This is a genomic window from Aliirhizobium wenxiniae, assembly GCF_014201355.1.
Lineage (GTDB): Bacteria > Pseudomonadota > Alphaproteobacteria > Rhizobiales > Rhizobiaceae > Neorhizobium > Neorhizobium wenxiniae.
The window spans coordinates 49,905-105,572 of record NZ_JACHEG010000006.1 but is presented as its reverse complement, the minus strand read 5'-3'; the positions used below and the strand labels follow the sequence as shown (position 1 = coordinate 105,572).

At 58.9% G+C, this 55,668-nt stretch carries 54 protein-coding genes and 6 pseudogenes; 26 read left to right on the top strand and 34 right to left on the bottom strand.

The annotated features are described in order from the left end of the window. Nucleotides 1–296: 296 nt before the first annotated feature. Nucleotides 297–719: a PAS domain-containing protein gene (locus tag HNQ72_RS21785; RefSeq protein ID WP_183995246.1), complete on the bottom strand. Its 423-nt coding sequence runs from the start codon at nucleotides 717–719 to the stop codon at nucleotides 297–299. Nucleotides 720–1,608: 889 nt separating this feature from the next. Continuing rightward, the gene (locus HNQ72_RS21780) at nucleotides 1,609–2,616 is read right to left on the bottom strand and encodes an SDR family oxidoreductase (RefSeq protein WP_210319681.1); all 1,008 of its coding nucleotides are present in this window, start codon (nucleotides 2,614–2,616) and stop codon (nucleotides 1,609–1,611) included. A 78-nt stretch (nucleotides 2,617–2,694) separates the two neighbouring features. Between HNQ72_RS21780 and HNQ72_RS21775 the strand changes: the two genes are divergently transcribed. Next, the gene (locus HNQ72_RS21775) at nucleotides 2,695–3,585 is read left to right on the top strand and encodes a LysR family transcriptional regulator (RefSeq protein ID WP_183995242.1); all 891 of its coding nucleotides are present in this window, start codon (nucleotides 2,695–2,697) and stop codon (nucleotides 3,583–3,585) included. 769 nt (nucleotides 3,586–4,354) lie between these two features. Then, nucleotides 4,355–6,541: a putative bifunctional diguanylate cyclase/phosphodiesterase gene (locus HNQ72_RS21770; protein WP_343061560.1), complete on the top strand. Its 2,187-nt coding sequence runs from the start codon at nucleotides 4,355–4,357 to the stop codon at nucleotides 6,539–6,541. 6 nt (nucleotides 6,542–6,547) lie between these two features. On the opposite strand, the gene HNQ72_RS21765 is transcribed toward HNQ72_RS21770, so the two are convergent. Beyond that, nucleotides 6,548–6,742, bottom strand: coding sequence for an ArsR family transcriptional regulator (locus HNQ72_RS21765; protein WP_280518280.1), 195 nt, complete (start codon nucleotides 6,740–6,742; stop codon nucleotides 6,548–6,550). A gap of 617 nt (nucleotides 6,743–7,359) precedes the next feature. Between HNQ72_RS21765 and HNQ72_RS21760 the strand changes: the two genes are divergently transcribed. Both HNQ72_RS21760 and HNQ72_RS21755 read left to right on the top strand, forming a co-directional pair. Beyond that, nucleotides 7,360–8,535: a zinc-dependent alcohol dehydrogenase gene (locus HNQ72_RS21760; RefSeq protein WP_183995662.1), complete on the top strand. Its 1,176-nt coding sequence runs from the start codon at nucleotides 7,360–7,362 to the stop codon at nucleotides 8,533–8,535. Nucleotides 8,536–8,547: 12 nt separating this feature from the next. Continuing rightward, nucleotides 8,548–9,135, top strand: a complete 588-nt coding sequence (locus tag HNQ72_RS21755; protein ID WP_183995238.1) for a hypothetical protein — start codon at nucleotides 8,548–8,550, stop codon at nucleotides 9,133–9,135. 643 nt (nucleotides 9,136–9,778) lie between these two features. Here the strand turns inward: HNQ72_RS21755 and HNQ72_RS21750 are convergent. Together HNQ72_RS21750 and HNQ72_RS21745 are read right to left on the bottom strand one after the other, a co-directional pair. Then, nucleotides 9,779–10,071, bottom strand: a pseudogene (locus tag HNQ72_RS21750) (DUF982 domain-containing protein). Between the two features lie 75 nt (nucleotides 10,072–10,146). Further along, complete coding sequence (locus HNQ72_RS21745; RefSeq protein ID WP_183995660.1) at nucleotides 10,147–10,644, bottom strand: Hsp20 family protein; 498 nt, start codon at nucleotides 10,642–10,644, stop codon at nucleotides 10,147–10,149. 343 nt (nucleotides 10,645–10,987) lie between these two features. Here HNQ72_RS21745 and HNQ72_RS21740 point away from each other — a divergent pair, with 343 nt between their 5' ends. Further along, complete coding sequence (locus tag HNQ72_RS21740; protein ID WP_183995658.1) at nucleotides 10,988–12,436, top strand: sensor histidine kinase; 1,449 nt, start codon at nucleotides 10,988–10,990, stop codon at nucleotides 12,434–12,436. Nucleotides 12,437–12,473: 37 nt separating this feature from the next. Here HNQ72_RS21740 and HNQ72_RS21735 read toward each other — a convergent pair whose 3' ends face one another. The 3 genes and pseudogenes from HNQ72_RS21735 to HNQ72_RS21725 all read right to left on the bottom strand — a co-directional run bounded on the left by HNQ72_RS21735 (nucleotide 12,474) and on the right by HNQ72_RS21725 (nucleotide 14,193). Continuing rightward, a complete protein-coding gene (locus HNQ72_RS21735; protein ID WP_183995236.1) occupies nucleotides 12,474–12,836 on the bottom strand; it encodes a response regulator in 363 nt (120 codons plus the stop codon). 125 nt (nucleotides 12,837–12,961) lie between these two features. Beyond that, nucleotides 12,962–13,444: pseudogene (locus HNQ72_RS21730) on the bottom strand (pirin family protein); the annotation flags it as partial. 89 nt (nucleotides 13,445–13,533) lie between these two features. Continuing rightward, nucleotides 13,534–14,193 carry a hydrolase gene (locus tag HNQ72_RS21725; protein WP_183995234.1) on the bottom strand — a complete coding sequence of 220 codons (660 nt, stop codon included), beginning with the start codon at nucleotides 14,191–14,193 and terminating at the stop codon, nucleotides 13,534–13,536. Between the two features lie 136 nt (nucleotides 14,194–14,329). On the opposite strand from HNQ72_RS21725, the gene HNQ72_RS21720 reads away from it, so the two are divergent. Next, the gene (locus HNQ72_RS21720; protein ID WP_183995232.1) at nucleotides 14,330–15,205 is read left to right on the top strand and encodes a LysR family transcriptional regulator; all 876 of its coding nucleotides are present in this window, start codon (nucleotides 14,330–14,332) and stop codon (nucleotides 15,203–15,205) included. 14 nt (nucleotides 15,206–15,219) lie between these two features. Here HNQ72_RS21720 and HNQ72_RS21715 read toward each other — a convergent pair whose 3' ends face one another. Beyond that, nucleotides 15,220–16,140 carry an alpha/beta hydrolase gene (locus tag HNQ72_RS21715; RefSeq protein ID WP_183995230.1) on the bottom strand — a complete coding sequence of 307 codons (921 nt, stop codon included), beginning with the start codon at nucleotides 16,138–16,140 and terminating at the stop codon, nucleotides 15,220–15,222. A gap of 22 nt (nucleotides 16,141–16,162) precedes the next feature. Continuing rightward, nucleotides 16,163–17,119, bottom strand: coding sequence for a quinone oxidoreductase family protein (locus tag HNQ72_RS21710; RefSeq protein WP_183995228.1), 957 nt, complete (start codon nucleotides 17,117–17,119; stop codon nucleotides 16,163–16,165). A 274-nt stretch (nucleotides 17,120–17,393) separates the two neighbouring features. On the opposite strand from HNQ72_RS21710, the gene HNQ72_RS21705 reads away from it, so the two are divergent. From HNQ72_RS21705 to HNQ72_RS21700, 3 genes and pseudogenes are all read left to right on the top strand, one after another. Then, entirely contained in the window at nucleotides 17,394–18,134 is a 741-nt protein-coding gene (locus HNQ72_RS21705; RefSeq protein ID WP_183995226.1) for an SDR family NAD(P)-dependent oxidoreductase, read from the top strand. A 256-nt stretch (nucleotides 18,135–18,390) separates the two neighbouring features. Beyond that, nucleotides 18,391–18,654 (top strand): annotated as a pseudogene (locus HNQ72_RS30630) (type II toxin-antitoxin system RelE/ParE family toxin). 4 nt (nucleotides 18,655–18,658) lie between these two features. After that, a pseudogene (locus tag HNQ72_RS21700) lies at nucleotides 18,659–18,971 on the top strand (addiction module antidote protein). Between the two features lie 276 nt (nucleotides 18,972–19,247). Here the strand turns inward: HNQ72_RS21700 and HNQ72_RS21695 are convergent. From HNQ72_RS21695 to HNQ72_RS21670, 6 genes are all read right to left on the bottom strand, one after another. Further along, nucleotides 19,248–20,078 (bottom strand): D-2-hydroxyacid dehydrogenase family protein, encoded by an 831-nt coding sequence (locus HNQ72_RS21695; RefSeq protein WP_244654481.1) that lies wholly within the window; start codon nucleotides 20,076–20,078, stop codon nucleotides 19,248–19,250. 27 nt (nucleotides 20,079–20,105) lie between these two features. Next, nucleotides 20,106–21,122 (bottom strand): NADP-dependent oxidoreductase, encoded by a 1,017-nt coding sequence (locus HNQ72_RS21690; protein WP_183995224.1) that lies wholly within the window; start codon nucleotides 21,120–21,122, stop codon nucleotides 20,106–20,108. A gap of 139 nt (nucleotides 21,123–21,261) precedes the next feature. After that, entirely contained in the window at nucleotides 21,262–22,056 is a 795-nt protein-coding gene (locus HNQ72_RS21685; RefSeq protein WP_183995222.1) for an ABC transporter ATP-binding protein, read from the bottom strand. 12 nt (nucleotides 22,057–22,068) lie between these two features. Then, the gene (locus tag HNQ72_RS21680; protein ID WP_210319680.1) at nucleotides 22,069–22,761 is read right to left on the bottom strand and encodes an ABC transporter permease; all 693 of its coding nucleotides are present in this window, start codon (nucleotides 22,759–22,761) and stop codon (nucleotides 22,069–22,071) included. A gap of 70 nt (nucleotides 22,762–22,831) precedes the next feature. After that, nucleotides 22,832–23,854 carry an ABC transporter substrate-binding protein gene (locus HNQ72_RS21675; RefSeq protein ID WP_183995220.1) on the bottom strand — a complete coding sequence of 341 codons (1,023 nt, stop codon included), beginning with the start codon at nucleotides 23,852–23,854 and terminating at the stop codon, nucleotides 22,832–22,834. Beyond that, complete coding sequence (locus tag HNQ72_RS21670) at nucleotides 23,854–24,711, bottom strand: ABC transporter substrate-binding protein (RefSeq protein WP_183995218.1); 858 nt, start codon at nucleotides 24,709–24,711, stop codon at nucleotides 23,854–23,856. Before HNQ72_RS21670 ends, HNQ72_RS21675 begins: the two co-directional genes overlap by 1 nt. A 956-nt stretch (nucleotides 24,712–25,667) precedes the next feature. On the opposite strand from HNQ72_RS21670, the gene HNQ72_RS21665 reads away from it, so the two are divergent. The 5 genes from HNQ72_RS21665 to HNQ72_RS21645 all read left to right on the top strand — a co-directional run bounded on the left by HNQ72_RS21665 (nucleotide 25,668) and on the right by HNQ72_RS21645 (nucleotide 30,598). Beyond that, nucleotides 25,668–26,702, top strand: a complete 1,035-nt coding sequence (locus tag HNQ72_RS21665; protein WP_183995216.1) for an ABC transporter substrate-binding protein — start codon at nucleotides 25,668–25,670, stop codon at nucleotides 26,700–26,702. Nucleotides 26,703–26,784: 82 nt separating this feature from the next. Then, the gene (locus HNQ72_RS21660) at nucleotides 26,785–27,615 is read left to right on the top strand and encodes an ABC transporter ATP-binding protein (protein WP_183995214.1); all 831 of its coding nucleotides are present in this window, start codon (nucleotides 26,785–26,787) and stop codon (nucleotides 27,613–27,615) included. Further along, nucleotides 27,608–28,510 carry an ABC transporter permease gene (locus tag HNQ72_RS21655; RefSeq protein WP_183995212.1) on the top strand — a complete coding sequence of 301 codons (903 nt, stop codon included), beginning with the start codon at nucleotides 27,608–27,610 and terminating at the stop codon, nucleotides 28,508–28,510. Before HNQ72_RS21660 ends, HNQ72_RS21655 begins: the two co-directional genes overlap by 8 nt. A gap of 13 nt (nucleotides 28,511–28,523) precedes the next feature. After that, nucleotides 28,524–29,534 (top strand): C-terminal binding protein, encoded by a 1,011-nt coding sequence (locus HNQ72_RS21650; RefSeq protein WP_183995210.1) that lies wholly within the window; start codon nucleotides 28,524–28,526, stop codon nucleotides 29,532–29,534. Further along, on the top strand, nucleotides 29,531–30,598 hold the full coding sequence (locus HNQ72_RS21645) for an LLM class flavin-dependent oxidoreductase (protein WP_183995208.1): 1,068 nt from the start codon (nucleotides 29,531–29,533) through the stop codon (nucleotides 30,596–30,598). Before HNQ72_RS21650 ends, HNQ72_RS21645 begins: the two co-directional genes overlap by 4 nt. A gap of 134 nt (nucleotides 30,599–30,732) precedes the next feature. On the opposite strand, the gene HNQ72_RS21640 is transcribed toward HNQ72_RS21645, so the two are convergent. The 12 genes from HNQ72_RS21640 to HNQ72_RS21585 form a co-directional block, all read right to left on the bottom strand. Next, nucleotides 30,733–31,356: a DUF1684 domain-containing protein gene (locus tag HNQ72_RS21640; RefSeq protein WP_183995206.1), complete on the bottom strand. Its 624-nt coding sequence runs from the start codon at nucleotides 31,354–31,356 to the stop codon at nucleotides 30,733–30,735. Nucleotides 31,357–31,447: 91 nt separating this feature from the next. Next, nucleotides 31,448–32,920, bottom strand: a complete 1,473-nt coding sequence (locus HNQ72_RS21635; RefSeq protein WP_183995204.1) for an HAL/PAL/TAL family ammonia-lyase — start codon at nucleotides 32,918–32,920, stop codon at nucleotides 31,448–31,450. Next, nucleotides 32,917–33,918, bottom strand: a complete 1,002-nt coding sequence (locus tag HNQ72_RS21630) for an ornithine cyclodeaminase family protein (protein ID WP_183995202.1) — start codon at nucleotides 33,916–33,918, stop codon at nucleotides 32,917–32,919. Before HNQ72_RS21630 ends, HNQ72_RS21635 begins: the two co-directional genes overlap by 4 nt. Before the next feature lie 12 nt (nucleotides 33,919–33,930). After that, the gene (locus HNQ72_RS21625) at nucleotides 33,931–35,247 is read right to left on the bottom strand and encodes an LLM class flavin-dependent oxidoreductase (RefSeq protein WP_183995200.1); all 1,317 of its coding nucleotides are present in this window, start codon (nucleotides 35,245–35,247) and stop codon (nucleotides 33,931–33,933) included. After that, complete coding sequence (locus HNQ72_RS21620) at nucleotides 35,244–36,296, bottom strand: LLM class flavin-dependent oxidoreductase (protein WP_183995198.1); 1,053 nt, start codon at nucleotides 36,294–36,296, stop codon at nucleotides 35,244–35,246. Before HNQ72_RS21620 ends, HNQ72_RS21625 begins: the two co-directional genes overlap by 4 nt. Beyond that, complete coding sequence (locus HNQ72_RS21615; RefSeq protein WP_183995196.1) at nucleotides 36,296–37,039, bottom strand: DUF427 domain-containing protein; 744 nt, start codon at nucleotides 37,037–37,039, stop codon at nucleotides 36,296–36,298. The genes HNQ72_RS21620 and HNQ72_RS21615 overlap by 1 nt, the downstream gene beginning before the upstream one ends. A 13-nt stretch (nucleotides 37,040–37,052) precedes the next feature. After that, a complete protein-coding gene (locus HNQ72_RS21610) occupies nucleotides 37,053–37,985 on the bottom strand; it encodes an ABC transporter ATP-binding protein (protein WP_183995194.1) in 933 nt (310 codons plus the stop codon). Further along, on the bottom strand, nucleotides 37,982–38,623 hold the full coding sequence (locus HNQ72_RS21605) for an ABC transporter permease (protein WP_183995192.1): 642 nt from the start codon (nucleotides 38,621–38,623) through the stop codon (nucleotides 37,982–37,984). Before HNQ72_RS21605 ends, HNQ72_RS21610 begins: the two co-directional genes overlap by 4 nt. A gap of 10 nt (nucleotides 38,624–38,633) precedes the next feature. Further along, a complete protein-coding gene (locus tag HNQ72_RS21600; RefSeq protein WP_183995190.1) occupies nucleotides 38,634–39,251 on the bottom strand; it encodes an ABC transporter permease in 618 nt (205 codons plus the stop codon). Nucleotides 39,252–39,369: 118 nt separating this feature from the next. Then, entirely contained in the window at nucleotides 39,370–40,242 is an 873-nt protein-coding gene (locus HNQ72_RS21595) for a glycine betaine ABC transporter substrate-binding protein (protein WP_183995188.1), read from the bottom strand. Nucleotides 40,243–40,607: 365 nt separating this feature from the next. After that, nucleotides 40,608–41,054 carry a hypothetical protein gene (locus tag HNQ72_RS30410; protein ID WP_210319679.1) on the bottom strand — a complete coding sequence of 149 codons (447 nt, stop codon included), beginning with the start codon at nucleotides 41,052–41,054 and terminating at the stop codon, nucleotides 40,608–40,610. Nucleotides 41,055–41,074: 20 nt separating this feature from the next. Beyond that, nucleotides 41,075–42,052 carry a GlxA family transcriptional regulator gene (locus HNQ72_RS21585; RefSeq protein ID WP_244654482.1) on the bottom strand — a complete coding sequence of 326 codons (978 nt, stop codon included), beginning with the start codon at nucleotides 42,050–42,052 and terminating at the stop codon, nucleotides 41,075–41,077. Nucleotides 42,053–42,302: 250 nt separating this feature from the next. Between HNQ72_RS21585 and HNQ72_RS21580 the strand changes: the two genes are divergently transcribed. Continuing rightward, nucleotides 42,303–43,139 (top strand): alpha/beta fold hydrolase, encoded by an 837-nt coding sequence (locus HNQ72_RS21580; protein WP_183995652.1) that lies wholly within the window; start codon nucleotides 42,303–42,305, stop codon nucleotides 43,137–43,139. A 171-nt stretch (nucleotides 43,140–43,310) separates the two neighbouring features. Here the strand turns inward: HNQ72_RS21580 and HNQ72_RS21575 are convergent, their stop codons facing one another. The 3 genes from HNQ72_RS21575 to HNQ72_RS21565 all read right to left on the bottom strand — a co-directional run bounded on the left by HNQ72_RS21575 (nucleotide 43,311) and on the right by HNQ72_RS21565 (nucleotide 46,461). Beyond that, complete coding sequence (locus HNQ72_RS21575) at nucleotides 43,311–44,546, bottom strand: arsenic transporter (protein WP_183995186.1); 1,236 nt, start codon at nucleotides 44,544–44,546, stop codon at nucleotides 43,311–43,313. 30 nt (nucleotides 44,547–44,576) lie between these two features. Then, a complete protein-coding gene (locus tag HNQ72_RS21570) occupies nucleotides 44,577–45,833 on the bottom strand; it encodes an MFS transporter (RefSeq protein ID WP_183995184.1) in 1,257 nt (418 codons plus the stop codon). A gap of 109 nt (nucleotides 45,834–45,942) precedes the next feature. Beyond that, entirely contained in the window at nucleotides 45,943–46,461 is a 519-nt protein-coding gene (locus HNQ72_RS21565; RefSeq protein ID WP_246450513.1) for a hypothetical protein, read from the bottom strand. Nucleotides 46,462–46,570: 109 nt separating this feature from the next. Here HNQ72_RS21565 and HNQ72_RS21560 point away from each other — a divergent pair, with 109 nt between their 5' ends. The 4 genes and pseudogenes from HNQ72_RS21560 to ku form a co-directional block, all read left to right on the top strand. Continuing rightward, the gene (locus HNQ72_RS21560; RefSeq protein WP_183995181.1) at nucleotides 46,571–47,233 is read left to right on the top strand and encodes a response regulator transcription factor; all 663 of its coding nucleotides are present in this window, start codon (nucleotides 46,571–46,573) and stop codon (nucleotides 47,231–47,233) included. A gap of 83 nt (nucleotides 47,234–47,316) precedes the next feature. Continuing rightward, a complete protein-coding gene (locus tag HNQ72_RS21555) occupies nucleotides 47,317–48,600 on the top strand; it encodes a sensor histidine kinase (RefSeq protein WP_244654483.1) in 1,284 nt (427 codons plus the stop codon). Between the two features lie 109 nt (nucleotides 48,601–48,709). Next, nucleotides 48,710–48,827, top strand: a pseudogene (locus HNQ72_RS31310) (non-homologous end joining protein Ku); the annotation flags it as partial. Between the two features lie 48 nt (nucleotides 48,828–48,875). After that, nucleotides 48,876–49,333: pseudogene (ku, locus tag HNQ72_RS21550) on the top strand (non-homologous end joining protein Ku); the annotation flags it as partial. Nucleotides 49,334–49,912: 579 nt separating this feature from the next. Here ku and HNQ72_RS31305 read toward each other — a convergent pair. After that, nucleotides 49,913–50,497, bottom strand: a complete 585-nt coding sequence (locus HNQ72_RS31305) for a BA14K family protein (protein ID WP_425503155.1) — start codon at nucleotides 50,495–50,497, stop codon at nucleotides 49,913–49,915. Nucleotides 50,498–50,682: 185 nt separating this feature from the next. After that, the gene (locus HNQ72_RS21540) at nucleotides 50,683–50,928 is read right to left on the bottom strand and encodes a DUF982 domain-containing protein (RefSeq protein ID WP_183995176.1); all 246 of its coding nucleotides are present in this window, start codon (nucleotides 50,926–50,928) and stop codon (nucleotides 50,683–50,685) included. 390 nt (nucleotides 50,929–51,318) lie between these two features. On the opposite strand from HNQ72_RS21540, the gene HNQ72_RS21535 reads away from it, so the two are divergent. The 7 genes from HNQ72_RS21535 (at nucleotide 51,319) to HNQ72_RS21505 (ending at nucleotide 55,303) form a co-directional block, all read left to right on the top strand. Then, nucleotides 51,319–51,570 (top strand): glycine zipper domain-containing protein, encoded by a 252-nt coding sequence (locus HNQ72_RS21535; RefSeq protein WP_183995174.1) that lies wholly within the window; start codon nucleotides 51,319–51,321, stop codon nucleotides 51,568–51,570. Nucleotides 51,571–52,328: 758 nt separating this feature from the next. Continuing rightward, nucleotides 52,329–52,775: a hypothetical protein gene (locus HNQ72_RS21530; RefSeq protein WP_183995172.1), complete on the top strand. Its 447-nt coding sequence runs from the start codon at nucleotides 52,329–52,331 to the stop codon at nucleotides 52,773–52,775. Nucleotides 52,776–52,829: 54 nt separating this feature from the next. Then, on the top strand, nucleotides 52,830–53,219 hold the full coding sequence (locus HNQ72_RS30625) for a hypothetical protein (protein WP_244654484.1): 390 nt from the start codon (nucleotides 52,830–52,832) through the stop codon (nucleotides 53,217–53,219). A 13-nt stretch (nucleotides 53,220–53,232) separates the two neighbouring features. Further along, nucleotides 53,233–53,730: a hypothetical protein gene (locus HNQ72_RS21520; RefSeq protein ID WP_183995168.1), complete on the top strand. Its 498-nt coding sequence runs from the start codon at nucleotides 53,233–53,235 to the stop codon at nucleotides 53,728–53,730. Between the two features lie 134 nt (nucleotides 53,731–53,864). Next, on the top strand, nucleotides 53,865–54,182 hold the full coding sequence (locus HNQ72_RS21515) for a PepSY domain-containing protein (protein WP_183995166.1): 318 nt from the start codon (nucleotides 53,865–53,867) through the stop codon (nucleotides 54,180–54,182). Between the two features lie 16 nt (nucleotides 54,183–54,198). Continuing rightward, on the top strand, nucleotides 54,199–54,798 hold the full coding sequence (locus HNQ72_RS21510; RefSeq protein ID WP_183995164.1) for a general stress protein: 600 nt from the start codon (nucleotides 54,199–54,201) through the stop codon (nucleotides 54,796–54,798). 208 nt (nucleotides 54,799–55,006) lie between these two features. Further along, nucleotides 55,007–55,303 (top strand): hypothetical protein, encoded by a 297-nt coding sequence (locus HNQ72_RS21505; protein WP_183995162.1) that lies wholly within the window; start codon nucleotides 55,007–55,009, stop codon nucleotides 55,301–55,303. Between the two features lie 146 nt (nucleotides 55,304–55,449). On the opposite strand, the gene HNQ72_RS21500 is transcribed toward HNQ72_RS21505, so the two are convergent. Further along, nucleotides 55,450–55,668 (bottom strand): hypothetical protein (locus tag HNQ72_RS21500; protein ID WP_183995161.1); only part of this gene is annotated, 219 nt, incomplete at its 5' end.

The window sequence follows — 55,668 nt, the reverse complement described above, 5'->3', positions numbered from 1 at the left end:
GTTTCGCCCGAATGGAAGCTTTCCGGTCTGGAAGAAATTTGTGACGACTGCCTGCACGAAACGCCGATGAAATTCTTCTTCTGACATCCGCGGTAATATACCGCTCAACCTGCCGAAAATCGAGGCTCCACTTCAGGCCAATGTGGTCGATCATGACCCTTCTGGGATGGCAGCTCTGTGAATCTCTGCCTTCCAAATTTCGAAAAAGGAAGCGGCTCCCGTTGCAAAGGGTCCATGGAGATCGCCGCCGCTGGTTTGCAAACGGTGACGGGAGTTAAGCGGTGTCAGGGCGGCGTCTAGGAGCCATCGACCTGTGCTTCGTGGCTAGCTTCTCCCAACTGGTCGATGGGATAAACTATGCCAGAGAAAAATAGCGGCATCGAATTCTCGTTCTGGAAACAGCGTCCCATAGCAACCGACCAGCGATACGCACCTGAGGCGTCCATCAGCCGGTGCTCTGCGTGATATGATTGGCCGTCGAGGATAGCTTGTTTAATCAGACGCTTGGTTTCAGCTCGATCTTCTTCATGTACGCGAGCAAAATAGGATTCGAATGGAAGGCCTCTAACGGTCTGCCTGGGATCGAGCCCAAATAGCGAGGCGACCAAGGTATCTCCAAAAATGAGGTTGCTCTCCACAACCCATGTGAAAATACCGGCTTCAGTGGGCCCCAAAAAATCTTCCGCGTGTTGTTGGTTTTCCCGCTCTACCAAATTCACGAACTTCCTCCTGGCAGCGCCGCTTCCTCTTCCGACCACCTGTCCTGCAGCTGGGCGCGATAGCGCACATTACTATCTGAGGTAGGCCGGCTGGAAGAAATGCAAGTAGTCTCACGCTAATCGTTTAAAAAATGTCTCGCCCTACTATTTAACTGACAATTTGTCATAATACGCGATTAAGAGTAGTAATTCTGTCTCGAACATACAAAAGACCTGATAACCGGCCCGGATGCACGCCAACAAGACTTGCGCATGAAATGCTGAAAGGTATCGAAATGGATGAGACTATTGCGGCCCGTTTAGAGCGGTGGAAAAACGACCTAAATCTGGTGCCATCACCCGACGAAGATCGGGCTCCGTCCTCTGCATTATCTCGCCATATCAGTCGAGTCCGCGAAGCAAAACGTCAGGCTCGAGTTGGGCACCGTAAGACTTGCGCAGCAGATAGCTCTGACGAGAGTAACCGGTAGTCGTTGAATTTCCGGCTGACGTCCAGGCACTCGGTGACGATTGTCCCCGGAACAACGCGTCTTCGTCAGCGAATTCTTCAGGCAAGCCAGCAATCGATCTCGCCACCGTGGGGAAATGGAGTTCGGCGAAACGATCCGGCTCATCCGGGAAGAAGTGATGCAAACCGGCGCTTTCATCAACCGAAGCCGAAAGCTGATTTGAAACTAGATTTGAGCGAAGGCCAAGATAGGGGGGTCGAACGGGTTCGAACCCCCACCCCGGGCCGGTGGTGATCTTAGGCCGTGCGCAGCAGCCACCTCGCAAACGCTGTGGCGAGCGTGAGCGCTGCAACAGTTAGTCTCTTCGCCTGTAAGCGCATTTCTCTTCCTCCGTTTTTTGACTGAATAGGTCGCCCCGGCCGCAGGCCGGAGCGGACCGCTCACGCAATTGCTGGCTCCCGCGCTTGCGGCGTTGGCTTGGCGGGCAGTTGGACGCATCCGATCGCCACCAGCGTGGTCTTAACCGCCTCATCGAGCGGCGTGCGCGGCTCGGAACCGATCGCCGCTTCGAGCTTCGTATTGACGAGGCGGATAGGGTACGCCCAGAGATATTTCATCTCGTACAATTCCCTCATCAACGGCACCAACGGCGCGGCAATTCGCATCAGCCACCAGGGCATAGGCTTGACGGGCACAATGGGTGAGCCAAGCGTACGGCGGATGGCGTCGGTCATACGTGTGCCGTCGGCATCCCATTGCCCGTCCATGTGGAAGGTCGCGAAGTCTGCGAGACCGTCCTGTTCGAGGAGCCGGACCATCGTCTCAGCAACGTCGGGGATATAGGCCCATTGGTGAGCAACACCGCGTTTGCCGGGATAAGTAATCGTGTTCGGACGGGCGCCGGGTTTGATGAGCCCCTGGCTGAACCAGTTATTCGCGGCCCCCGGGCCGAAGAAATCGCCGGCGCGCACGATCAGCACCTTGGCCGCGCTGTTCCGGGTCGCCTGCTGCAGCCGGCGCTCCATCTCCACACGAATCTGCCCTTTCCGAGTGAGAGCGTTTTGCGGTGCGTCCTCGGTGATCTCGGGAAAGGCGTCGGGGCCGTAATTATAGACCGTGCCCGGCAGGAGGATCCGCGCACCGTTTGCCTTTGCCGCCGCGATCGTGTTTTCCAGCATTGGCAGGACCAGCTTTTCCCAATCCCGATAGCTAGGCGGGTTGACGGCGTGTACGATCAGCGACGCGCCTTGTGCAGCAGTCAGAACGTCGCTCGCGACAAGTGCGTCTCCTTTGATCCAATCCAGACCACCATTCTTTGCCCGCTCGGGCTTGCGATTAAGCGCGCGCACCTGCCAGCCAAAGGCGGAAAGGCGCGCGGCGACTTCGCCGCCGATGCCGCCTGTCGCACCCAGAACCAATGCAATCTTCTGTTCCATCTCGATCTCCATCGTTTGATATGGAGATCATCGAGTGAATCCAGCTCTAATGAAATTGCCGAAATTTCTGCATATGCTATACGGATATATATGAACTCAGATCCTAGCTGGGACCTCTATAGAACCTTTCATGCCGTGCTACGAGATGGGTCGCTGTCGGGCGCGGCGCGAGCGCTTGGATTGACGCAGCCAAGCGTCGCGCGTCACATCGATGCGCTGGAGCATGCTCTCGGAACGACACTCTTCGTCCGCACCCAGCGCGGTCTGTCGCCGACCGACGCCGCGTTGGAGCTACAGCCGCTCGCGGAATCATTGGCCTCCGTGTCGGCGGCACTTCTCCGCATGGCCGAGGGGCGCACCGGTGAAGTCAGCGGCACGGTGCGCATCAGCGCGAGCGAAGTCGTGGGCATCGAACATCTGCCCTCGATTCTGACGCGGTTACGTGAACACTACCCCTCAATCGTGATCGAACTATCACTCTCGAATTCCGTGGATGACCTCCTCCAGCGCAAGGCGGATATCGCGATCCGAATGGTTCAACCTGAACAACAGGCCTTGGTTGCGAAAAGGATCGGCGTGATCCCAATCGGTTTGCATGCGCATCGCCGATACCTGGAGCGCCGGGGCGTGCCCAACAGCATGGAGGCGCTGGCGGGCCATGACCTGATTGGTTTCGATACTGAGACGCCCGCGATCCGGGAGATCGCGCAGCGCTACCCCGGTCTTAGCCGAAGCGCCTTCGCGTTGCGCGTCGATAGTGACGTCGCGCAGCTAGCGGCGATCCGCGCGGGCTTTGGGATCGGCATCTGCCAAGTGCCCATCGCCGCCGCGGATCCTGATCTGGTGCGGGTGCTTCCTGACGGGTTTAACGTCGACCTGGAAACCTGGGTCGTCATGCACGAGGATCTGCGTGGTAGCGCATGTTGCCGTATCGTGTTTGACGTGCTCGCCGAGGAGCTGAAGAAAATATCGCTTTCCTAAGGAAGTTACCCATAGGTGTGAAGTTGTGTGAGGTGCTGCTGCTGGATGAAGCACCTCACTCGAAGAACTCCGGCGAAAGGCGGGCTTCCAAAGCACGGCCCCGTTCAGTCCCCTAGTCGCCAGCCACGTGATGTCAGGGCGGTGGGCCGGCGGTGGATCTAATCACCTCGGGGTCGGTGATCCGTGCTTTGCCGTCAACGTCACCAAACCTATCGTTGAATATGTTTGAAATACGCCTCGGTCCTAGCTCGACGATATACGCCGGCAATGTCGTAGGAGCTATTAACGCGAACTTTTTGGTCACGCGGTGCTGGCCGCGAAAAACAGTCAGAGCCCCACTCGCGCAGCATCTTCAATATTCCAGCCGAATAGCCAAACTTCTGCTTTCTGAAGCCAGCAATTTCTCTCCTGAGGACAGCTCGCTTTTTCAACGTAAGGGGCGACAGGGTTTCAGCTTGCCGAGAGACCCAGTACCCGAGCGTTCACTCCTCGCTGCTGCCAGTCGAATATGGTCCCAATGTCAAAGTTCATCGCCGATCCTCATGATCGTTATGGAGTTTCCCGCCTAAACACCGCGTCTTCTGCGGATCAAGGCTTGCGTGAAGCTTACCTGAGATCACAGCAAGCCTCAGATCATATTGCTGGCTCAGACCGTACGGTTGCGTACAATCCGCCATTAACCGGCCTCTAACCAGTTTGCTTGCCGACGTTTTAACAACTGCTGTTTTACGGAGCTGTCAAATACAGATGGCGTGCCCCCAGAATGACAATGCAGCTGCAATCCCAGTTTGTTCTAAGATGGATTCTTCCGGCCTGTGCCTCTCTTCTGCTGTGCGGTTTGCTTTTTCTGAGCCTGAGCTGGGCAGCAGCGCGCAGCGACGAAGTCGCAGTGTCAAGGCAACGCGATCTCGTCACACTGACCGTTGCGAAACTCAAGGCAGGCATTGCTCATGACCAGGAGAGCGCTACTGTCTGGGATGACGCCGTCAAGAACACGCAAATCGGAAACCTTGAATGGATTGAAACCAACCTTGGTTCGTGGATGCACAGTTATTTCGGCCACGATGCGGCGCTTGTCCTGACGTCCGACCTTACGACTTTGTATCGATTTACGGCAGACGCAGATTATTCCCCTTCACCTGACGACCTTCGGAATGCGTATCTGCCGCTTGCAGAGGCACTACGTGCACGGCTCATTGCAGAAGACACTGGAGGCACGAATGGCCGGATCCTCTCGATCGGCGAGGCCGATCTCTCCTACGTTGGTTTTCGGCCGGCAATCGTCAGTGTTAAGCCTATCGTGTCCGACACGGGCGACATCAACCAGGTCCCGGGACAAGAGATGCTCCACATTGCTGTCCGCTATCTCGACGGCGATTTGCCTGCTGAGATAGGAAAGGAATACGAATTTACGGAGCTCGAGTTCACCGCAAATGAACCACAAGATCGGACAATCGCTTTCGTACCTTTGAAAGCAAAAGGCGGCAGAACATTCGGTTACTTCCGGTGGAAGCCATTCCGGCCTGGGCATCATGTGTTTGCGGCGACCACCCCTGCGCTGCTGCTCGCGTTTGTCGCATTATTCGCTGGCGGAAGCCTTGCTGGCGGAGCCATCTGGCGCCGGTCGGAGCGATTGGCCGCAAGCCGTGCCGAGTTAAAGCATCAAGCTTCTCACGACGGGCTCACAGGACTTGCAAACCGTGCCCACTTTGGTGAGCAACTTGATCGACGGCTGGCTGACGTTCCAGAGGCCGATCTTAGCTGCGTGTTGTTCGTCGATCTCGATCGCTTCAAGGCCGTCAACGACACATTTGGCCATCCTGTCGGCGATAAGCTGATTGGCTTGGCCGCAGCTCGCATGCGTGAACTGCTGCCGGAAGCTCTGATCGCGAGAATTGGCGGTGACGAGTTCACAATCCTGCTGCAGGCAGACGACGCGCAAAATGCAGCGACTCTGGCAGACGAGCTCGTGCACTCCCTGAAGACGCCCTTTGAGATCGGAACGGCCCATATCGCAATAGGAGCAAGCGTGGGCGTAGCCTGCGCAAGCGGGCCGTGCGACCCGTTGGAGCTGACCCGCCAAGCCGATATCGCGCTGTATCACGCCAAAGCTGCGGGCCGAAACAACTACGCGATATTCGGCGAGCACATGGACGAATTGCTGCGCAATCGCAGAAGGCTGGAGAATGACCTCAGGTCGGCCGTCTCGACTCGCAGCCAGCTAGAGGTTTTCTACCAACCCGTTTTCTCTACGAGCGGCGGGACCCTCTGCTCGCTGGAGGCGCTCGCTCGGTGGAAGCACCCTACTCTCGGTTATATCAGTCCCGACCAGTTCATCCCTCTTGCTGAGGAGATCGGTCTGATCGGCGAAATCGGTGCATTTGTTCTCGACGACGCGTGCAAGACGATGATTGCACTTCCAGACATCACGATCGCAGTCAACTCCTCCGCGGTCGAGCTTGGCTCAACTGACTACGCGCGCCGCGTTCTAACCACTCTCAATAAGTGGCGCATTAGCCCCGAGAGGCTCGAAATCGAGATGACGGAAACGGCAGCCACAGATAATGCTGGCGACCTCGAAAGAACGATTGCAAAGTTGCGGACAGCGGGTGTTCGGTTCGCGATCGACGACTTCGGGACCGGCTACTCTTCCTTCTCCCGGGTTCAAAAGATTGAGGTTGATCGTGTAAAGATCGACAAGTCATTCATCGACGAAATGGATCGCAGCGATAGCCGAGCGCTTGTCATAGCCATGATCGATATGGCGCGTGCAAAAGGACTTAAAATAACTGCGGAAGGCGTCGAAACGGCTGAACAGCGTGCAGCTCTGGAAAGCCTCGGCTGTGACGATCTTCAAGGCTTTCTACTGTCGCGGCCTCTGCCCCGTGACGCGGCCGTCGCCTTCGCCTCTCGAGCAAGGTTGGGCGCGACCGAAACGAAATCCGGGCGCGCCTAAGACCGATTAAGCTGCGTAAGCAAGGTCGGCATTCTCGTAGAAAAGGTCTTTCAGAACGCCGAGAATGAGAATGACGGAAGGCGAAGAGCAATGATAGTGAAGCGTCCGCGCCTCACGCCGGACAGTCACAAGTTTGCCATCACGCAGCTTCGTGAGATGCTGCGATAATGCGGACTGGCTCAACCCGACCTGGGTTGCCAAAGAGCGGACGTCCCATTATCGCTTTGCAATCAAACCTAGGACTTGGATTCTTTTCTCGTTGCCCAAGAGAGAAAGAAGCGGTGATGCCGGGGGCGGCCTGAAACGCGAAGGTGCGTGTCATTAAATGTCTCTGATCTGATCATTGGCGCTTACTGATTCGAGCGCGGAGACGAGTTGTCTGATATTAGTTATATGTAAATAACACTGGGTAGCTTTTTGGCTTCACTGGCTGGACTGCATGTATGAACCGCTGCAGGACAATTTAAGCGCCGTAGGGCATTGCGACATAACTACGCTGCGCCCTGGCCGGCGCGGATCCTCGGCGCTCGTTCGGATATAACAAGGCAGATTATCGCCGTGGGCGCTCAATCAAGCTGCAGTCCCTTAAACGTAAGCACGCTACCTGTGATATGTCCATTTCAAGCTCGCAAAAAGCCTTGTAACACTTGCAAAGAACATACTGCGGAGCGCTCAATGTCAGCCTTACTCAAATAAACGGGGAACTTCCATCACCCGCAGGTGTTGGCGGAGCAGGCGATGACTTGGCAGTGCCTGCCCAACGTAGCGCTAGCGAGATCAAACCATCGTCTTTTTTGCAACAACCGCAGGAGAAGGCAATGCGCGCACTCGTTTGGCACGGCAAGGAAGACATCCGCTGCGACACCGTAACGGATCCCGAAATCGAACATCCCCGTGATGCGATCATCAAAGTCACGAGCTGCGCGATATGCGGCTCTGACCTTCATCTCTTCCATAATTTCATTCCGGCGATGAAGCCTGGCGACATCATGGGACACGAGATGATGGGCGAGGTGGTCGAAACCGGCTCTGAGATGAACGGCAGCCTCAAGAAAGGCGATCGCATTGTTGTTCCGTTCACTATTAACTGCGGTGACTGTGATCAATGCAAGCGCGGCAACTTCTCAGTTTGCGAGAGGACCAACCGCAACAAGGAAATGGCCGACAAAGCTTTCGGCCATACCACGGCGGGCCTGTTTGGCTATACGCACCTGACCGGAGGTTATCCCGGTGGTCAGGCTGAGTACCTCAGAGTGCCCTTTGCCGACAAGACCCACATCAAGGTACCGGACAGTCTGACGGACGAGCAGGTCCTATTCCTCGGCGATATCTTCCCGACGGGTTGGCAGGCGGCCGCACAGTGCGATATCGAGCCGACCGATACGGTGGTCGTCTGGGGCTGTGGTCCGGTCGGCCAGATGACGATCCGCAGTGCCGTGCTTCTGGGAGCCAAGCAGGTAGTTGCTATCGACTGCATTCCGGAACGTCTTTCGATGGCTGAAGCCGGCGGCGCGATCACCATTAACTTTGAGCACGAAAGCGTTGTCGAGCGGCTCAACGAGTTGACGGATGGCAAGGGACCGGAAAAATGCATTGATGCGGTAGGATTGGAAAGCCACGTCTCGATGGGTCAGCCGGATACGTTGCTGGACCGCGCCAAGCAGGTGGTCATGCTCGAGAGTGACCGGCCGCATGTTTTGCGTGAGATGATCTATGTCTGCAGGCCCGGTGGGATCATCTCAATCCCCGGGGTTTATGGCGGGCTCGTCGATAAGATCCCGATGGGGCCGGCCATGAACAAGAGCCTCACCTTCCGAATGGGGCAAACCCATGTGCGCCGCTGGACAGACGATCTTCTGCGCCGCATCGAGGAGGGCCAGATCGACCCGTCATTCGTGATCACCCATACCGTTGGGCTCGAAGAAGGACCCGAGATGTACAAGGTGTTTCGCGACAAGAAGGACAGCTGTATCAAAGTGGTGCTGAAACCATAAGGAGGTTCTGACATGGCGTTTCCCAGCAACATGACCAGATCGGAGCGCGATCCAAAGGTTCTTCGGTCAGGGCCGAGCTCGCTCAGTTCCTCAGATCGTCTAGCGCGAAATCTCGGTTGGTTCAGCATCGATCTCGGGATTGTCGAGTTCATTGCCGCCGAAAAAGTCACAGGGGCGCTCGGCATGCGCGGCAAGGAGAATCTTGTTCGTGCCTATGGAATACGGGAGATCGCCTCCGGGGTCATGACGCTGTCGGTCGACAAGCGAGCCGGGCTCAACAGCAGGATCGCCGGTGACGCGCTTGATATTGCCACGCTGGCGACGGCCATACGGCCCGAAAATCCGAAGCGCGACAATGCTGTCCTGGCTATGCTTATGGTTGCTGGGGTCACGCTCCTCGATTTTGTCGCCACAGGTGCACACACGGTCCGCCATATTCGCCACAGTGGTGAGCGACGTAGCTACAGTGACCGGAGCGGCTTTGCCGAAGGCGTCGAAGCATCCCGGGCCACCGCCCGCAAAAAGCTCGGGGACTTGCGGACGTCCTCGGTAAATGAGGGCCCTCCTACCAAGAAGACCAGTGGCGCCGATAGTGTCTGAGAGCCGACGGCAGGTGGCGCCTGCCCCTGGCCATCCCTAGGCTTGGCGGCAATGTCTTCGCCAAGCCGGTTAAATCCGCGAGGCGCAGCCTTGATGGCAGCCTTTCTCGCCGACATTTTCCTTACTGTCCTCTAGCCGCGTGCTGCACAGGCCTGTTCGCACCCCGCCGGAACCGGCTTGTCTGGTCGATGTTGAAGGGCGCCTCGCGATTGTCCAACCGCCACCGATCCTTGATTTCGTCCTTCGGAGGCCAACCGATCGATGTCTCTCTGATTGCGTTTTGGAGGGCTGACGGTCGGCGCAGCACTCATTATCCGCCAGAGCTTGGCACGTCGATCCGCCCAAGAGAAAAACCGACGCGTTTGTTCTAGGTGCAACACCTTCCATCAAGTTCTTTGAGTGCCGAATGGACCTCATCGACCGACACAGGTGTCGGTGTTCCTGGCAATTGCCGCAGTGCCGGCCTCGAATGGATGGCACAGAAATCGGATGCCCGGGCAGCGAGGATAGTCCGAATATCCTTGTTAGAAAAAAACGGCGCCTTCACCACATCAATCGGGCGTCGAAGCTGCATACCTCGCATCAGAACAATCTGCCCCGTAGCCCACCACGCTCTCGACGAACTTCTGCAACATCATCTTGCTCATGGCACGGCCTCACTGGACGTGAGATCGCTGTCGCTACGCGATCGGGATGCCACGGCCGCAGGCGTTTCGGTTGAAAGTAGCTCATGCTTTTGCGCGAACGCCACAAAGAAACCTCGCGCCGTGTCCGCTTCGATCTCGCCACGGAGCGCGGCTTGGCATGCTTTCAGGGCGACAGAGTGTACCGCGTCCCTGAACGACGCCGGCCATTCTACGAGGTGTCGGTAAGCGTCCATGGGAAGCCAAGGCCGACGAGAACAGTTACGGGCTCTCTGAACACATTGGGTTTCATAGCTCTCTCTCTCCCAACCCGGAATGTTGACGGGCGCCACCAATAACGGCGCCCTGTCTCAATAGAACCTCTTCATCAAGCCGCTTTCTGCGCTTCGATTTGTGTAGAAGAGACCGAGGTCAACGCAGGCGCGTTCTGGATCGAAATCTTCCGCGGTTTAAGAGCTTCCGGAATCTCGCGGACAAGCTCGATCGTCAGGAGGCCATTGCTCAGATCCGCCCCGCTCACCCGAACATGATCAGCAAGTTCAAAGCGGTGCTCGAACGGGCGGCCCGCAATTCCGCGATGCAAGTAGCCCTCCGGTGTGGAATCCTGCTTCCTGGCAGTGACCGTCAGGAGATTGGACTGGAAGGTGTTGTCAAGATCGTCCTGTGCAAAGCCCGCCACCGCGATCGAGATGCGATAGGTGTCGTAATCCGTTTTGGCGATTTCATAGGGCGGCCAGTCATTGGTCGAGCGGGCGCGCTGAGCATTTTCCAGAAGATTGAAGATTCGGTCAAAGCCCACGCTTGAGCGGTAGAGAGGTGCGTAGTCGTAGATGTTGCCATAGCCATATCCTCCTTGGAGCAACATGGGACGGGAACGCCAAAAGCGCCGCTCCACCAACCCGTGGTTCAGCGGCTGGCGGCAAACGTTTTGGTTTTGTGGAATTTAAGATTCAAGATCCAGCAATAAAAATTTGCATCGCTTGTGATGCTTCCTTTGCAGTTCGGCGAGTGAGCAAAAAACACGATAGTCTACCACGGATCAGCGAACCCGATAACGTTTTTATCTGAAAGCACGGGCCTATCCTAACGGTGTGCACAGTTGCACTATTCACAAGCACTGCATAATTTTGCATGTAATAGAGTGGCTTGCAGTGATCGACGCCTACGATCAGGCGAAACAAATCAAAACTTGGGAGAGGGAGGAATTCATGCATACCAACTGTCCGGGCACCTCCGACCAGGGCTCGCTGATTAACATAATCCGCGATTATGACTGGGCAAGCACCGGTCTTGGGCCCATGTCGTCGTGGCCGGCTCCGTTGAAGTGCGCTGTCGATATCGCAATCCTTTCGGGCGCACAGATCGTGCTGTTTTGCGGTGATGACTTCACCGCCATTTATAATGACGCTTACGCGCCTTCGATCGGCACCAAGCATCCCCGTGCGCTTGGGAGACCCGCAAAGGAGAACTGGGCTGAACTATGGGACGATCTCGAACCTCTGTTGCTCAAAGTTCGCGAGCGCGGCGAAACCGTTGTGGCCAAGGATAGACCTTTCTATATCGAACGGCACGGTGTACCCGAAACGGTGTACTTCGACATTTCCTATTCGCCGGTTTCCGATGAGCAGGGTCAGGTCCTCGCGGTGTTATGTATTGTCAACGAGACGACTGAGCGGGTCGGCTACGAGGCGACGCTGAAACGGCTGGCGGCGATCATCTCATCGTCAGAAGATGCGATCCTCGGGATCGACCTCGATATGACAGTCACCGACTGGAACGCGGGTGCTGAGAAGCTTTACGGTTTCTCAGCCGAGGAGATCGTAGGTCGAACGGTCACTATTCTTGTCCCTGATGACCGTATAGATGAGGAGGCGCGCATTGTCGCCCGGATCAAAGCGGGCGAGCGCGTGGACACGCACGAGACAGTCAGGCGACATAGCAGCGGGCGTCTCCTGGACGTCTCTTTGACCGTCTCACCGATCTATGATGCAGATGGCAAGATCGTCGGCGCTTCGAAGATCGCGCGAGACATAACCGCGCGAAAGGAAGCGGAGCGAGTTCAGGATCTGCTGATCGGCGAGCTTAACCATCGCGTCAAGAATGTCCTTGCAACGGTGGCCGCGATTGCCCGTCAGACTTTCACCGGCCTACAGGACATCGAAACCGAACGAGCCGCGTTCGACGCCCGTTTGCAAAGCCTTGCAAAGGCGCACGACCTGCTCAGACGAGGACGTTGGGAAGCTGCCGGACTTCGCACCGCGGTGTCCGAAGCATTGTCTGCTTATCCGCCCGAACATTTCGATGTAAGCGGTCCTGATATCGACGTATCGCCGAAGGCCGTGTTGGCCTTGGCGCTCATCCTGCACGAGCTTGCTACGAATGCCGCAAAATACGGTGCCCTGGGAGTGAGCTCTGGAAGGGTGGCCTTGTCATGGGAGGTCTCGCCCTCCGACGCCCAACTGATCATCTCCTGGAAGGAAATCGGCGGTCCGCAAGTTGTCCCCCCGACCCGCAAAGGCTTCGGTTCGCGATTGATACATGCCCTGTCAGCCGGTCAGCTCGGGGGTAAGGTACACTTGGATTATGACACATGTGGCGTCAGTTGCATGATAGTTGCGCCACTCGAAAGCGGATGGAGCGAGCACGACCACATCTAGGTAAGGTTCTGATGCGTAACCCAGTCGCGTCGCAGGGTCAGATCATCTGGCGTATCGCAACGATAACCCGCGACGGATTATAGGGTTTGCTGAAAAATCGCCCGACTACTGGAAGAGTTTCGTCGCTCATCGCACGATGGCCAGATGTGACGATTATCTTGATCGGCGGCCATCGGTCTCGAACGGCAGTAGCAAGCTTCAACCCGTCCATGCTGCCGGGCATATCGATATCGGTAAACATCAGAAGAACTTCAGGATGGCCAGCGAGAAGAACGATCGCTTCGTCGGAATTGGACGCTTCGAGGACTCGGAAGCCATGGTCTTCAAACGATTGAGCGATATCCATTCGGACAAAAACCTCGTCCTCGACGACGAGGACTGTCATGCCGTTGTCGCTCATACTTAAAGCTCCATCGTATTACTTATTCATTCAGGCTTCGCTCAAGTTTTCCATAACTCCGCCGCCACGAAAATGATCCGTAAGTTTCAAAATAGTTTGTCCTCGCACGACTAGTACAAGCGACGGTCTTGAATCATCGGAAGCGGGTTCCTGCCGTGGTGCTCGAAGGAAGGCACTACGTCCTCGTGGCTATCAGGCAGGGCGAGGCACGTCTGTATTCCGAGCAGGCTGTTCGGGCCGACCTTTGCCGCCGCACTCGTGCGCTCCGAATGCGATACGCCGTTGCCTGCGACCATCCAGTTCAACTCGCCTGGCCTTATGATCGGGTTCGCACCCGTGCTGTCCCGGTGATGGAAGCCACCTCGATAGAGGTAGGTCACGGTGCCAAGACCGATATGCGAATGGGGTCGAACGTCGACGCCCTACCCGGCGGGACAGGCTTGACCGAAGAATATGAACGGGCCGACCATCTGGCGATTGGGCGCAGGTAGCGCGCGCCGGACCTCGAAGCCGCCGAAGTTGCGGGCGCAGGGAACGACCATCTTTTCGATCGCGTCCACGCCGACGTCATCCGGGCATCCTGAGCCGATCGCAGGGTTCCAGCTCATATGTAACGTCCTCTTCTTCGGCGGATGATCATCCAATTATAGCGAGGAGCGGAGACCTATGGTACACCCGCCCCTCTTTTTAGGCGCGCTTACGCTCCAGCGCCAGCCTTAGGCGCGGCAGTGTTGAGCAGCTGCTGCTCCCACAGATAGGCAATGCCGCTCCCGCCAGAATGCTGGACTATGACATCGGTGATCTTCGCAGCCTGTTCGGCACGGGCCCAGTCGCGCTGCCATTCGGCAGCGAGCGCAAGCCACGTCATCATGTTAACCCCGGCTGCCGTCATACGCTGGAGTGCAACCTGATGCGCCTCGGAGGAGACCGCTCCCGATGCATCCGTGATGACGGTCACATCCCAGCCTTCACCCGCGGCCTGGATTGCCGGCATGGCGACACATACCTCCGTCCAGAGGCCGGCGATTATCAATTGCTTGCGGCCCGTCGCCTTCACGACGTCAACGACTTTCGGGTCTTGCCATGTGTTGATGAGCGTCCGGTCGATGATTTCCTGGCCGGGAAAGACGTCGGCGATCTGCGGAAACAGGTTGCCGCCGCGTTCCGCGATCACCGTGGTGAGAATGGTCGGGACGTCGAAGGCCTTTGCCGCCTTCGCCAGGCCGACCGTGTTGTTGACCACCATCGTTGGCTCGTGGCTGTTAACGTTCGCGAGCTGATATGGCTGATGGTCGATAAGAACGAGCACCGAGTCTTCGGGGCGCAGAAGCGTGGCGAGGCCGTTACGAAAGGTCATGAAATATCCTTTTTGATGGTTCGTCGACAGTGTGAACGCGTCCGTGGGACCTCGATCCACGAAAACCTTGTCAGCGCCAGCCCTAATGCGGTAGCCCTCGGAAACGCGAGCTGTGTTGCAAAAAGGGGAACGCAAGATGGAAATCGACGATCTCAGGACCTTCGTGGAAGTCGCCGACGCAGGAGGGGTGACACCCGCCGCGCAGCGACTTGGCGTCTCCAAATCGATGGTCAGCCGGCGTATCGCTCGTCTCGAGGCGGAGTTGGGCGTTCAGCTCGTCGCGCGAACGACCCGCGGCATCGCACTGACCGAGGAAGGGGCGACCTTCCGAGATTACGCGGCGAGAATCTCGGCGGAGATCGACGCGGCCCGCGAGACGATATTGCCTGCGGGCGAGCTTCGCGGGCGCATCAGGGTCGCCGCCCCTCTGTCGTTTGGGCCGACCCACTTCGCCCCCGTCCTCTCTCAAATGGCACGGCGACACCCACAGCTCCAGGTCATCTCGTGTTACACTGACCGCTTCGTCGATCTCATCACCGAAGGTTTCGATTGCGCCATCCGGATCGGCTATCTGCCGGATTCCAACCTCGTAGCCAGACGCGTCGGACCTCTCTATGGAAGGTTTGTCGCAAGCCCGGAATACGTGGCCGCGAATGGTTCACCAGAAACGCCGGACGAACTTCTCAAGCATGAGGCGCTCATGCAGGGAACGGAGACCTGGCAGGTCACCGATGGCGACCAGGTGCTCAACATCCGACCGCAAGGCCGCTTCAAGGCCGACAACGGAGTGGCACTGCTCGCAGCCGCTTTGGAAGGCCTTGGCATCGCCAGACTTCCGAACGGCCTCACGGATCAGCATGTCGCCTCGAGGGAACTCGTCGAAGTGATGCCCAAGTATCCGCCTCCCACCGCCGGCATCTTCGTCGTCAGGCCTCCTGGACAGCACCCTGCCAAGAAGGTCCGCGTGCTGACCGAGATGCTGATCGAATGCTTCGACTCCGGCTCCTCCTAGAAGCCCGTCGAATCCTACGGTGCAAGATGCTCCGAAAAGAACTCGGCCAGCCTTGCGACCGCCGGGCCGACGCATTCCGGCTTGTAATACAGGTCGTAGTGGCCCGCGCCGTCGACTTCGAAAAAGTGCTTCGCTTTCGAGGGAGAGAGGTCGAACAGACGCCTCCCCGCCTCGTATTGTCCGGTCGGCCCTTGGCGCCCGCCGACGATTACCTGCAGCGGCTGTGTCAGTAACTCGGGCACAAGGCTGAATGCGTCGAAACCCAGTAAGGCGCCATAGCTGACGAACAGCAGGCGGTTCGTCGAATTCGGATGCCGATACTCCGACTCCCGGTAGAACTTGACGGCCTCCAGAAGCTCGGGATCGGTTATCCCTGCAGCCTTGGCTTCTGCAAGGCTATCAGGAATCCATGGATCTCTTCGCGGCTCGGCACCACGGGCCCGCGCGGTGCGCTCCACCGCGACGTCCAGGAGGGTCTGACGGTAGTCGGGAAGCAGGCGGCGCATCGCTTCGCCTATGTCGTTGGCGACGACCGTGCCCACCGCCTTGACGCGCCGTTCGGTCAGTGCTGCCTTGATCGCGTAGCCGCCACCTGCGCAGATCCCAAGGAGTCCGATCCGCGCATCATTGACATAGGATAGCGTCGCCAGATGATCGACAGCGCAATGAATGTCTTCGACACGAACGGCCGGATCTTCGAGATCACGTGGTTCGCCGCCGCTCTCGCCCTGGTATGACGGGTCGAACGTAAGCGCAATGAAGCCCTTTGCGGAGAGTCGCTCGGCGTAGATCGCGCCGATCTGTTCCTTCACGCTGCTGCCCGGCGTCGCAAGGACAACCGCGGGATATGCGCCACCCTCTTCGAAGTCCGGCGGCAGGTGGATATTACCCACGACCTCGATCCCTCTGTTCCTGAACGAAACCCGCTTGATCATACGGTGCTCCTCCTTCTTCTGTTCACAGGGTCATTACGACCCGCCCCAGGGGCTTGGCGGCCTCGGCGTATTCGTGTGCCTTGGCGGCGTCTTCGAGTGCGAAAGATCGGTCGATCACGACGTCGATCTGTCCGGCTGCGGCGGCGGCAAGGAGATTGTCGACGGTGCCGTGCACCGAAGGCCGTTCGAAGATGGATCCCATGAATACCCCGTGAAGCGTCTGATTGTTCTGCATCGGCTGCCATAGATCGACATCTAGCTTTCCGCCGCCGGCATTGCCGAGGAAGACGAGACGCCCTTCCGGGGCGAGTGCGGAAAGCGAAGCCTGCAATGTTGAGCCGACCGGGTCGATGACCAGATCGACGCCGGTTCCATTGGTCAGTCGGCGCGCTTCTTCCTCGACGTCGTGCTGCATTCGGTCCACAACGAAGGTGGCGCCGAGTTCGATCAGACGGGTCTGTCTTTCGCTCCCGCTTACGACGGCAACGACCGTCGCTCCGGCCTGTCTGGCAAGCTGTACGGCCGCCAACCCGACGCCTCCCGCCGCCGCGTGGATGAGGACGGTTTCGCCCTCCCCGACACCGCCTCGGGTGATCACGCTGTGATGGGCGGAGCCGAAGGAGATGGGCAGCACGGCGGCTTTTGCAATGTCCAGGCCCGCGGGAACCAGCCATGTTCGCGAAGCAGCGACAGCCCAGAGCTCTGCGTGCGATCCTTGCATGCTGAAGGCAGCGACCTTGTCGCCGACGGCACGAGTGGTCACGTCTTTGCCCACACTTACGACCAACCCGGCCGCTGCGTAGCCTACCACCCACCGAGGTGCCTGGGACGTCGATCTGCGGTTGATCAGATCTCCGCCTTCGATGGAGATCGCTTCCACCCTTATGAGGACTTCGTCCCGCCCGCAGACCGGATCAGACATGTCGACATATTTGAGCACAGACGGTGGTCCCGGATTGTCGTAGACGGCGGCCTTCATCTTCACTCCATTCTCAGAGGAAACGTGTGGAGACATGTAGGTAGTCCACAGTCCTGAGAAAGGGCGCCTGTCGGGAACACTATGTTCCGTGACTTGCAACGGGCGGGATGGAAAGCGGTCGCTGTTCCCCACCACGCAACAAGCTGTCGCATTCACCGCCACTTCAACCGCTGCGATGGAGCCACGAAATAGGCCGGACACCATGTCGGGCGCATCCGCGCAACTGCGGGTCTCCCGACTTCACGACTGATGACGAAGAAAGGAACCGACGCATATGATTGATTTAAGTGGAAAGCGCGCTTTGGTCACCGGCGGCTCGCGCGGCATCGGCGCGGCCATTGTCGAGGCGCTTGCGGAGAATGGTGCCGATGTGGCGTTCACCTATCAGCGCGCGACCGAAAAGGCTGCGGCGATTGTTCGGTCAATTGAAGCGCGCGCCCGCCGAGCCGTCGCCATCCAGGCCGACAGCGCCGATCCGAAAGCTATCGTGCAGGCGGTCGAAGACGCCGTGGCCGCTCTCGGCGGGCTGGACATTCTCGTCAACAGCGCAGCGATCGGCCACTCGGGAAACATCGCCGATCTGAACCTGGAAGACTATCAAACACTCATGGACGTCAACGTTCGCGCGCCGGTGCTGTTCGCAAAGGCGGTCATCCCGCGTCTACACGACGGCGGACGAATCATCACGATCGGTTCGGCGCTGGGTGAGCGGGTACCCTTCCCTGGGCTCACACCGTACGCAATGTCCAAGGCGGCACTGACCTCTTTCACGCGTGGCCTTTCTCGCGAACTGGGGCCGTCTGGCATCACCGTGAACCTCGTCCAGCCTGGCGCAACGGACACGGACGCCAACCCGGCAAGCGGTGCGGCTGCAGACTTCCAGCGGAGCCTGACGTCGCTGGGGCGCTACGGCGAGCCGAAGGAAGTCGCGAACGCCGTGGTATTTCTGGCAAGCTCCGCTGCGAGCATAATCACGGGGGCGACGCTTACCGCAGACGGCGGCGCGATCGCCTGACGCACTTCCCACAGGCGTGGCCGTCATTGAGGACGGCCACGCTTTTCCGCGACATCGGAAACCTTCCCTGCAGTCAAAGGCTGCGCAAGATTCCTACAGTCGCCTTGAAACGGATACGAACCGCCGACCCGTCGTCCAGATCAGTTACATTTTCTGCAATTTTCTTTTGGAAGGGCCACCTTAGGAGCCCGAAGACGCCAAAACGCGTACCGACAGCCACAGCAAAAAAAGAGTACTCATCATGATGTGATAATGATTGAACCTGTTGGATCATGTGAAGGATTGTCGTGCCCAAGCTCGAATTGCCGACCGCATTGATCGTCTCGCTGCAGGAAATCCTGGGGATGTAAGGCCAGTCGGCGAAGGTGTGAGCGAATTCCGCATTAAATGGGCCTGGTTATCGAGTCTATTTCGTCCGAGACGGGTCGATCGTTTATGTTCTTCTCTGTGGTGGCGACAAGAGTACCAGGACAAAGACATTCGATTAGCTAAAAAACTAGCACAGCAATTGAAGGAGTAACCATATGCCACTTGAGACGTTTGAGTACGACTCCGCCGAATTCCTTGGAAGTGAGGAAGCGATTGCTGAATATCTTTTAGCTGCTAGCGAAGATGGAGACGCAAATCATGTTGCTCGCGCTCTTGGTGTTGTCGCGCGCGCGCGGCATGACAGATCTTTCTCAGAATACCGGACTTACACGACCTGCTCTCTACCGGGCATTAAGTGGGGATGGTAATCCAGAGTTCGGGACGATCGCAAAGGTAGCTGACGCACTTGGCTACAAGCTAAATCTTGTCTTGAAATCCGACAGGGGATCGACCGCGGCAGTGAAGTGAAAGGCATATTCGAGTAATTGCTAGATGTTTTTCGCTCGGTGCCAGAGCGAGGCAGCCCGTTACTCATGGTTTAAGCACTTGAATGGGATCGAACCGGCGACCTGTTATTGTGATCAATGGCTTCAGGAAAATCCCCGCTTCTCATATTCGGCGGCTCGATCGCCCTAAAGGGTTCTTATCGGAGCACCGTCGAGCCACGCCAGTAGGCTCTCGACAGTCTCCCGATAGAAAATCCGGAACGACCGCTCGGTGACAAAGCCGATTGCGGTGTCGCAATCACATTGGGAGCGATATCAGGCGGTGCCCGCGTTGAACAGGTTCGTCGTCGAACACATCGATGGTGGCACCCGCAATCTTGTTGTCGGCGAGAGCTGCAACGAGCGCATCCTCATCTACGAGCGGGCCACGCGACGTGTTCACGAGCCAAGCCGACCGCTTCATCAGGGCGAGTTCGTCACGACCTATAATACCTCTTGAGCGATCTGAGAGGACGAGATGGAGGGTGACCCAATCTGACCTCCGAAGCAGCTCCTCCTTGTCCACACGAGTGATACCTGAGGCTTGGGCTGTTTCTTCGGTCAGGTTCTGACTCCATGCAATGACGTTCATGCCGAACGCCGTCCCGACGCGCGCTATCTGCGAGCCGATCCGGCCAAGGCCGATAATGCCCAGCGTGCTGCCATTGAGATCACGTCCGACGGTCGTCTGCCATTCTCCGGAGCGAAGTGATTCCACCTCGGCAGGGATCTGCCTCGCGGCAGCCAGGATCAGCGCCCAGGTCAGCTCAGGCGCGCCGCTGCCATTGGCTCCAGTGCTCGACACCGTGATGTTGAGATCGCGAGCGGCCTCAAGATCGATCGACGCATTCCGCGCGCCTGTGGATGCGATGAAGCGGAGATTGGGCAAGCGCTCAAGCATTGATCGCGGAAGTGGGGTTCGCTCGCGCATCACGCAGATCGCTTCGAACGCCGCCAGCCGGGCAGCAAGCGCGTCCGCATCGGCCACGTGATCATTAAAGACAATGACATCAGCTCGTGCCTGGACAGACCAGTCCGCAGTCTGCAGGGCGACGTTCTGGTAATCATCCAAAATCGCGATCTTCGTCATTCGGTCCCCTCGCCCTGTCCGTTCAGTTTACTCGGCGATCTTCACGATCAGCTTGCCGAAGTTTTTACCAGACAGCATGCCAACAAAGGCTTCTGGCGCATTCTCGAGGCCGTTGACGATGTCCTCCCGGTACCTGATTTTTCCTGAAGCCACCCGGGGCCCGACCTCATCCAAGAACTCGTCAAAATGATCAGCTGCGAACTCGGTCTGAATGAAGCCACGAACAAGGAGGCTCCGCCGAAGGATCGTCGACATGGTCGCCGGCAGTTGGTCGGTATCGGCGGAACCTGCACCATTGTAGTGCGCGACGAGGCCGCAGACCGGAACGCGGGCAAACTGGTTGAGAAGCGGCAAGACGCCATTCCAGACGTGCCCGCCAACGTTTTCGAAATACACGTCGATACCGTCGGGGCAAGCAGCCTGCAGATCCGAAGCGAAGCTGTCCGAGCGGTGATCGACCACAGCATCGAAGCCGAGTTCGCCCTTCACGAAAGCGCATTTCTCAGCGCCGCCCGCGATGCCGACGGCTCGGGCTCCCGTAAGTCTTGCAAGCTGACCGACCATCGATCCGACGGGGCCAGAAGCGGCTGCCACTGCAACCGTCTCTCCCTGCGTGGGTTTTCCGATGAATTTCAATCCGCTCCAGGCCGTGAAGCCAGGCATGCCCAGCGAACCGAGTGACGTCGTGATCGGCGCGCCATGGGTCTCGACGCGACGCAGTTGGTCACCGTTGATCACCGCACCGCTGCTCCAACCGGTGCGACCACGGACGATATCGCCAGGCGCAAAGTTATTGTGCCGAGATTTGACCACCTCGGAGATGGCCTCGCCTTCCATCGCGCCACCAACGGGCACTGGCGCCGCATACGACTTGGCATCGCTCATGCGGCCGCGCATGTAGGGATCGAGGGAGAGATAGAGCGATCTGACAGTGACGTCGCCTTCGTTAGCCTCCGGAAGATCGAACTCCTCCAGACGAAAGTTATCCTGTCCTGGCTGACCAGTTGGCCTGCTTTGTAGGACGATGTGGCGAGCTAACGTCATGGGCTACTCCTTGATGATCCAGGCGAATGTCTGATCTAGGGAAAATCGGGTGATTTCCAAGGCGAGCGGATCGTTTCCTGAGAGAGAGATGTTGCGGGCTGCGGACGGCAGAGCACCGCGACTGGTACGTTCGGTTTGACTAAAAAAGCCCGAGATCCGACATCAGACGCGATCGGATTGCGTCAGCAGCCGCGCCAATCCGCGGCCTGGGCCGCGCAATTTCTACGGAGCTGACGGACTTGATTTCTCCAGGACGTGGGGACATCACGATGACGCGGTCACAGAGATGGATCGCCTCGTCGATGTCGTGCGTGATCAGGACGATCGACATCTTCCGGCTTTGCCAGATCCGGATGACCTCATCCTGCAACTGCATTTTCGTTAGAGCGTCCAGGGCAGCAAAGGGTTCATCGAGCAGAAGGAGTGACGGTCGGGAAGTCAAGGCGCGAGCCAGAGCCGCACGTTGGGCCATCCCACCAGAGATCTGGTGGGGAAACTTCGTCTCGAACCCAGCCAGTCCAACCAAGGCAAGATTGCTCGCGACGAGTTCTTGCTTTTCACCTGAGGGCATTCGGGTTTCATGGATGGAGATCGCGACGTTTTGTTCGACCGTCAGCCAAGGGAAAAGGCGCGGTTCCTGAAATACCACTCCTCTTTCGACGCCCGGGCCGATAACCTCTTCACCATCCAGCGTGATGCGTCCAACGAAATCACGATCCAGTCCAGCGATCAGTTTCAACAATGTCGACTTGCCGCACCCGCTCCTGCCAACGATGCCAAGGATTTCCCCCTCACCCACACTGAACGAGATATCCCGCAGAACCTCCGTCGTGTCTCCTTTGGCCTCATAGGACTTGGAGACGCCCTCCACGGTCAGACCGCCGTCCTTCAGGTCGATAGGAGGAATTATTGCACGGTTAGTGATCTGATCCATCGCAAGCGCTCCTTAAACCGTCGCCACCCGCCGCCAGCGGGTCACATATCGTTCGATGCCTCCGATCACCCCGTATTCGAGTAGTGCCATGACACCTGCGAAACCGATCGTCCATGCAAGGACACCGGCCACATTCATGGCGCTGTATTCGGTATTCAAGCGGTAGCCGACCCCACTCGACAGACCGAAAATCTCGACGAGTACGATAACCTTCCAGCCCATGGACAGGCCGATGCGAATTCCATTCAAAAGGAATGGCGTGAGCGTGGGAAGGAAAAGGAACCGCAGGCGGGACCAGATGGAAAGGCGGTAGACCGCGGTTATCTCCTGGAGATCGGCATTCACTGTCTTGATGCCCTGCGCGATGCTTAATGCCAGGGGCGGAGAAAGGCTCAGCGCCACTGCGAGAGTGGATGTCGTCAGCGAAATGCCAAACCAGATGACGCAGAGAAGCGCCCACACCAGACCGGGCACGGTAAGCCCGATCAGGATCGCTGGCTCGAAGAACTGTCGGGCGTATCGGTTGCGGCCCATGAAGATGCCAAGGGCAAGAGACACGACAAACGCAACCAGAAACCCGAGCGCCACCCTTCCAAGCGTGATCGTCATGTGGCTGAAGAACATACCGCTCGCGAAGATGTCGACCAGTTCCGTCGCCACCTCCGCCACATCCGGGACCAGTGGGTTTGCCAGGCGCCGTGCCATCACTTCCCAGCCCAGCGTCAGCAGAACAAGGAAAGTGATGGGCAGCCCCAACGCCCCGAGGACGGAATGGCTAGAGAACCCGAGTGTAGGTGTAGTTCGGCCGGCTCTCGACGATCTTGAGATCGATCGCGACTTCGAGCTGTCGATTGAAGTCATTGATAACAGCCTCGTTCCATTCCGTTGCATAGACCCTCGGAAGACGCTCTTCGAGAAGCGCAAGAAGCTCCTCGGATGGGTTCTTTAGTCCCATCCCGGCCTGTATTGCAGGATCCCGGATGAGCGAGGGTTCTGAAGCAAACCGCTTGTTTACCCCGAGCGTCATCTGAGCAACGCGCCGGGCCGTCTCCTGGTTTTCGTCGACCCACCTTGCGGTCGCGGATACACCGACAAGTGAAAGCGTGGTGCTATCGCCAGTCGCATCCCGCCACTGATCCGCCACCCGCGCGATCTCGCGATGCCCCTGTGCAATCAACTGTGTCGACACGGGCTCGATCGAAATCACGGCATCGACGTCACCTCTGTTGAACAGGGCGACATTCGAGACCGACGGCCCGAATGAAACCTGAAAATCCTTCTCCAGGTCCAACTTGTGGAGGGCCGCAGCCATTCGAGCGTGCCGGTAGGTGTCGCTCGTCGGCAATTGCGTCGCGATGCGTTTGCCCTTGAGGTCTGACGGATGCTGGTACGGACTGTCGCCCTTCACGATCCAGGACCCGTGATTGTTCAGGCGTGATCCGAAAATCACGAGTTCCGCGCCCTTCTGTGCAGCCTCTGCCAGGCCGAGCGCGCCGAACGGACCGCAATCGAGCGCTCCGCTGATGAGCAGCATCTGGAACTGTCCCGGAGAGCCATCAATCCAGTCGATGTCGAGTCCGGGGTCGAGTTCGGGGAATTTCGCGACGAGGTCGTCCTGGATCGTGCCTGCGGTGCCCGGTCCAGCCTTGCTCATGCGGACTGGCAAACGGTCTGCCGCTCTGACGATCGCCGGCGAAAACAGGCCCGACGTGATGGCAGTCGCTGCCAGACCCATCATCACCTGCCGACGGCCCAATGCAGGGCCGCCGATGTTTCCGATTTTCAGGAACGACGTCATCAGGCAACAAGCCTTTTGTATTCGCTCGTTCCCTTTGTCAGGTTCCAGGTCTTCATCCATTCGTAGGTGTAATCGAAGCGCTTTTCATCGAGCGGCCGCGAGTGTGCGTAATGGACGAAATGAGAGGCGAGTTCCTCTGGAGCAAGCCGTCCATTAAGTTCTGCGACGACGTGATGCTTGTATCTGTTGAAATCGGCCCGAATTAGATCCGCTGCCTCGTTGACGGACGCGACATACGCCTCGCGTTTGTCGGTCGGCACGTCCGGAGATATCACCTCGGCCCCGCGGTAGAAATTGACCGCAACGATATGAGCGCCTTCCTTCAGCGCCAAGCTGATGAATGGTTCCATGATCGCGATTGCATGGAGCTTGCCGTCCTTGAGAGACTGGTAGCGCTCATGGGGCGGGCCAGCGTGCTCGACGATAATCGTATCGCGCGGGATGGCACCTTCCAGAAGCTGGAGGGTCGTGTAGTGGGATCCGGTCAGTTCGTTGATACCGACGGCGACGTTCTCGAGATCACGCGGCTCCTGGATATCCTCGTCGAATGTGATGATCGCCTGCGCCGCGACCGCCGGCCGCAATCCGAAGACCTGGCTGCCACGGCTGCTCTTTTCCGAACGGTCGAGGCCAGCCCATTCGCAGAGATTGTAGGCCGATGCCGCACCCGCTTCATAGAGCGCTTCCTTCTGACGCTTGAACGGATCCTGGGATGAACTCGCCGGATCGTACTTATCGACGAAATCGACTTTCAAGCCGTTCTTCTCGAAGATGCCCTCCTCAAGGGCGACATAGATCGGCAGATCGAAGACTGGGCCGTTGGGTGATAATGTGAAGCGGTAAAGCGTGTCGGACATCGTCGGCTCCTCTGAATTGACCGCGAAACCGTATCCTTTAGCCTACGAACTCTATAGATATAGTCGTCTAAATTTTCGTCATTGAAGAGGTTTGTTTTTTGCTAGCGCGTTAGAGAGGCACTGCTGTTTGGCCTCGCCACTGCTAGACCCTCACACCTTCGGCGTCTCAGCAGTTCCATGTTCCGTGAATGCTTTTATCGTCTCCCATGGGGGGTGAGCGCGGCTTTGGGTTGGCTCAGCGATCGTGGATTCCGAAAATTGGTCCACGAAGGCAGCCGTCGAGAAGCGGCTGCCGCATTTTGAGACCGACCGACATGATGTCAGCGCGGACATGAAGGGCGATGGCCTAGCAGTTCCCGACCAGCTAGGCGTGACCACCGCTCGTCACTATGAGTATAAGCATTCCAACGTTATTACTCGGCCTAGCCGCGCTGCGACGCAAGCGAGACGATCGCCTAGCCCCTGTTCTGATCGGCCGATTTGGCTGGGGGCTTGTGCGAGAAATGTTGATGGGAGAGAAGGATCAATATATGCTCTATGATAAAGCGCGCGGCCACGGGACCTCACCCTTGGCTATAACTAGTTGTGCTCGACCCAGGGTCTACCGTTGAGCGCAGACATCCAAGGATCAGTCTAAGCAATTAGATGATTTCGCGTATTGCGTCCGGTGCCTCTGCCGCAGTCAGATTCATCGGAAGGACAGGGATTTCTCCTGAGCCTTCGGCGCTGACAACCTCATGCGAAGATTTTTCGACATTTCGCCCGATCAACGCGATTCTGCTCTCATTTCACGCAGCAGAATAGAACGCGGCCATGTTGATAGATGCAATTGCGATACTTAGCCTTTCGCAGTGGCGTCAAACTCGCCTCCGCGCGGCTCTGGCGTTCGCTATGTCATTGCGAAGAAGCGTGCGCTTCGTCGTGTTCACCAGCCTATTTTGCATAATGGGGTACTCATGAGCGCATTTAGTCTTTCGGCGCGTCGCACCAAATTCAGTCGCAGTGTGGCCTACGGGGCCGTATTCTTGACCGCCGCTACGATGATGGCAGGACAGGCTCTCGCCGAAGGAAAGATCAGGATCGCGCAGCAATTCGGCATCGCCTACCTGATCCTTGATGTCGTTCGTGACCAGAAGCTGATCGAAAAACATGGCAAGGAAGTTGGCATCGATATCGAGGTCGATTGGGCGACCATTTCCGGCGCGACTGCCATGAACGAAGCGCTTCTCGCCAATAATCTCGATATCGTGTCTGCGGGTGTGCCCCCGGCATTGACGATGTGGGATCGAACTGGAGGTAACGTCAAGCTGGTTGCGGCCCTCGGCTCCCTTCCGAACTATCTCATCACCACCAATCCCGACGTCAAGACGCTGAAGGATTTCAGCGACAAGGACCGCATTGCAGTGCCGGCGGCCGGCGTCGGCTTCCAGTCACGTACGTTGCAGATCGAGGCGGCGAAACTCTTCGGCCAGGGCAACTTCCAGAAGCTCGACCAGATCTCGATCAGCCTGCCGCATCCGGACGCGACCGCGGCGTTGATCTCGGGGGCGACCGAGGTCAACTCGCACTTTTCCTCGGCGCCATACTATTACCAGGCCCTGCAGGGCAACAAGGCAGTTCACAAGGTGATCAGCTCCTACGACATCCTCGGGGGACCTGCGACTTTCAACGCCCTCTACACCACTACGGCCTTCCATGACGAAAACCCGAAAACCTATGCGGCCTTCTACGCCGCCCTGGGCGAAGCGGCGAATTGGATCAATGCCAATAAGGATAAGGCTGCGGAAATCTTCATACGCCAGCAGGGTTCGAAGCTTTCACCCGAACTCATCGTCGAAATCATCAATGATCCCGAGAACGATTTCACCATCGCGCCGCAAAACACCTTCGTGTACGCGAGCGAGCTGCACAAGCTTGGCGTCCTGAAGACCGAGGCCGGCTCTTGGAAGGATTATTTCTTCCCGGAAGCCCATGGCGGGAACGGCGGCTAAGGCCACTTCTCCCAACCTTCACGACCCAGGCTCGGCCTGCTGATGCAGCCGGTCCCGAGCTTGCAATTTGATGGAACCGAGAATGGACGTCATGCCTTCGCCTCTGAGGGAAAATTCGGCACCGCCCTTCCTGCCTCTTCTTGTCGTCGAAGGTGTGACGCTGGAATATCACGCTCCGGGCCGGTTGGTGCGCGCCACCCAGAATGTCAGCTTCGACGTGTGGGAAGGCGATCGGTTCATGCTGCTCGGAGCCTCCGGCTGCGGCAAGTCTACACTGTTGAAGGCGGTTGGCGGCTTCATCCCGCCTCGCGAAGGCCGGATCCTGCTTGACGGACAACCGATACATGGCCCCGGCCCCGATCGGGTCGTCGTCTTTCAGGAATTCGACCAGCTGCCGCCGTGGAAGACTGTTCGGCAAAACGTAGCCTTTCCGCTGCGCGCTTCCGGCGGCGTGAGCAGCAGCGAGGCCAAAGAACGCGCCGATTATTATATCGAAAAAGTAGGCCTGGCCCGTTTTGCCGATGCCTATCCGAACACGCTTTCCGGCGGCATGAAGCAGCGCGTCGCGATCGCCCGGGCGCTCGCCATGGAGCCGCGTGTGCTGCTGATGGACGAGCCCTTTGCTGCATTGGATGCCTTGACGCGGCGCAAGATGCAGGAAGAGCTTCTGGCGCTCTGGGAAGAAGTGCGTTTTACCCTGCTGTTCGTGACCCATTCGATCGAGGAAGCCCTGGTAGTCGGCAATCGTATCGCGCTCCTGTCACCGCATCCGGGGCGCATGCGTGCGGAGATCAACAGCCACGAGTGGGATCTGAAAAGCGGCGGAAGTCCGCAATTCCAGGCCGCTGCCAACCGCATTCACCGGCTCCTGTTCGAAGAGGCCGAGGCGACGAATGGAGCCGGCGATGAGTGAAGCTCTGCACAACCGCCTTGAGCCGGAGGCGCGGCATGCACCACCGGTCCGGCCCGAATATGAGCGGCCGCTTGAACAGCTTGCTGAAACGACAAGCTCCCAGGCCTTGCCGCTGCACCGGCGCCTCTGGCAGCGGGGATGGCTGCGCAAGACGCTGATCCTTCTCTGTCTTGCCTTGCTGTGGGAAATCACCGCCAGGCTTCAAGCAAATCCGTTGCTCCTGCCGCCTTTCTCCGCGGCGATCAAGGCACTGGTGGAGGACACGCTCAGCGGCGTCATTCCGGCGCGCGCCGTGAATTCGCTGGATGTCCTGATAAAGGGCTATGCGGCAGGTGTCGTACTCGCCTTCGTGCTGACATCCGTCGCGGTGTCCACCCAGATAGGACGGGATCTGCTATCGACACTGACATCCATGCTCAATCCGCTTCCGCCGATCGCGCTTCTGCCGCTCGCCCTGCTGTGGTTCGGGCTCGGTCAGGCAAGCCTCGTCTTTGTGCTCATCCATTCGGTTCTCTGGCCGCTGGCACTCAACATGTATACCGGATTTACCGGCGTGCCGGAAACCTTGCGCATGGCGGGCCGCAATTACGGTTTGCGAGGTCTGCGTTACGTCCTGCTGATCCTTGTCCCAGCAGCGCTGCCTTCGATCATCGCTGGCCTCAGGATCGGCTGGGCTTTTGCCTGGCGCACCCTGATCGCCGCCGAGCTCGTTTTCGGCGCCTCCTCAGGCCGGGGTGGCCTGGGATGGTACATCTTCCAGAACCGCAACGAACTTTACACCGACCGGGTCTTTGCCGGCCTGATCATGGTCATCCTGTTCGGCCTCCTGGTCGAAAATGTGCTGTTCCGCGAACTTGAGAAGCGGACGGTAGTGAAGTGGGGGATGACGCGCTAGCGCCGGGATAATTATGACATCAGAACGGAAATATGTAGTCGGCATTACCGACCATATGATCGGCGAGCCTGATCTCGAAGCAGACGTGCTTGGCGGCGATGTCGAGATCGATTTCTTCGCTAGCACCGACGAGACATCCTTTGCGCCTGGCCGTCTGGCAAGGCTCGATGCGCTGATGGTCTGGGGCGCGCGGCTGGGACCGAAAAGCATCGCTCACCTTGCCCGCTGTAAGGGTGTTGTGCGTTACGGCGTCGGCTACGAGAAAATCGATCGTGCGGCGCTCGCTGCCGCCGGCATACCGTTTGCCAACAATCCGGATTACGGCACCGAGGAAGTTGCCGATCATGCGCTGGCGATGATCCTCTCTTTGCATCGGCGGCTCTGGGAACATGACGCCCATGCCCGCGGATATGCCTCTGGCTGGCAGGTCCATAGCCTCAAGCCACTTTCTCGTTCCAACAAAGCGACGGTCGGCGTGGTTGGTGTCGGGAGGATCGGCACGGCTGTCGTAAACCGGCTGAAACCTTTCGGCTTCCGCATCCTCGGTTATGATCCGGGCCAGCCGCCGGGCCACGAAAAGGCGATCGGCTACGAACGAATGGACCAGCTTAAAGACCTTCTCGCCCAGTCTGATGTCGTTACGCTTCACTGCCCGGCAACGGACGAGACACGAGGGCTTCTCGATGCGGACGGTCTTTCCCGGCTCAAGCCGGGCGCGATCGTCGTCAACACCGCCCGCGGGGAGCTGATCGACGATCTGGGTGCGCTCGATACCGCGTTGCGCAGCGGCCATCTGGCGGCTGCCGCGATCGACACTCTGGTCAAGGAGCCTCCCGACGATCATCCCCTTTTGACGGCATGGCGCAATCGCGAAGACTGGCTTGCCGGGCGATTAGTGATTACCCCGCACAATGCCTTCTATTCCGATCACGCGGCAGTCGAGATGTGTCGCAATGCAGCAAAGACGGTGAGGATACTTCTCAACGAGGGCAAGCTTCGAAACCAGGTTACGGACATATCATGATCAGCCAATCCGAATTTCTCTGGTACATCCCAAATGACGTCAAGTCCGGCCATCGGGGCGATGCGGTCGATCCGAACCACAACAGCCTGGATACGCTGACCCTCCAGGCAAAAGCCATGGAAGACAATGGCTGGAAGGGTGCCCTGCTGGGCACGGGCTGGGGCCGGCCCGACACGTTTACGCTAGCCACCGCGCTTGTCGCGCGCACCGAAACATTCGAACCGCTGATTGCGGTCCGGCCTGGTTACTGGAAGCCGGCGAATTTTGCGTCCGCCGCCGCAACGCTCGATCACCTGAGCGGTGGGCGCGTGCGCGTCAACGTCGTTTCGGGACCTGATGCGCTCGCGGCCTATGGCGACAAGGAAGGCGACCAGGCCCAACGCTACGCACGCACCAAGGAATTCATGCGGCTGACCCGCCGGCTGTGGACGGAGGAAGACGTCACCTTCCGCGGCGAGCATTTCGAGGTCGAAGGCTCCACGGTCGTGCCGCGGCTGGAACCGATCGGCGATCGTCGCCATCCCAAGCTCTACTTCGGCGGAGCCTCGCCGGCAGCGGAGCAAGTTGCCGCCACCGAGGCCGACGTGCAGCTCTTCTGGGGCGAGCCGCTTGATGGCGTTCGAGAGCGTATCGAGCGTTTGAAGCAATTGAGCAAGACGCTCGATCGCGACCTGGCACCGTTGGAATTCGGGCTGAGGATTACCACGCTTGTTCGCGACACGACAGAACAAGCCTGGGCTGATGCCGAGGCGAAAGTCGCAAACATGGCGGTGGGTTCGGCAGGAAGCTGGCAGGACCACCGCCATGGGGTGGCCGTCGGCCAGCAGCGACTGCTCGATCTGGCCGGGAAAGGCGACGTCTTGGACGACAATCTCTATACCGCGCCTGGCAAATATGGCGGCGGTGGCGCTGGCACGACATGGCTGGTCGGTTCGGCGGAGGATGTCGCACGCTCGCTACGCAAATATCGGGCGCTTGGGATCAGCCATTTCGTACTCTCCGACACGCCCTACCTGGCGGAGATCCAAAGGCAAGGCAGCCAGTTGCTTCCGCTCATGATCTGATCCGAAGCGCATCTCTGGGGGCGTCGATCGCAGAGTTCTTGAGCGATGTCTAACCGTTGACCTACACATCAGACTCGTATGTGACCGAACTATAAGGCGCGACTTTCCGGTTCAAGCTCCGCAATCGATGGAGCCTACGATTGTTTCGGGTGATGTCGTTCGCCCGCTCTTACCTCTCTGGTCAACCGGTTTTGAGGAGGCGCCAAAGGGCAAACATAGCGTGAAGAATAAGCGCATGACGGAAAATAAGCAAAGTTGAAGTCTAGCAAGAGCGAGCCGTCCGGGCGGATATTCCCGAGATCCGCTCCTTTGATCGTATCGAGAAGATATCGGCCGCCGCCGTAAGTTTCTGTCCCCGAGGTAGCATCGGTGAAGGGCAGGAAGACGCCCCCTCCGTAGCCCTCGATCCAGTAGAGTGTAAGTTCGCCTCCCAATCGCGCGTCAAGCCCCTCAGTGCGGGCGAACGCTCGAATTGACACCTCTCCATCCGCGCCTGTGGCGATGGTCAACCGTTCGGGTTTCAATGAAGCGAGCCTCGTCGTAAGACGAAGTGCCGGATCATACGCAAAGGTCGCCGGTCCTCCATAAGTTTCGCGATCTCCTGGGTCTATGGGTGATTGAGGATGGGTACGAAACAGCGTGGCGCGTGTATTGCACCAAAGCTGCCACGCCACGATGGCGTCCGGGTTGGAACGCACATCATGATAAAGGTTGGCGATCGTCTGACGCCAATTCCACAGCTGCTCGGCTTCACTCATTCGACTTCCGTTTCTCCTGGCGATAGTCTGAATATACAACGCGAGAGGCCATCATATTCAATGCTCATAGGTGTATCATCTCAGGTGGCTGTCATTCGTCCAGCAAATAATCTGCGAGAGCTGATACGTCGTCCCCAAGCGATCGATCCTCCTGGATCACCGCCATCCTGTTTCTGATCATCTCATAGGTTGCCTGGTTCCCGGCCCCGCATCGATGACCCTGCCGCAGATCGACGGCCTGGGCTGCCGCCACCATTTCGCATGCAATCAGTAGCCGCCAGGAGGTCAGCATCTCGCCGAGCTTGCGGACAGTAAGTAGCGACTGGGTCGCGTGGTCCTCGACACCTTCGGAGACGGCAAGAAAATCCAGCATGACCGGGTTTGCCTTGTGGCGGATCGAAGCCATCAGGGCTGTTACCGTTTTCTGCATCGGCACGAAGCCGGCAGACGGACCGCCGATCGGCGAAAGATAGCGAGGCAACCCGTTGCGACCCGGACCGGTCAACTGGATGAAGCGAGCGGCGGAGGCGGAAGCCGCCTGTGCCAGCGCCAGGCCGAGGTTCTCGAAGGCGAGCGAAAGCGCCGGCGTGTGGAAGTTGCCGGTCGAGAGCACGCGGCCTTCGTCGACGATGACCAGAGGATTATCGGCGGCGGAATTGAGCTCGAGCTCCACCGCATGTTCGGCCCGTTCCAGCGCATCGGCAAGAGCGCCTTGGATCGGAGCCACGCAGCGCAGGCTCAACGGATCCTGGATCGACGCTCCGCCGTCGAACAGCGACGAGCCCCGCAATGCCTCCTCGATCAACCGGGCTTCCCCGACCTGCCCGGCGGCCGGCCGCGCCGCTTGGATCGCCGGTGCGAGGATCGCCGGATTGCCGGCCAGTGCCTCGAAGCTCAGCGCCGCCGCCTGCCTCTGCCGGTCGAGAAGACGGCGAAGGTCATGCAGCGTCAGAGCCCCCTCCCCCACAGATACGGCTGAGGCATTGAGAAGGGCAATCCCATCCTTCGGCTGAAGATTTGCCGGCGTCAGCCCGGCGCGAGCGAGCCCGGTGGCGGCAGGAAGGGTCTCACCCTGATATTCCGCGTCCCCCTCGCCGACCAGCACCCGCGCAACGGCCGACAGAAGCACGAGGTCGCCGGCACCGATGGAACCCACCGAGCGCATCACGGGATGCACGCCGGCATTGAGTAGATCCAGCAGTGCCTCGAACACGCCGAGCGATATGCCCGATCCGCCGACGGCCAGCATTGCAAGCCGCGCGGCGATGACTGCGCGGGTCACGTCACGCGGAAGCGCTTCGCCGACCGCCATTCCCCTGCCCCGTATCAGCTGCAGCTGAAACGCCGCGAATTCGTCGGTGACCGCGATCTTCAGATTGGCGCCGAGGCCGGTATTCATCCCGTAGATCGGCTGGCCGGATGCGGCCACGCTTTCGAGAACGAGCCGCGCCTCCACCAGCCGGGCAATCACCCGCTCGCCAGCGATGACCTGCGCCTGCCCTCTTGCGATGGCGGTAATATCCGCGATCGTGACGTCCGAACCCGCCAACCGGATCGTTGTCATGCGAAACGCAGCCTCTGTCCGATATTTGCGGCCTTCGCCTTTTCCAGCAGCGCCGAACCGAGCGCGATGTCGCTCAGCGACAGGCCGCGATGCCACAGAAGGATTGTCTCGTCGTCGCTCTGGCGGCCGGGCTTCAGGCCGGCGACGATCTGGCCGAGTTCCGCGTGCAGCGTCTGCTCGGAAAGCTTGCCGGCCTCCACATGCGCCCGCAGCGAACCGAGCTTGCCGCCCTTGCACTGGCCCCAGTCGTCCACGACCAGCTTGTCCATGATGTCGGTTAGCGACAGTTCGACCGCGCTCATCGTCCCGTAAGGCACGACGAAGGCGCCTTTCTTGATCCATTCAGTCTTCAGCATCGGCTCCGGCGCGTTAAGCCGCGATGCCTCGACGACGATATCGGAATCCGCCACGCAATCGCGCCAGTTGTCGGTGACGGTGATCTTCTTGCCGAGGTCCTTTTCGAGCTTGGCGCCGAAGGCGTCGCGGCTTTCCGGCCGGCGCGAATGGACGCGGATCTCGTCGAAGTCGAAGAGGTGGTCGAGCAGCCGCACGTTCCAGTAGGCCGTGCCGCGGGCACCGATATGACCGAGCACTTTCGAACCCTTGCGCGCAAGATGCTTGGCGCCCATAGCCGTCACCGCGCCGGTGCGCATGTCGGTGATCGCGGTCGCGTCGAGGATCGCCTTCGGCACGCCGGTGCGCGGATCGAAGAGGTTAAGCACGCCGAATTCCGACGGATAACCGAGCTTGTAATTGTCGACATAGTCGCCGACGACCTTGATGCCGGCGAGCCCCAGCGGCGCCACATAGCCGCGCAGCACGTTGAAGTGGCCATGAAAGCTCGCATCCGGCTCCAGGTGCACGCGCGGCTCGATCACCGTCTCGCCCTTGCCCTGGGCGCCGAGCGATGTCTCGATCGCCTTCAGGATCTCGTCATCGCTGAGATCGAGCGCGTCGATGTCGAAGGCGTTGAGATAGTCGATATAGATCGGGTCCATTGTCATCTCGCTTCATGATTTTGCAGGCGGGGAGACGCCGAGATTAGCTCGCAGCGTCCGGCCCTCGTATTCTTCTCGGAAGAGCCCGCGACGTTGCAGCTCCGGCACGACCAGCGTGACGAAATCCTCGAGCCCCGAGGGAAACAGCGGCGCCATGACGTTGAATCCGTCGGCAGCGCCGTCGAGAAAACGGTCTTCCATGGCATCGGCGATCTGGGCAGGCGTACCGGCCACCTGCCAATGGCCGCGCGCGCCGGCGAAATGCCGTGCCAGCTCGCGGATCGACAGAACCTCGCGTTTGCCAAGATCGACGATCAACTGCTGCCGGCTCTGGATCAGGTTGGTCGGCGGCATGTCCGGCAGGGGACCGTCCAGCGGATAGGCGGAAAGATCCCGGATGCTGAGATAGCTTGCCAGCAGCGCCACGCCGACAGCATCCGGTATGAGCTCCTGCAACGCCCGGTATTTCGCTTTCGCTTCTTCCTCGGTCGCACCGACGATCGGTGAAATGCCGGGCATGACCTTGAGGTCATCGTGCGAGCGGCCGTATTTGCCGAGCCTCGATTTCACATCGGCATAATAGGCCTGAGCTTCTGCCTTGGTCTGCGAAGCGGCAAACACGACATTGGCCGTGCGTGCCGCCAGATCCTTGCCCACATCCGATGCGCCTGCCTGCACCATGATCGGCCTGCCCTGAGGCGAACGCTGGCTTTCAAGAATTCCATCGACGGAGAAATGTTTGCCGTGCCGATGGACGGCGTGCAGCTTCGAGCGATCGGCGAAGGTCTCGCCACCGTCCGGAAAATACGCATCTTCTTCCACGCTGTCCCACAGTGCCAGCGCCGCATCGGCGAATTCCTCGGCTCGTTCGTAGCGCTGCGAGTGCGGACGAAGCCCGCTTGCTGCAAAATTCTCCGCTTCCAGCTCACTTGCGGAAGTCACCAGGTTCCAGCCGGCGCGTCCGCCACTCAACTGGTCGAGCGCTGCAAAGCTGCGGGCAAGGCCGTAGGGTTCCGTATAGCTGGTCGAGGCGGTCGCCACGAGGCCGACGTGGGACGTGTTGACGGCGATCGCCGCAAGCAGGCTGAGCGGTTCGAAGGCCGTCGAGCGGGCGGCCTGGCTCGCGAGATCCGGATTGCGCTCTCGAATGGCCGCCGCATCCTCGATGAAGATCATGTCGAACTTGCCGCGTTCGGCGACCCGCGCGAGGTGGATGAAATGGTCGATATCGCTGCCGGCCGGCGCATGCGCGTCGGGATGGCGCCACGCCGCGATATGGTGGCCGCCCGCCATCAGGAAGGCGCCGAGCTTCATGTGACGCTCGCTCATCGCGAAACCTCCTTGCCCGATATGGCCGGATGCACCGGCCGCGCGAGGCCGAGCCGGTCGCGCAGCGTTACCTGCCGCTTGCCACCGATCAAGCCGCGTCGGCCGAGTTCGGGAACGACGTCTGCCAGGAAACGCTCCCCCGTCTCTAGCGTTGGCGGCAGGATCGTGAATCCGTCCAGGTCGGCAGCCGTCGCCAGTTCATGCAATCGATCCGCGATCATCTCCGGTGTTCCGATGGTCCGTACCCCCGCCAGCGTCGGCGCCGTCACTTTGTACCCGGCGGCCTGTGGGCTTCCCGCAACGACCGGAACGACATTGGCGACAAGCCGGACATCGCTTCTCCGGCGACCGGCAGCCTCGATTGACCTGATCGCGCGAGCCGCGATTGCGACCAACCCCTCGACTTTGCCCGCCTGCAGAAGAAGCAATTCTCCCGTTCGCGCTGCGAGAGCTTCGTCGCCTTCTTCGAGCAAATGCGTCAGGACCGGCCGCCCCTGCGATGAGCGGTTGACGTTGAGCGGTCCGCGTACGGAAAAATGCGCGCCCTTGTGGTGTGCGACATGCATTTTCGACGGATCGAAGAAACGGCCTTCCACCTTGTCGTAGAGAAACGCATCGTCCTCGAAACTGTCCCAGAGCGCCGTCACGACATCCACATATTCGTTTCCGCGAGCGGCATCGCCGTCATCAAGAAGGACCAGCCAGCCCGAGCGCCCTTTGCTCACGAGATCCAGAGAGGCGAAGCGGCGGGCGAGGTTGTAGGGCTCGTGCTGGGCCGCGGATGCAGCCGCGATAATGCCGATCCCATCTGCCCGCGTCGCCAGTGCCGAGGCAAGCAATGTCGGTTCGAAAGGAACCGCCACCGACGACAGATCATCGGCAGGACGGATACTCAGCCGGTCGGCGAGCAGGACGAAGTCGAAACCTGCCGCTTCGGCAGCCGCAACCTGATCCAGCAAGGCATCGAAACCGAGACGTCGGCGATCGCGCGGCTTTGTCCACGCGTCCGGGTCATGGCCAAAGGGCGTCAGCGAATATCCGAGCAGCATCAGGTCGAAGCCTCTGCGCTGACGCGGATCTCGTCCACCTTCTCGTTGTAGAAGGAGATCAGCCCCCCGACTTTCAGGCTCTCGTCGACCGGCTCGGGATAATACCAGACGATGTTGTCATGCCGGTGCCCGTCCAGCTCGAAATGGAAATAGGAAGCGTTTCCCTTGTAGGGGCAATAGGTCGTGAGGTCGCTCTCCACCAGGCGGCCGGCGAGAATATCCTCGGCCGGAAAATAATAGCGGGGGATGAGCCCGGTCTCGAACAGAAAGACGGCGCGGTTGCTGCGCGCGACAAGCTGGCCGTCGACAAAGACCTCGACCAGTCGCGAACTCGTGATCGTATCGATCCGTTTGTAGACGTTGCGGGCATGCCGGAAGATTTCCTCGTCCTCCTCGAACCAGCGCACCGCCGACCATTCCACCGTGACGAAACCGGCAAGTTCGTCGCGTCCGATGGTCGATCCGTCGAACGACCATGCCTTGGATGCGCCGACTCCGGCTACATCGAAGACATGCCTTTCGCCGAGAAGCGGCGAGGCCTCGCCCTTGGCCGCCGGTGACAGAACGCCGGCAATGAAGTCGCCCTTTGGCAGGTAATAGACCGGATGCCCGCCGTTCTCGTAGATCACGATCGCGCCCGTCGTGTCGGCAATCGCCCTCTCGCCATTTTTCAGGCGGATCCGGCGATGGGTGGGCTCGATCAGCACAGCCGGCACTTCGGATGAACGATAGGAAAGGGACATCGGCTTTCTCCGGTCAGATCGAGAAGATCGCTTCGCGTGTCAGGTGACCGGTCACGCTGCCGTCTTCTGCGGTCACCGCCAGTATATCGGTATTGCCCGCCACCATCAGCGACAATGCATCGCGTAGATTGATCGAAGCGGCGACGCTGGCTGCGGCCTCCGGCGGCGGCCCGGCCAGCGCGGCTTTCGCCACCGAAAACAGGCTGAGCCGCTTGATCGCACGGTCGACGCCGACGAAATTGGAAACAAAATCGTCCGCCGGTCGCGAGAGAATGGCGTCCGGCGTGTCGTATTGCACGATCCGGCCATCCCGCATGATGGCGATGCGATCGCCGAGCCGGATCGCCTCGTCGAGATCATGGGTGACGAGAACCACCGTCTTGCGCACCCGGCTGAGGATCTGCCTGAACTCGTCCTGCAGGCGCGCGCGGGCGATGGGGTCGATCGCGCCAAACGGTTCGTCCATCAGGAGAACGGCGGGATCTGCAGCGAGCGCCCGGGCGACGCCGATGCGCTGGCGCTGGCCGCCCGAAAGCTGGCGCGGGTAGCGGTTCAGCATTTCCGTCGGGTCTAGGCCGACGAGATCGAACAGATCTGCCGTTCGCTTCTGAATACGCGGCTGATCCCAGCCAAGAAGGTTCGGCACCGCAGCGATGTTCTCCGCGATCGTCATGTGGGGAAAGAGGCCGACATTCTGGATCACGTAGCCGATATGGCGGCGCAACTGCACCGGATCGACGCGGGTCACGTCTTCCCCGTTGACTATGATGCGCCCCTCGGTCGGTTCGATCAGGCGGTTGATCATCCGCATCGTCGTGGTCTTGCCGCAGCCCGATGGGCCGATCAGCGCCACGGTCGATCCCTCCGGAACGTCGAGCGTCAGGTTGTCGACTGACGGTGCGGCCCCTTCTGAATAACGCTTGGTGACGTTCTCCATGCGGATCATGCGGCTGTTCTTTCTGCAAAAAGCTTCTTCTCGGTGAAGCCGAGAATGAACTCGGTGCCGAGAGCAAGGATGGCGATCGGTACGGCGCCGACGAGCAGGCGCGACATGTCCATCATGCTGATCCCGCCGGCAATGAAATCTCCCAGCCCCCCGCCGCCGATGAACGGCGCGAGCGTCGCACCGGCCAGGACCTGCACTGCTGCGGTGCGCGCACCGGCGAACATCGCAGGGGCGGCGAGCGGTATGCGGATCTTCCACAATACCTGGCTACGGCTCATGCCCATGCCGATTGCCGCCTCCACGGCATCGGGATCGACATCCCTCAGGCCCACATAGGCGTTGAGCAGGATCGGCGGCAGCGCAAGTATCGTCAGCGCCACGATCGACGGCATCAGGCCGATGCCGAGCAGCGGCATCATGATGGCGAGGATCGCAAGGCTCGGAATGGTGCGCAACCCGTTGACAGTGTTGATCACGCCGAAGGCGAAGCGCCCGTAATTGACGATCGCCACCGACAGCGGCAACGCGATGGCGAGCGCGATCGCCAGCGACACGCCGGACATGACCAGATGCTGGCTGAGCGCCCGCATGAACACGTCGGGATTGTTGGCGACCCAGGAAACGGCATTGCTCAGCATGACGATCCCCTCACTGCCACCGGACCAGCAGCCGTTCGGCGCGGGTCAGGATGAGATCGAAGGAGATCGCCAGCAGCGCCGTCAGAATGCCGCCGACAAGGATTTTCTCCGGATATTCCTGGTCGATGCCAATGAGGATGATCGTGCCGAGCCCGCCGCCATCGATGAAGGCCGCGACCGTGGCAATCCCGATCGTCGTCACCAATGCGATACGGGCGCCGGAAAGGATCAGCGGTGCGGCAAGCGGCAGTTCGATGCGGAACAGTCGCTGCCAGCGGCCGTAACCCATGCCGTCTGCGGCATCGAGCACGTCTGCGGGAACGCCACGCAGACCGGTGACGATGTTGCGCAGCAGGATCAGCAGACAGTAGGACGACAGGCCGATCAGCGCCGGCTTCATTCCAAGCCCGACCAGCGGGATGAGCAGCGCGAAGAGCGCCAGGCTCGGGATGACGAAAATGACGTTGGCGATGGTCAATGCGACGGCATAGAGCCTCTGGCGGCGCGCGCAGAAGATGCCGATGACGAGTGCGATGACCAGGCCGATCAGAACCGCTGAGATCGACAGGACCAGATGCTGCCAGACGGCAAGCGCGATCTCGGGAATATGTCTGGGAGCCCACTTCAACGATCAGGAACTTTCTCTGAAGCGATCATGAAAAAGAAAAGGGAATGGATGCGGCACAGCTTCGAGAACCGGCCGCATCCCATTTCAAGTTGCGCGTCGCGCAATCATATCAAGGTCTTCAGATACCCTGAGCCTCAAGGAATTCGGCGGCGACGTCCGCCGGTTCTTCCTTGTCGCGATCGACCTTGGCGTTCAGCTCGCGCATGTTCTCGTTGTTGAGCAGCGGGCTGATCTTGTTCAGAACCTCTGCGATTTTCGGGTTCTTGGTCAGCGTGTCCTGGCGAACGACCGGAACGAGATAGTAGGGCGGGAACAGGTTCTTGTCGTCTTGGAGCACGACGAGCTTGTTTTCCGAAATCTGCCAGTCGGTGGCAAAGCCGTAGGAGACGTCGAGATCCTTGCTTGTCAGGGCACTGTAACGGATGCCGAGCTTCGCGAAAATCTTGAACTCCTTAAACTCGATGCCGTAGGTCTGTTTCAGACCCGGCAGGCCGTCCTTGCGCTCGCCGAAACCGGCTTCGGCACCGAAGGTCAGGTCCTTCGAGGCGGGCCCAAGATCGGTCAGCGTCTTCAGCTTGTACTTGTCTGCCGTTTCAGGGAGCGTGATGATCGCATAGCCGTTGTTGATCTTGGTCGCTTCGAGAAGCGTCAGCTTCAGGTTCTTCTCGTAATAATCCTTGACCTCGCCGTAGATCTTCTCGGCGCTACCGGACAGGTCACCCTTCACGACGGCCGCGAGCGCGGTGCCGGTATATTCGGGGTACAGATCGATCTCGCCATTCGTCAGCGCGGTATGGGCGACCAGCGTGGCGCCGAGATTGAGACGGCGCTCGACTTCGACGCCCGCCTTTTCCAGCGCCTGCGCGTAGATTTCCGCTACAACGAATTGTTCGGTGAAGTTTTTGCTCCCAATTTTGACGGCCTGGGCATACGCGGGTATCGACAGACCAAGCAAGGTGACGGCTGTGACGGCGAGTGATTTTAAGTTCATGTATTCCCCCTAGCGGATGACGAGATTACGACGTTTATATGCGCTGAAGGTTCCTCGCCCTAACAACACTTTGCTAAATTGGGACACGGGCGAAGAACATATGTCTCTCGCGGGATAGCAGAACCGGTCGATGCTGATTTTTCGACGCGCGAAACTTAGCGTAATATTAGCTAGTAGTAGAGACGTTCGACATTGAAGCGGCTATTGCCGCAAGTTCGGACTTGACGGGATCCGAACCATCGACCCGCGCTCTCGGCACTAGGCAAGACCATATACTTATAGACCGCCCAGCCCGCTAAACGCATTAGCGGAGCCTAACCAAAAAGGCTTGGGTGAAATCGCGGCGACCCTTCTTTGACGAAAGGCTAGCGAAACTGATATCCGTAATGACCGGGGGCCAGATGATCGCCATTGCCTAAGAGCTTGTCCCGTAAAGTACCTTGCAAATAAGCCGTCTTGTAAGCTCCTCGCGATTGAAGCTCAGGAATGACATGCTCTTTGAAGGCTTCGTAACTTTCCGGTACCACCGTTCGTGTCAGGTTGAAGCCATCTGCACCGCTTTCGTCGATCCACCGGATCAGCTCTTCGGCGACCTGCGCGCCGTCGCCGACGATCAGCGGATACCCGCATTGGCGTGTCCGAACTCGCACATCCTGGCTTGCTTGCTGAGGTGAAATGCGTCGCGGTGAAGCGATAGCGGTAGGATTCGCAACGATCGGCGTGCGGGCAAAATCTCGTCCAGCGGCCCAGGAGCGATACTGTGATAGAATGGTGTCGCAAAGCTCTTGAACGGGTACGAACCAGCGCCCCACAAGTTCGAAACACCGCTAAATCAAAGCCGTGCATCACCGCGGTAGACGTTTGGCTTCGCGCCCGTCAATCTGCCGAATATTTTCCGGAACGCAGCCGGATCTGTGTAGCCAACCGCATATGAAATGCTCTCGACAGAACCATTCGTCGTTTCGAGCAGCTGCCGCGCCTTCATGATGCGAACGTTCTGCAGATATTCGGTCAGCTTCAGTCGTGTCGCGCGGAGAAATCGACGCTGAAGTGTTCGTTCTGAAAGGTGCACGCTCTCTGCCAATTCGCCAATCGACTTTTGCAGCTCCGGTGTCGCATGAAACTGGTGCTGGACCTGCAGAACCTCCTTGTCGCCGTGGTCGAAGCGCGGAAGAAAGGCCTTGTACTGGCTTTGACTGCGACGCGGCGGATCGACGACGAGAAAGCGAGCTGTCTCCAGCATCACCGCCTGCCCCAGCAGCTTCTCGACAAGCAGCAGTCCGAGATCCGCCCAGGCGAGAATACCGCCCGCGGTGATGACGTCACCGTCATCAATGATCATATTGTCTGGTGAGACGTCGATATTGGGAAACTGTTCGGCAAGCCTTTCGGCAAAAGCCCAGTGGGTCGTGGCGCGCCGGCCGTCGATGAGCCCGGTCTCGGCAAGGACAAACGCTCCGGCACAGATCGAGCAGACGGTTACACCACGCGCATGTTGGGACGCGAGCCATTGCGATGCGGGGCTCATGCTCTGCATTTTCTCCGGCATGATGATGCTTGGTGGCGCGATAACGTAACTCAGCGAATGCGGAATCCCTGGATGCGTATCCCATGTGCAGGATACAGCCCCATCCCCCATCTTCCAGTAGCTGACGCGGATGGTGCGGAGGCTTGTCGGCACCTGCAGATCCGTTGACCAGTCGCTGGCGACGCGAAACAGATCAGTTAATCCATAGACGGCGGCCAACTGACAATCCGGGTAAACAAGCAACCCCACTTCTATGAAATCTGCTTCTTTACCTTTTGCCACTTTTGCCTCTTATAAAGTCATTTCTGCCACGTGTTTTCGACAGATGATGGCGATACTCTCTCTTTGTCAAATACGGAATTCGCAATCACAGCGCGACAGGAGACAAGCAATGGCATCCGAGACAGATCGGTTTTTCGTGTCGAGACGCAGCGTACTGATCGGAAGTATCGCACTTGCCAGCGTGAGCATTCCGGCGCTCGCCTTCTCACACAACTCTTCGACGAACAGTTCATCACAAGGAGATATCGACATGGGCTTTGTAACAACCAAGGACGGCACTGAAATCTTTTACAAGGACTGGGGTCCGAAGGATGCGCAGCCGATCGTCTTCCACCACGGCTGGCCGCTGTCTTCGGACGACTGGGACGCACAGATGCTGTTCTTCCTCTCCAAGGGCTACCGCGTCGTCGCTCACGACCGGCGCGGCCACGGCCGGTCTGCCCAGGTTGCCGACGGTCACGACATGGACCACTATGCCGCCGACGCTTTTGCTGTCGTCGAAGCCCTGGACCTGAAAAACGCTGTCCATATTGGCCATTCCACTGGCGGCGGTGAAGTTGCCCGCTATGTCGCAAAACATGGCCAGCCCTCCGGCCGCGTTGCCAAGGCTGTCCTCGTCTCGGCGGTGCCACCGCTGATGGTCAAGACCGCCACAAACCCCGAGGGCCTGCCGATCGAAGTCTTTGACGGCTTCCGTTCAGCGCTTGCCGCCAATCGCGCACAGTTCTTCCGCGATGTTCCGGCCGGTCCATTCTACGGTTTTAACCGCGATGGCGCCAAGGTCCAGGAAGGCGTGATCCAGAATTGGTGGCGCCAGGGCATGATTGGTAGCGCCAAGGCCCATTACGATGGCATCAAGGCGTTTTCGGAAACCGACCAGACGGAAGACCTGAAGGCGATCACCGTGCCGACGCTCGTCTTGCATGGCGAAGACGACCAGATCGTACCGATAGCCGATGCTGCAAGGAAGTCGATCAAGCTTCTGAAGAACGGCCAGATCAAGACCTATCCCGGTTTCTCGCACGGCATGCTCACCGTCAATGCCGATATGCTCAACCAGGACCTGCTGGCCTTCATCAAGGGCTGACCCCGACCCCGTGCGGATGATCCGTGCCGCGACAATCTCGGCCGGTAAAAGACAGGAGGGGCGTTTGCGCCCCTCTTGGACCATCTCCACACAGCAGGTCGCGCCGCGTCCGGTCCACCGGAACGCGATCGTAGCTTGCTTCTTCTTAAATCGATAACACCCCTTCTACCATCACAGCATAAACAGCGAGACTATGAGCGCTGGCATCATCACGATGGCGCCAAGTTTCATGAACGCCCAGGCTGTGATATCAATCCCATCCCGGCGCAGCGCGTTGAGCCACAGGATTGTCGCAAGCGAGCCGGTTATCGAGAGGTTGGGGCCGAGATCGATCCCAATGAGGACCGCTCCTGCCATCTTGTCGGTGGCCTGAGCGGCTTGGACGACGCCGCCCGCAACCAACCCGGCCGGCAGATTGTTGACGAGGTTCGAAACGAGCGCAACCATCGCGCCCACGCCCAATGCCCCTGATGCCGGATATGCCGAAGCGACATTGACTAATAGCGATGATAGCCGATCAACCAATCCGGACTTTTCCAGTGCCCCCACGACAACGAAGAGGCCGGCGACGAGCGGCAGCACGCTCCAGGAAATATGTCGCAGAAGCATCTTCGGCCCTTTGCGTTCGAGCAAAAGGACAAGGGTTGTCGACAAAAGACCCGAGGCGAAGGTTGGCAGTCCAAGATCCCAGCCGAGCACGGAGGATCCAACCATGACAATCGCCGTAGCGACCAACGCAATCCCCGTGAGGCGGGCACGGCTTGACAGGGCAATTGGTTGAGCAACGGAGAGAGTATCGGCGGCGAGTGCCGAGCGCTGTGTCCAGTAAAGCGCGATGAAGGTAACGATAATCGCCGCAGCCGAAGGAAGAGCGAACATCGACAGCCAGTGCGTGAGTGACGGCATTGTCCCATTGCTGAAGATGACGAGGTTTGCCGGGTTGGAGATCGGCAGAACGAAACTGGCTGCATTGGCAATGAAGGCGCAAATTAGAAGATAGGGCAAAGGGTCTTTGACCTTTGCGGCCCTGCAAGCCGCGTGTACCGCTGGCGTCAACACGACGGCGGTCGCATCGTTGGACAGGAATACGGTCGTTACGATACCGACGGCATAGATCAGGACGAACAGGCGCCTCGGCGACCCGCGGGCATGGGAGGTTGCGACGGACGCGAGCCAATCGAACAGCCCTTGCTGACGAGCAAGCTCCGACAGCATCATCATACCGATGAGGAAGAGATAGACGTCGAAACCCCTGGCAAGACCGGACCACACATCGGCATAACCTATCGAACCGACGGCAAGCAGAAGCAGCGCGCCACCAACCGCCCAGATTGCCTCCGGCCACCGAAACGGCCGCGTCACCACGCCGAGCACTGTCAGTGCCGAAATCCCCCAGGTCAGGATCATGATCGTTTGCTTCCCGTCTCAGTAATGTGGCTAGTTGACCAGTGCCACCGAGGTGGTGAGGGCATCGTCATCGTCCTTCGCCGGCGGAGCAATGCTTTTATGGGCAGCAGCAAATGCTGCAAGAGCCAAGATTGCAACGCCGCCATGCACCCAATAGGCCAGACCATACCCGCCGATATTCGTCAGCCATCCGGCGGCGACATTGCTGAGCGATGCCCCGACACCCTGGACCGTCATGACCGCGGCAAGCCCAACATTGAAGCGACCTGTTCCGAAAAGGATACGTTCGGCTGCGATCGGTGTAGCTATACCGATCAGCCCTGCACCCACGCCATCAAGGATCTGAACGGGATAGATGGACGCGAAGCCGGTGAACAATCCAGCGATCATACCACGTACCGGCAGGGCCATCAGGGCGATTAGGAACACTGTGGCAAGTCCAAAACGCCGGATAAGCAGGGGCGCCGCCAGCGCCATGGCAATCATCGAGACCTGAGAAATGCCGGTGATAATGGCCGTCGTCCTGAACGGCGTGCCGAGCTGGATCGAGAAGTCCTGGGCGATCAGCCGGCTCATCGGAGCATTGCCGAAGTGGAAGATCATCAGCGTTACAGCAAGCAGGATTAGGCCTTTGCTGCCAGCGAGTACCGAAAACCCCGATGGTCCAGCTGCGCCGTCATCATGCCCGAGCCCGCGTGCAACCTTGTGGTCGATCTGATCAGGATTGATCGCCACGACAGCAGTAATCGCGGCAGTTGCCGTTACGATCATCAGGCCGATGATCCCGTTGATGCCGAAAGCAATGGTCACAAAATATATGCCGGCAAGAGAGAACACGTTGCCCACGTGGTTCCAGAACTCGTTACGCGATACCTGACGGGAGAACGCTTTCTCGCCGACGAGCCCAAGCGTCAGGCCCATCAAAGCAGGCCCGACGATCGCTCCGACCACGGCTGTCGCAGACTGCCCGCCGAATACCGACCAGTTGTTTGGCGTAAACAATGTCCAGAGTGCCGCCCCCGTGACCAGCACGACCGGAATGACGATCAAAGTGCGCTTGTGACGCGATGAATCGACCCAGGCGCCGAACAGTGGCGTCGCGATCATCCCAAGCATGCCACCGATCGTCGCCAGCATTCCAAGGGTCATCGGAGACCATCCGCGGGTGGCAAGAAAGCCATCGAGAAATGGCCCGAGCCCGTCGCGGGCATCTGCAAGAAAGAAATTCAAAACGGCGAGCGCGACGAGCGAGCGGCCGGCAAGGTGGGGATATCGAGAGCGCTGCATGCCGGCCTCCGAAAGGAAGAATATGTGTGGAATTACGCGATGGCCGCCGTAAACGACGGATCGGAGGGACGGGTTCCAAGCTCCGCCCCCTTTACATCGATTGACCTCATTAGGGCTTGAGGGGCTTCAGCATCTCGATCGGTCCGTGATGTGGGGGCCTGCCTGCAGGCCCGAGCGCCTCGGTGCGACCATCCTCATGAACGAGGTAGCTGCCACGCAGAAATCCGTCATCGAAGCGGCCCTGTACGGTCACCATTTCGTTTGAAGCGACAAGTTTACCGCCCTCGCCCTCCGGCCCGGTCTCGATAAGCGCGCGGCCGGTGTCGTCCTGCACAATGAACTTGTTGCCGAAGATCTCGGCAACCTTGCCTTTGATCGTGACCAGGCTGTCATCCGCTATCGTGGAGATCGCGACTGGCGTCATAGGAGCCATCTCGACGCTCGGTCTCACCAGCTTCATGGCGCCGGCGCCACCTGCCAGGCCGATGACGAGCCCGAGCGCGGCCAGTCCAAATGCAGCGGCGTGCTCGCGTCCGCGCCGGGGATGGTGGGGCCGATGCGGTTCGGTCGCATCGACGGTGTGGGTGTTATCGGAAGTAGAAATCGGTGTCTCCTTTGTTTCTGACAACACCGCTTTACGCCGTTCTTCCCGCCCGCAGCCTGAACCAATCGGTTCAGCTTGAGTTAAGCTGGAAACACATAGATTTTGTCAATCTCAGCACGGATCGGACTATTGCATGCGCGTACTTCTCGTCGAGGACGACAGCGATCTCTCCAGCCGCCTTGCAGCTAGCCTCCGGGCCGAGAGTTTCGTGGTGGATATCGCACGCAATGGCGAGGACGCCCAGCATGCCGGCCTAACCGAGATCTTCGACGTCGCCGTGCTCGATCTCGGACTTCCCAAGATCGATGGGGTTTCAGTCCTGAACGCCTGGCGGGAGGCAGATCGATCCTTCCCGGTGCTGGTCCTGACTGCGCGCGACGGCTGGCCCAACAAGGTGGCGAGCTTCAAGGCCGGCGCCGATGACTACTTGGCGAAGCCGTTCAAGGTCGAGGAGCTCGTCCTGCGGCTTCGCGCTCTTGTGAGGCGTGCCAACGGCCATGCAAGCGCCCGGGTCAGCTGTGGTCCGATAACATTCGACGCGCAGCTGGGCACATTTGAGCATGATGGCGTGCCGCTGAAGCTCACGGCCCTCGAATGGCGGGTCCTCTCCTGCCTGATCCTGCGAAAGGAAGCGGTTGTCGACAGACGGGAGCTGATCGAGAGGGTCTATGACGGCCACGCGGAAGTGGATTCCAATTCGATCGAAGTGATCGTTGCGCGCCTGCGCCGAAAGATCGGACCAGAACATATCGAGACGGTACGGGGTCGTGGCTACATGCTGACAGCGGCGTCATGAAAACTGGCAAGCTCATGCAGCGCGCGACAATATCCGGCCGATTGATCGCCTTTTCCACGGTCTTCTTTGTCGTTGCGATCCTCGTGGCCTCGGCCATCCTTTGGCTTGTCGTCGCCGGTGTCGTTCGTGAGCAGGTCGACCAGCGCCTTGACGTGCAGATCGAGGCGTTGCGAAGCGCCCTTACCTCCGGTCCTGATGGAGCGGCCACGCTCACCGTGCAGCTCGATGGGCCGCCTTTTGATCGACCTGGATCAGGCTGGTACTGGCAGGTTTCCGGAGAGGGCGTCCAGCTCGCCTCGCGTTCCCTTTCCGGGGGGACCATCGAGACGCCGGGTCATGCTTTCGAATGGCGTCAGCTTTTCGGAAGGATACCTCGGCCTGGCGGCGCCACGGAATTGCAGGGACAGGCTTTGCACTCGAGAGTGACGGATGCGACAGTCGGCAACAAGATCGTGACGATCACCGCCACAGCGCCGGAGTCGGCTCTCACCGCCCCTGCCTTTCGATCATTGATGTGGTTGCTGCCGGTCATGGCTCTGCTTGCCGGCAGCCTTATCGCGGGCACGATCTTGCAGGTCCGATATGGCCTGCGGCCCCTTCGCCAGATGACGGCGGATATTGGTTCAGTGGTGACCGGCAATCGATCGAACCTCCCGAAGCCCGAGGTGGACGAGCTTCGGCCTGTCGCATTCGAGATCAATCGACTGATCGATCGCAATGCGCAGCGTCTTGCGGAAACGCGCGTGCATTTCGCCAACATGGCTCACGGGCTCAAGACGCCGGTGGCCAGCATGATGCTCGCCCTCGATGATCGAAACGATCCTGATGGAAGCATGCGGCAGTTGATCAATCGAATCGAGCGGCGTATTCGTAACCACCTCGCCGATGGCCGGCGAGCGAGTGCTGGCGACGTGGTTCGCACGTCATCTCCCGCCAAGCGCCGCATTGACGACCTGGTCCTAGTGCTCGAGCGAATATATGCAGACAAGCAGCTCTCGATCGACCAGTACGTAGACCCTTCGTTTTCCGTTGCCTGTCCGGAGGAAGACTTCGACGAAATCTTCGGCAACATCCTGGACAACGCGTTCAAATGGGCCACGGGTAAGATCCAGATTTCGGCAGTGAGGAGAGGCCCGGCCGCGAAGATCAGCATCCGCGACGATGGGCCAGGCATTCCACATGCGAGAATTGAACAAGCCTTCCGACCGGGTCTTCGCCTTGACGAAATTACACCCGGCGACGGGTTCGGCTTGAGCATTTCGAAAGAGCTCATCGAGCTCTACGGTGGCAGCATTTGCTTGGTACCAACCAAACAAGGGTTACATGTAGCTGTGACACTGCCGATCTTTCAATCGCTTGATAAGTGATTGGAACGGCTCCAGCAGCTCAATTGGCGTCGGGGTTTGGCACAAAGCGAACTTGCTCTTGAAGCAATAACCGTCGACCTGCTCATCAGGTTTGCAGTCTTTATGTCTACTGCATGTGTCCAAGCCGAACGACCTGCTCGCGGCACTGCGCGAAAGCGCACGTCTTGGCAATACCAAGGACGACAAACCGAAACGCAGCCGCCAATGCCAACACAGGTGCTGGCAGGTATTGGAAAGGCTATCTGAAACTGTCGCTCGTCACTTGCCCGGTGTCGATGATGCCAGCGACGTCGGAAGCGGAAAAGGTGCGATTTCATGCCTTGAACAAAGAGACCGGTAACCGCGTCGTCTCGCAGTATATCGATTCCGTGACGGGCAAGCCGGTGAAGGACGACAATGAGGCCAAGGGTTATGCTCGCGGCGAAAACGACTACGTCATACTGACCGACGACGATCTCGATGCCGTGGCGCTCGACACCGTGAAGACAATCGACATCAAGACGTTCGCATCAGCCGACAGCATCGAGTGGGTCTATCTGGAAAAACCGCACTACCTCATGCCAGACGATCCGGTCGGGCATGAGGCTTCGCAGTGATACGAGATGCCATGAAGGCCGACAAGGCCGTCGGTATTTCGAAGCTGGTGATCGGTCGGAGGGAGCGGGCCGTCGTCCTCGAACCGCGCGACGACGGCATTGTCCTCTGTTCGTTGCGATTTGGCGACGAAGTAAAGCGGCCAGCGTAACGATTGATCGGATTGAGCTTTATGCTCGTGGATACCCTCTGGCCGTTTCTGTACCTTTGGCACAGGCGCATCCTAAATGATCTTCGATCTCCTGACCTTCAGGATCCCCGTGAAACAGCTGAGACTTGAACCTGGAGCTGGCGCGGCCAGAGGGGGTGTGTCCGCGCCAGCTGTCCGCCTTTGGAGCAATTCCCCAGGCGAGCTGTATTACGCACTCAATTGCTGCCGCAGATCATAAAAGTCGAAATAAGAACCAGCTCGAAAGATCTTACCGTCCCGCAGCATGTACGCGGAGGTTCCAGTACAAGATTTAGCAGGTCCGCAATTGCGTCGGCGGCTGCAAAGTCAAATAATTATGCGAGATGTTCCATAGGCCCGTTTCTCTGCGGGCATTTCACGAAAATACTCCGAGCGGAATCCATTGGCTGCCTGCTCGCCATCGCCTTCCGTGCGGGTACGGCTCGAGCATTCGTTTTGGTGGGCATCTGACGAATTCACCGTTGAGAAAAAACTCGCGTCGTGACGGCCCGAGTTCCTGTATCCCCGGTTCCAGCGAGCCGCGAGAGTTTAGAACTGGGCAACAGTAGCGTCCGCAGCACTCTTGATCGAGTTGTTTGCTGACTGCGATATCGGCCCGGAGCATACCTTCCTGCCACCCGAAAAAGGTTGGTACGTGTTGTCCTCGATCCGATATGAGGTGTATCGCTCCATGCACCACCGCTCGTTCACGCTTGGCTCGCTCGCACCGCCGTCGGCGACCTCCTGAATGGGGACTGAGGCCGCTTCGATCGGAGCGGCACAGGCGCGCCGCGGCCCGCGACCATATGGCTGATACGTGTTGTCGGCAGCATTATATGAGCGGTACCGAGCACTACACCACTCCTGCGCCTTGGCAGACAGCGTTTCGGACAGGAAAGCAACCTGCGTCCCGATCACACCGTGTTTGTTCGTGGAGCTTAGCGGTACATTCACGCGCTGCTCGGACTTCGCTTCGGCCACGAGCGTGTTCTCGGGCAACGCAGCGGGAAGCCTATCGTAAGCCTGCAAGCTGGGATCAACCCTCCGTACCTCGGGTGACCACAGTGGCTCGCCAAAAATATCCGTAAATCGATGCGGAGCAATAGGTGCCGCCAGATGGGAAGACACTCGCATCCCAGCCGCTGCAATCGGCAGGAGACAAGAAACTAAAACGAGACCTGTTAGTAGTTCGCGCATCGGACATCAACCTCATGGATTCGCTATCCAAAATGTCGATAGAGACCGGTTTGTTCCTAGGCCAAAAGTCCGACATCGGCAGGCCCTTCATCAGTGCTTCATCATGGTTCTGGCCCGGTCGCTTAAGGTGTTAGCAACCCAACTTCTTTCGCCGCATTCAGAAACGCTTGGGCCGCGACCACAGAGCTGACGTTGCCCCTAAGCGCACCGAGGCAAGCTCTTTTCGCGACCTTGAAATTCTTCCCGGCGGGTTTGGGCCAGCAGGTCATCAAGACTTCCAAGGCTTCACGGCTATTGCCAACGCGTTTGAAGTGGTCGCCACAATCAAGGCTGATCTCATAAGTGGCTTCCCAAAGGTCGTTTCGCATAACGTTGCTCCTGGTCCCAACCTCCTTTACCTTGAACGTGCGACGCTCACAGCTCGTTCCAGACTAGGACTTCAGTCCCACCCTCACGCTGCGATACCGCAAGAGCGATCTACGAGGACCCCGTTGGAAAGCCAAGGTTTCGGCGAGCCCGGTCGCCTTGTTGAAAAGTTTCGCTTTTCTCTCGTTCTATCGACAAGGCCGCGTTGGAATTGCTTCGATTCATCCTCCAGACCTTTGCCATCGCTTGTCGCCCGTTCGGTTGAGCTTTCGGGCCAAAAGTCCAGCGGGAATGGACTTTGAGTCCTGCCGCAACATATGTCCAAGTGCATCGGCACTGCCCCCCAATCGAGGACTGGGACAGGCGTGGTGGGTTCAACAGGGAGGATATCCATGGAACGCATCGTAATCATCAGCCTTATGGCAGCATCTCTTGCAGCCTGCACGGCAACCGAACAAGGGGCGGGGGTTGGAGCGGCAACAGGTGCTGTCATTGGCGGCGTCGCCACCGGCAACGTCCGCGGCGCCGCCGTCGGCGCCGCAATTGGCGGTGTCTCGGGCGCTTTGATCGGCAGGGTCGCAGAGCAGCCTGGCCGCTGCTACTACCGCGACCAATATGGACGCCGCTATGTCGACCGCTGCTAACTAGTAAGCGACCTAGGGCATGTGAGGCAGACGCTTCACGTGCCTTTATCTTCGCTAATACACAAACCTCGCCGTCGAGCAACTACCACAGGGTTGGATCGCTGATTGCAGAGTACCGATATCGACATTCTACGAGCCTCCGCAAACTTGCGACGCGAGCGCAAACTGAGATCCGCTTCGTTCACGACCTCGCGGTAACTTTTCCCATCCGTCATATTTTGGAAGGGAGCAAGTGGCTATTGCGCCGACGATAGTCCGTCTCCCGTATTCCGGGCTAGAATCTCGCTTTTGCGCTAGCATCGAGTCGATCGCTCACGCTAAACCAAATCCAAAATCCCTATGGTCAGGGCTATCACAGGCCGGCGACCTTAAAAGGATAGCGGATCCGCGTATCCGGTATCCTCCAAAGGACCCTAGCTGGCCTACCATCCGATAAAAACGCTTCCGGATGGTATTCGTCGCGCAGACACAGTTGCAGAACTTCCTGGGGCGTCCTGAGGACTGGTGGTGCCGGAATCTAACATTGGCAGAATTCATTGATTGGATGCTTGAGATTACGGCTCCGACGAACTCCCAATTACACCGTTTTCAGGAGCATAATTTCGTTCGGACGTTGGTCAGTACAGCTGGGCCTAAGGTCTCACCGTCGGTCCGACTGACGGCCCAGAGTAGGAACAACAGTCTCTATTTCCTGTTTCCCAAACAGCTTCGAGAACGCGATGTACGTCAGAATCTGGAGGAAAACCAAGGAGATGAGCATGAATATCGCAATACGTGCGGCGTTGGCCGCAGCACTTCTCACAGGTACAGCCCTGTCGGCTTATGCCCAGACCAGCAGCACGGTCGGTACCGGGGGCACTTCAGCGGGTGGCGGCACCTCCAGCAGCTCCGTGGGCACCGGCGGTTCGGCCGCAGGCTCCGGCAGCGGTTCGGGCTCCGCCTCGACGCTTGGTACCGGTGGCACGTCTGCCAGTGACGGGCAGTCTAGCAGTTCTGTCGGAACCGGCGGTTCGGCTGCGGGATCAGGTAGTGGATCTGGTTCGGCGTCCACGCTCGGAACTGGTGGCACCTCGGCTGGCGGCGGCCAGTCCTCAAGCTCGGTCGGTACTGGCGGGAGTTCGGCGGGAGCATCCGGCGACGATCATGGCAAAGGCAAAAAAGGGTGCCCTCCTGGCCAAGCCAAAAAGGACGGCAGTTCCTGCTAATCATCAATGGGCGGAAGCCATAGCGCTTCCGTTCTCTCTTCAGGAGGACCGGGTATGACCTCGGCATCATTCTCACATAAGAGCGCCTTCGCCCTGCCGCTGATTTTCGCGATACTGATCGCCGGTGCGGCTTTGGCCAACGAAACCATCAAGCTCAACGACGGTACTACGTGTAGCGTCATTGAAAGCGGCAGCTCGGCGGGAAATAGGTCATCGACATCAGTTACTGCTGGCGGCGGTGGCGTGTCGTCTTCGACGACGATCGGCGGCACGACGACAACAGTACAGTCAGGCAATAGCTCAACATCCTCAAGCGCGGGTTCGTCGACGACCGGCACGGCTGGTACGCAATCTTTTTCGACAGCGAGCGTCACCCGTCCTGACGGGACCATCATCACTCGCCGCTCCGACGGGACCTGCGACGTCATGAAACCCACGAAATAGAGGAGAAATCATTATGCCTAAAATGATCACGATGGGAGTTATCGCCCTGCTCGCCTCGGTGTTCTCCACGCCGGTACTCGCACAAGATTGTAGTGCCGCGGGCACTGTGGGTTCTGCTGGCAGCGGCGCCGCAGGCGGAACCTCCGCCAGCACAGTTGGCACAGCGGGTGCCTGCCAGACAGACAGTGGTACGACAGCCTCGATCGGTTCAGGCTCGAGTGCTGCCGCCGCCGACGGCAAGTCGAAAAGCCAGACGAAGGTGAACGAAAACCCGAAACAGTTGCGCGCGCAATCCAGAGCGCAGGCGATGGATAAGGGCACCTTTAGTAAGTCGCAGACAAAGACTCGCGTGAAGGGTGATGAACTTCAGAGCAGGACACGCAGCATGTCCCATGTGCCAGGCGAAAAGCCGGTAAAGAGCACCACAGACAGTAACGTGGTGTTACCGCAACCGTGCGATGCCACAAGTCTGGCGTATGGGCGCAGGCCGGTAACGTGCCGCGCACCGTGAAAGGCACCTGGCTGCTTCGCGGCCGCGGCTTCTCCCACAGCTTCGGCCTTAAGTCCGACGCTGGAACTATCGTAACATCAAGGAATTTTACCACTTCGGATCTCATCGATGAAGATCCGAGCTAGGAGGAAACCATGCGTAGACTTATTCTGACCGCCACCTTTGTCTCCGTTTCAGCTCTGTCAGCATTCTCGCAGACCGCGCCTGCAGCCAATAGCGAGGGGAACACGCCTGCTGTCGCTACGCCCGACACCAAGAACCCGACAGCTCCTGTAGAAGGCGCCAACAGCTTTACAGAAGACCAAGCCAAGGAACGGATCGAAGAGGCCGGCTACACCGGCGTCAAGGATCTTAAAAAGGATGACAAGGGCATCTGGAATGCCGCCGGCATGAAAGACGGCAAGAGCGTTTCAATCGCACTCGACTACCAAGGCAATGTCGTCGCCAAGTAGCGAAGGGAGACTATCGATGAGAACTGTTACTGGACTTTTTGACGATTATGCCGATGCCAGCGCCGCGGTTGGCGAGCTGGAAACCGCGGGCGTGCGGTCCAAAGATATCAGCATTGTTTCGAACAACGCGGATCGGCGGCATGGCGACTCCAACGCCGCAGAAGGAGCAGGAACCGGCGCCGGGATCGGCGCGGTCGTCGGTGGCGCGGGTGGCCTGCTCACCGGTCTCGGTCTGATGGCAATCCCAGGTGTTGGCCCGGTTGTCGCAGCAGGTTGGCTTGCCGCGACGGCGGCCGGTGCTGCAGCCGGCGCAGTTGCTGGTGGGGCTGCCGGCGGTATTATCGGTGGGCTGACGAGCTCCGGCGTCTCGGAACGCGATGCGCATTTCTATGCAGAAGGCGTCCGTCGCGGTGGCACACTTGTGACTGCCAAGGTGGAGGACGCTCTGGCGCCGGAAGCTGAAGCTATCCTTAAACGCTCCAACTGGGTCGATCCTGCAGAACGTCGCGTTTCGTATGAACAGCAAGGCTGGACAAGGTTCGACGAAACGCTCGACCCTTACGACGCCCAACAGGTTGAACAGGAAAGGCTTCGCTACCGCCGTGGCGGTATCTGACTCAGCTGAGGGGCGCCTGAAGAGGCGCCCCTTTCGCCGCCCGACAGCTGATCTCATCTCGTACAACGTCGGCAGTGCGACATATTCGAAGACCAATTACCTATGTAGGCGGTATGGGCACATCAGCTATCCTAGCTCAGACGTTGGTCGGTTATCGAACACCGATACCTTTGCTAAGATGCAGATGGTCTACAGGGGAGAAACGGAAGTGCAGCTGGAAAATGCAAAGCGGACGGCCCTTACCTGTCTCTCTTATCAGCAAAGACAGTTACTTTTCGCGGGGCTCAAAAATGAGGTTAATCGCAGCTTCTACATGCTCGATCCTCAAGCACGAGGACGATGGGCCACCTCAGCCCAGAAGCTCACTGAAATCTTAGAATTCTTCGAGCGTGTGCCTCACGACGCCGAGGGCTGCTCGATGGTTAAGGCCGTGGAACTTGCCTGCGAGTTCACCATTCAAGCGATCCCATCAGAGTATGAGAACGCGAACTCGACCATACACTGATCCTCAAGGCACTGCACTCTCGAACAGGGAAGCAACGACTTTGTTCGAGCGACGAGAAACTTTCCATGTGAAAAGGGGAACAGAGCCACGCCCATAATCATCGACAAGCGAGCGGGAAGTAGACTGAGATGGAGTGACCGATGATTTCACGCAGATCGCTCATGGCAGCAATGGCTTTTTTGCATACTGCTGCGCGACCAGCCAGCCTCATCGCGCTCGAGACTGTTGCGACGGCTAGCCCAGGACTTGCGAGGGGTGGCGGTGGAAACGGCGGTGGAAACGGCGGTGGAAACGGCGGTGGAAACGGCGGTGGAAACGGCGGTGGAAACGGCGGTGGAAACGGCGGTGGAAACGGCGGTGGAAAC

What these genes read in the sequence shown, in the direction of transcription:
- HNQ72_RS21780 (WP_210319681.1), bottom strand. Translation starts at nt 2,616, where the DNA reads ATGGAGATCGAGATGGAACAGAAGATTGCATTGGTTCTGGGTGCGACA.
- HNQ72_RS21775 (WP_183995242.1), top strand. Translation starts at nt 2,695, where the DNA reads ATGAACTCAGATCCTAGCTGGGACCTCTATAGAACCTTTCATGCCGTG.
- HNQ72_RS21770 (WP_343061560.1), top strand. Translation starts at nt 4,355, where the DNA reads ATGCAGCTGCAATCCCAGTTTGTTCTAAGATGGATTCTTCCGGCCTGT.
- HNQ72_RS21760 (WP_183995662.1), top strand. Translation starts at nt 7,360, where the DNA reads ATGCGCGCACTCGTTTGGCACGGCAAGGAAGACATCCGCTGCGACACC.
- HNQ72_RS21755 (WP_183995238.1), top strand. Translation starts at nt 8,548, where the DNA reads ATGGCGTTTCCCAGCAACATGACCAGATCGGAGCGCGATCCAAAGGTT.
- HNQ72_RS21745 (WP_183995660.1), bottom strand. Translation starts at nt 10,644, where the DNA reads ATGTTGCTCCAAGGAGGATATGGCTATGGCAACATCTACGACTACGCA.
- HNQ72_RS21740 (WP_183995658.1), top strand. Translation starts at nt 10,988, where the DNA reads ATGCATACCAACTGTCCGGGCACCTCCGACCAGGGCTCGCTGATTAAC.
- HNQ72_RS21735 (WP_183995236.1), bottom strand. Translation starts at nt 12,836, where the DNA reads ATGAGCGACAACGGCATGACAGTCCTCGTCGTCGAGGACGAGGTTTTT.
- HNQ72_RS21725 (WP_183995234.1), bottom strand. Translation starts at nt 14,193, where the DNA reads ATGACCTTTCGTAACGGCCTCGCCACGCTTCTGCGCCCCGAAGACTCG.
- HNQ72_RS21720 (WP_183995232.1), top strand. Translation starts at nt 14,330, where the DNA reads ATGGAAATCGACGATCTCAGGACCTTCGTGGAAGTCGCCGACGCAGGA.
- HNQ72_RS21715 (WP_183995230.1), bottom strand. Translation starts at nt 16,140, where the DNA reads ATGATCAAGCGGGTTTCGTTCAGGAACAGAGGGATCGAGGTCGTGGGT.
- HNQ72_RS21710 (WP_183995228.1), bottom strand. Translation starts at nt 17,119, where the DNA reads ATGAAGGCCGCCGTCTACGACAATCCGGGACCACCGTCTGTGCTCAAA.
- HNQ72_RS21705 (WP_183995226.1), top strand. Translation starts at nt 17,394, where the DNA reads ATGATTGATTTAAGTGGAAAGCGCGCTTTGGTCACCGGCGGCTCGCGC.
- HNQ72_RS21695 (WP_244654481.1), bottom strand. Translation starts at nt 20,078, where the DNA reads ATGACGAAGATCGCGATTTTGGATGATTACCAGAACGTCGCCCTGCAG.
- HNQ72_RS21690 (WP_183995224.1), bottom strand. Translation starts at nt 21,122, where the DNA reads ATGACGTTAGCTCGCCACATCGTCCTACAAAGCAGGCCAACTGGTCAG.
- HNQ72_RS21685 (WP_183995222.1), bottom strand. Translation starts at nt 22,056, where the DNA reads ATGGATCAGATCACTAACCGTGCAATAATTCCTCCTATCGACCTGAAG.
- HNQ72_RS21680 (WP_210319680.1), bottom strand. Translation starts at nt 22,761, where the DNA reads ATGGCACGGCGCCTGGCAAACCCACTGGTCCCGGATGTGGCGGAGGTG.
- HNQ72_RS21675 (WP_183995220.1), bottom strand. Translation starts at nt 23,854, where the DNA reads ATGACGTCGTTCCTGAAAATCGGAAACATCGGCGGCCCTGCATTGGGC.
- HNQ72_RS21670 (WP_183995218.1), bottom strand. Translation starts at nt 24,711, where the DNA reads ATGTCCGACACGCTTTACCGCTTCACATTATCACCCAACGGCCCAGTC.
- HNQ72_RS21665 (WP_183995216.1), top strand. Translation starts at nt 25,668, where the DNA reads ATGAGCGCATTTAGTCTTTCGGCGCGTCGCACCAAATTCAGTCGCAGT.
- HNQ72_RS21660 (WP_183995214.1), top strand. Translation starts at nt 26,785, where the DNA reads ATGGACGTCATGCCTTCGCCTCTGAGGGAAAATTCGGCACCGCCCTTC.
- HNQ72_RS21655 (WP_183995212.1), top strand. Translation starts at nt 27,608, where the DNA reads ATGAGTGAAGCTCTGCACAACCGCCTTGAGCCGGAGGCGCGGCATGCA.
- HNQ72_RS21650 (WP_183995210.1), top strand. Translation starts at nt 28,524, where the DNA reads ATGACATCAGAACGGAAATATGTAGTCGGCATTACCGACCATATGATC.
- HNQ72_RS21645 (WP_183995208.1), top strand. Translation starts at nt 29,531, where the DNA reads ATGATCAGCCAATCCGAATTTCTCTGGTACATCCCAAATGACGTCAAG.
- HNQ72_RS21640 (WP_183995206.1), bottom strand. Translation starts at nt 31,356, where the DNA reads ATGAGTGAAGCCGAGCAGCTGTGGAATTGGCGTCAGACGATCGCCAAC.
- HNQ72_RS21635 (WP_183995204.1), bottom strand. Translation starts at nt 32,920, where the DNA reads ATGACAACGATCCGGTTGGCGGGTTCGGACGTCACGATCGCGGATATT.
- HNQ72_RS21630 (WP_183995202.1), bottom strand. Translation starts at nt 33,918, where the DNA reads ATGGACCCGATCTATATCGACTATCTCAACGCCTTCGACATCGACGCG.
- HNQ72_RS21625 (WP_183995200.1), bottom strand. Translation starts at nt 35,247, where the DNA reads ATGAGCGAGCGTCACATGAAGCTCGGCGCCTTCCTGATGGCGGGCGGC.
- HNQ72_RS21620 (WP_183995198.1), bottom strand. Translation starts at nt 36,296, where the DNA reads ATGCTGCTCGGATATTCGCTGACGCCCTTTGGCCATGACCCGGACGCG.
- HNQ72_RS21615 (WP_183995196.1), bottom strand. Translation starts at nt 37,039, where the DNA reads ATGTCCCTTTCCTATCGTTCATCCGAAGTGCCGGCTGTGCTGATCGAG.
- HNQ72_RS21610 (WP_183995194.1), bottom strand. Translation starts at nt 37,985, where the DNA reads ATGATCCGCATGGAGAACGTCACCAAGCGTTATTCAGAAGGGGCCGCA.
- HNQ72_RS21605 (WP_183995192.1), bottom strand. Translation starts at nt 38,623, where the DNA reads ATGCTGAGCAATGCCGTTTCCTGGGTCGCCAACAATCCCGACGTGTTC.
- HNQ72_RS21595 (WP_183995188.1), bottom strand. Translation starts at nt 40,242, where the DNA reads ATGAACTTAAAATCACTCGCCGTCACAGCCGTCACCTTGCTTGGTCTG.
- HNQ72_RS21580 (WP_183995652.1), top strand. Translation starts at nt 42,303, where the DNA reads ATGGGCTTTGTAACAACCAAGGACGGCACTGAAATCTTTTACAAGGAC.
- HNQ72_RS21575 (WP_183995186.1), bottom strand. Translation starts at nt 44,546, where the DNA reads ATGATCCTGACCTGGGGGATTTCGGCACTGACAGTGCTCGGCGTGGTG.
- HNQ72_RS21570 (WP_183995184.1), bottom strand. Translation starts at nt 45,833, where the DNA reads ATGCAGCGCTCTCGATATCCCCACCTTGCCGGCCGCTCGCTCGTCGCG.
- HNQ72_RS21560 (WP_183995181.1), top strand. Translation starts at nt 46,571, where the DNA reads ATGCGCGTACTTCTCGTCGAGGACGACAGCGATCTCTCCAGCCGCCTT.
- HNQ72_RS31305 (WP_425503155.1), bottom strand. Translation starts at nt 50,497, where the DNA reads ATGCGAGTGTCTTCCCATCTGGCGGCACCTATTGCTCCGCATCGATTT.
- HNQ72_RS21540 (WP_183995176.1), bottom strand. Translation starts at nt 50,928, where the DNA reads ATGCGAAACGACCTTTGGGAAGCCACTTATGAGATCAGCCTTGATTGT.
- HNQ72_RS21535 (WP_183995174.1), top strand. Translation starts at nt 51,319, where the DNA reads ATGGAACGCATCGTAATCATCAGCCTTATGGCAGCATCTCTTGCAGCC.
- HNQ72_RS21530 (WP_183995172.1), top strand. Translation starts at nt 52,329, where the DNA reads ATGAATATCGCAATACGTGCGGCGTTGGCCGCAGCACTTCTCACAGGT.
- HNQ72_RS30625 (WP_244654484.1), top strand. Translation starts at nt 52,830, where the DNA reads ATGACCTCGGCATCATTCTCACATAAGAGCGCCTTCGCCCTGCCGCTG.
- HNQ72_RS21520 (WP_183995168.1), top strand. Translation starts at nt 53,233, where the DNA reads ATGCCTAAAATGATCACGATGGGAGTTATCGCCCTGCTCGCCTCGGTG.
- HNQ72_RS21515 (WP_183995166.1), top strand. Translation starts at nt 53,865, where the DNA reads ATGCGTAGACTTATTCTGACCGCCACCTTTGTCTCCGTTTCAGCTCTG.
- HNQ72_RS21510 (WP_183995164.1), top strand. Translation starts at nt 54,199, where the DNA reads ATGAGAACTGTTACTGGACTTTTTGACGATTATGCCGATGCCAGCGCC.